Annotated in this window: 46 protein-coding genes and 1 riboswitch (1 of these 47 only partly in view); of the genes, 15 read left to right on the plus strand and 31 right to left on the minus strand. The window is 63.0% G+C overall.

Going from position 1 to position 57,671, the window contains the following annotated elements; all coding sequences use genetic code 11:
- The 3 genes in view from HQ314_RS06340 to HQ314_RS06350 are tightly spaced (each overlapping or abutting the next) and all read right to left on the minus strand, a layout consistent with a single transcriptional unit that may run on beyond the window.
- Positions 1 to 35, minus strand: the 5' portion of a protein-coding gene (locus HQ314_RS06340; RefSeq protein ID WP_222649614.1) for a sugar phosphate isomerase/epimerase. 781 nt of this gene lie to the left of the window's left edge; the window shows 35 of its 816 coding nt (coding positions 1–35); its start codon is at positions 33 to 35; the stop codon falls past the left edge of the window.
- The gene (locus tag HQ314_RS06345) at positions 32 to 1,213 is read right to left on the minus strand and encodes a dihydrodipicolinate synthase family protein (RefSeq protein WP_222649615.1); all 1,182 of its coding nucleotides are present in this window, start codon (positions 1,211 to 1,213) and stop codon (positions 32 to 34) included. The genes HQ314_RS06340 and HQ314_RS06345 overlap by 4 nt, the downstream gene beginning before the upstream one ends.
- Complete coding sequence (locus HQ314_RS06350; protein WP_222649616.1) at positions 1,210 to 2,367, minus strand: Gfo/Idh/MocA family protein; 1,158 nt, start codon at positions 2,365 to 2,367, stop codon at positions 1,210 to 1,212. The genes HQ314_RS06345 and HQ314_RS06350 overlap by 4 nt, the downstream gene beginning before the upstream one ends.
- A gap of 214 nt (positions 2,368 to 2,581) precedes the next feature.
- Between HQ314_RS06350 and HQ314_RS06355 the strand changes: the two genes are divergently transcribed.
- The 4 genes from HQ314_RS06355 (at position 2,582) to HQ314_RS06370 (ending at position 6,483) form a co-directional block, all read left to right on the plus strand.
- Positions 2,582 to 3,613, plus strand: a complete 1,032-nt coding sequence (locus HQ314_RS06355; RefSeq protein ID WP_222649617.1) for a LacI family DNA-binding transcriptional regulator — start codon at positions 2,582 to 2,584, stop codon at positions 3,611 to 3,613.
- A gap of 116 nt (positions 3,614 to 3,729) precedes the next feature.
- Complete coding sequence (locus HQ314_RS06360; protein ID WP_027504835.1) at positions 3,730 to 4,599, plus strand: ABC transporter permease; 870 nt, start codon at positions 3,730 to 3,732, stop codon at positions 4,597 to 4,599.
- A 40-nt stretch (positions 4,600 to 4,639) separates the two neighbouring features.
- Positions 4,640 to 5,665, plus strand: a complete 1,026-nt coding sequence (locus HQ314_RS06365) for an ABC transporter substrate-binding protein (protein WP_027504834.1) — start codon at positions 4,640 to 4,642, stop codon at positions 5,663 to 5,665.
- 8 nt (positions 5,666 to 5,673) lie between these two features.
- Positions 5,674 to 6,483 (plus strand): ABC transporter ATP-binding protein, encoded by an 810-nt coding sequence (locus HQ314_RS06370; protein ID WP_222649618.1) that lies wholly within the window; start codon positions 5,674 to 5,676, stop codon positions 6,481 to 6,483.
- 865 nt (positions 6,484 to 7,348) lie between these two features.
- Here HQ314_RS06370 and HQ314_RS06375 read toward each other — a convergent pair.
- Together HQ314_RS06375 and HQ314_RS06380 are read right to left on the minus strand one after the other, a co-directional pair.
- Positions 7,349 to 8,683 (minus strand): McrC family protein, encoded by a 1,335-nt coding sequence (locus HQ314_RS06375; protein WP_222649619.1) that lies wholly within the window; start codon positions 8,681 to 8,683, stop codon positions 7,349 to 7,351.
- 7 nt (positions 8,684 to 8,690) lie between these two features.
- On the minus strand, positions 8,691 to 10,415 hold the full coding sequence (locus HQ314_RS06380; protein WP_222649620.1) for an McrB family protein: 1,725 nt from the start codon (positions 10,413 to 10,415) through the stop codon (positions 8,691 to 8,693).
- A 136-nt stretch (positions 10,416 to 10,551) separates the two neighbouring features.
- Here HQ314_RS06380 and HQ314_RS06385 point away from each other — a divergent pair, with 136 nt between their 5' ends.
- Positions 10,552 to 11,442 carry an MT-A70 family methyltransferase gene (locus tag HQ314_RS06385; RefSeq protein ID WP_308119279.1) on the plus strand — a complete coding sequence of 297 codons (891 nt, stop codon included), beginning with the start codon at positions 10,552 to 10,554 and terminating at the stop codon, positions 11,440 to 11,442.
- Between the two features lie 948 nt (positions 11,443 to 12,390).
- Here the strand turns inward: HQ314_RS06385 and HQ314_RS06390 are convergent.
- The gene (locus HQ314_RS06390; RefSeq protein ID WP_222649621.1) at positions 12,391 to 13,224 is read right to left on the minus strand and encodes a PASTA domain-containing protein; all 834 of its coding nucleotides are present in this window, start codon (positions 13,222 to 13,224) and stop codon (positions 12,391 to 12,393) included.
- 227 nt (positions 13,225 to 13,451) lie between these two features.
- Here HQ314_RS06390 and HQ314_RS06395 point away from each other — a divergent pair, with 227 nt between their 5' ends.
- From HQ314_RS06395 to HQ314_RS21235, 3 genes are all read left to right on the plus strand, one after another.
- Complete coding sequence (locus HQ314_RS06395; RefSeq protein WP_308119280.1) at positions 13,452 to 14,441, plus strand: hypothetical protein; 990 nt, start codon at positions 13,452 to 13,454, stop codon at positions 14,439 to 14,441.
- Positions 14,434 to 15,894: a hypothetical protein gene (locus HQ314_RS06400; RefSeq protein ID WP_222649623.1), complete on the plus strand. Its 1,461-nt coding sequence runs from the start codon at positions 14,434 to 14,436 to the stop codon at positions 15,892 to 15,894. Before HQ314_RS06395 ends, HQ314_RS06400 begins: the two co-directional genes overlap by 8 nt.
- A gap of 131 nt (positions 15,895 to 16,025) precedes the next feature.
- A complete protein-coding gene (locus HQ314_RS21235; RefSeq protein ID WP_308119281.1) occupies positions 16,026 to 16,979 on the plus strand; it encodes an HNH endonuclease in 954 nt (317 codons plus the stop codon).
- Between the two features lie 256 nt (positions 16,980 to 17,235).
- Here the strand turns inward: HQ314_RS21235 and drmC are convergent, their stop codons facing one another.
- From drmC to HQ314_RS06445, 8 genes are all read right to left on the minus strand, one after another.
- Positions 17,236 to 17,955 (minus strand): DISARM system phospholipase D-like protein DrmC, encoded by a 720-nt coding sequence (gene drmC / locus HQ314_RS06410; protein WP_222649624.1) that lies wholly within the window; start codon positions 17,953 to 17,955, stop codon positions 17,236 to 17,238.
- Entirely contained in the window at positions 17,945 to 20,005 is a 2,061-nt protein-coding gene (gene drmB / locus HQ314_RS06415; RefSeq protein ID WP_222649625.1) for a DUF1998 domain-containing protein, read from the minus strand. Before drmB ends, drmC begins: the two co-directional genes overlap by 11 nt.
- A complete protein-coding gene (gene drmA, locus HQ314_RS06420) occupies positions 20,005 to 23,781 on the minus strand; it encodes a DISARM system helicase DrmA (RefSeq protein WP_308119282.1) in 3,777 nt (1,258 codons plus the stop codon). The genes drmB and drmA overlap by 1 nt, the downstream gene beginning before the upstream one ends.
- Positions 23,771 to 27,787: an Eco57I restriction-modification methylase domain-containing protein gene (locus tag HQ314_RS06425; protein WP_308119283.1), complete on the minus strand. Its 4,017-nt coding sequence runs from the start codon at positions 27,785 to 27,787 to the stop codon at positions 23,771 to 23,773. Before HQ314_RS06425 ends, drmA begins: the two co-directional genes overlap by 11 nt.
- Before the next feature lie 47 nt (positions 27,788 to 27,834).
- Positions 27,835 to 31,026: a DISARM system SNF2-like helicase DrmD gene (gene drmD / locus HQ314_RS06430; protein ID WP_222649626.1), complete on the minus strand. Its 3,192-nt coding sequence runs from the start codon at positions 31,024 to 31,026 to the stop codon at positions 27,835 to 27,837.
- Between the two features lie 244 nt (positions 31,027 to 31,270).
- Complete coding sequence (locus HQ314_RS06435; protein ID WP_222649627.1) at positions 31,271 to 32,119, minus strand: hypothetical protein; 849 nt, start codon at positions 32,117 to 32,119, stop codon at positions 31,271 to 31,273.
- Complete coding sequence (locus HQ314_RS06440; RefSeq protein WP_222649628.1) at positions 32,116 to 33,780, minus strand: DEAD/DEAH box helicase; 1,665 nt, start codon at positions 33,778 to 33,780, stop codon at positions 32,116 to 32,118. Before HQ314_RS06440 ends, HQ314_RS06435 begins: the two co-directional genes overlap by 4 nt.
- A complete protein-coding gene (locus HQ314_RS06445; RefSeq protein ID WP_222649629.1) occupies positions 33,777 to 38,744 on the minus strand; it encodes an AAA domain-containing protein in 4,968 nt (1,655 codons plus the stop codon). The genes HQ314_RS06440 and HQ314_RS06445 overlap by 4 nt, the downstream gene beginning before the upstream one ends.
- A 185-nt stretch (positions 38,745 to 38,929) precedes the next feature.
- Here HQ314_RS06445 and HQ314_RS06450 point away from each other — a divergent pair, with 185 nt between their 5' ends.
- Positions 38,930 to 40,180: a protein NO VEIN domain-containing protein gene (locus HQ314_RS06450; RefSeq protein ID WP_222649630.1), complete on the plus strand. Its 1,251-nt coding sequence runs from the start codon at positions 38,930 to 38,932 to the stop codon at positions 40,178 to 40,180.
- A 103-nt stretch (positions 40,181 to 40,283) separates the two neighbouring features.
- On the opposite strand, the gene HQ314_RS06455 is transcribed toward HQ314_RS06450, so the two are convergent.
- From HQ314_RS06455 to HQ314_RS06465, 3 genes are all read right to left on the minus strand, one after another.
- The gene (locus HQ314_RS06455) at positions 40,284 to 40,661 is read right to left on the minus strand and encodes a PH domain-containing protein (RefSeq protein WP_222649631.1); all 378 of its coding nucleotides are present in this window, start codon (positions 40,659 to 40,661) and stop codon (positions 40,284 to 40,286) included.
- 94 nt (positions 40,662 to 40,755) lie between these two features.
- Positions 40,756 to 41,391: a VWA domain-containing protein gene (locus HQ314_RS06460; protein WP_222649632.1), complete on the minus strand. Its 636-nt coding sequence runs from the start codon at positions 41,389 to 41,391 to the stop codon at positions 40,756 to 40,758.
- A gap of 39 nt (positions 41,392 to 41,430) precedes the next feature.
- A complete protein-coding gene (locus HQ314_RS06465; protein ID WP_222649633.1) occupies positions 41,431 to 42,042 on the minus strand; it encodes a DUF4352 domain-containing protein in 612 nt (203 codons plus the stop codon).
- A 220-nt stretch (positions 42,043 to 42,262) separates the two neighbouring features.
- Here HQ314_RS06465 and HQ314_RS06470 point away from each other — a divergent pair, with 220 nt between their 5' ends.
- The gene (locus HQ314_RS06470; protein WP_308119284.1) at positions 42,263 to 43,414 is read left to right on the plus strand and encodes a histidine kinase; all 1,152 of its coding nucleotides are present in this window, start codon (positions 42,263 to 42,265) and stop codon (positions 43,412 to 43,414) included.
- 4 nt (positions 43,415 to 43,418) lie between these two features.
- Here the strand turns inward: HQ314_RS06470 and HQ314_RS06475 are convergent, their stop codons facing one another.
- On the minus strand, positions 43,419 to 44,183 hold the full coding sequence (locus HQ314_RS06475; RefSeq protein WP_222650041.1) for a 3-oxoacyl-ACP reductase: 765 nt from the start codon (positions 44,181 to 44,183) through the stop codon (positions 43,419 to 43,421).
- Positions 44,183 to 44,277, minus strand: a riboswitch (TPP riboswitch). It overlaps the preceding gene by 1 nt.
- 56 nt (positions 44,278 to 44,333) lie before the next feature.
- Here HQ314_RS06475 and HQ314_RS06480 point away from each other — a divergent pair.
- Together HQ314_RS06480 and HQ314_RS06485 are read left to right on the plus strand one after the other, a co-directional pair.
- On the plus strand, positions 44,334 to 44,981 hold the full coding sequence (locus tag HQ314_RS06480) for a response regulator transcription factor (protein ID WP_222649635.1): 648 nt from the start codon (positions 44,334 to 44,336) through the stop codon (positions 44,979 to 44,981).
- A gap of 168 nt (positions 44,982 to 45,149) precedes the next feature.
- Positions 45,150 to 45,407, plus strand: coding sequence for a helix-turn-helix domain-containing protein (locus HQ314_RS06485; protein ID WP_222649636.1), 258 nt, complete (start codon positions 45,150 to 45,152; stop codon positions 45,405 to 45,407).
- 106 nt (positions 45,408 to 45,513) lie between these two features.
- On the opposite strand, the gene HQ314_RS06490 is transcribed toward HQ314_RS06485, so the two are convergent.
- The 3 genes from HQ314_RS06490 to HQ314_RS06500 are packed head-to-tail and all read right to left on the minus strand — an operon-like array spanning position 45,514 to position 47,593.
- Positions 45,514 to 45,717: a zinc-ribbon domain-containing protein gene (locus HQ314_RS06490; RefSeq protein ID WP_222649637.1), complete on the minus strand. Its 204-nt coding sequence runs from the start codon at positions 45,715 to 45,717 to the stop codon at positions 45,514 to 45,516.
- Positions 45,718 to 45,736: 19 nt separating this feature from the next.
- Positions 45,737 to 46,573: an SDR family oxidoreductase gene (locus HQ314_RS06495; RefSeq protein WP_222649638.1), complete on the minus strand. Its 837-nt coding sequence runs from the start codon at positions 46,571 to 46,573 to the stop codon at positions 45,737 to 45,739.
- A 60-nt stretch (positions 46,574 to 46,633) separates the two neighbouring features.
- Positions 46,634 to 47,593: a YafY family protein gene (locus tag HQ314_RS06500; protein WP_222649639.1), complete on the minus strand. Its 960-nt coding sequence runs from the start codon at positions 47,591 to 47,593 to the stop codon at positions 46,634 to 46,636.
- Between the two features lie 103 nt (positions 47,594 to 47,696).
- Between HQ314_RS06500 and HQ314_RS06505 the strand changes: the two genes are divergently transcribed.
- Entirely contained in the window at positions 47,697 to 48,113 is a 417-nt protein-coding gene (locus HQ314_RS06505; RefSeq protein ID WP_222649640.1) for a VOC family protein, read from the plus strand.
- A gap of 65 nt (positions 48,114 to 48,178) precedes the next feature.
- On the opposite strand, the gene HQ314_RS06510 is transcribed toward HQ314_RS06505, so the two are convergent.
- The 3 genes from HQ314_RS06510 to HQ314_RS06520 are packed head-to-tail and all read right to left on the minus strand — an operon-like array spanning position 48,179 to position 50,978.
- Entirely contained in the window at positions 48,179 to 48,778 is a 600-nt protein-coding gene (locus HQ314_RS06510; RefSeq protein ID WP_222649641.1) for a lactate utilization protein C, read from the minus strand.
- Positions 48,775 to 50,241 (minus strand): LutB/LldF family L-lactate oxidation iron-sulfur protein, encoded by a 1,467-nt coding sequence (locus HQ314_RS06515; RefSeq protein WP_222649642.1) that lies wholly within the window; start codon positions 50,239 to 50,241, stop codon positions 48,775 to 48,777. The genes HQ314_RS06510 and HQ314_RS06515 overlap by 4 nt, the downstream gene beginning before the upstream one ends.
- The gene (locus tag HQ314_RS06520; RefSeq protein ID WP_056073464.1) at positions 50,238 to 50,978 is read right to left on the minus strand and encodes a (Fe-S)-binding protein; all 741 of its coding nucleotides are present in this window, start codon (positions 50,976 to 50,978) and stop codon (positions 50,238 to 50,240) included. Before HQ314_RS06520 ends, HQ314_RS06515 begins: the two co-directional genes overlap by 4 nt.
- A gap of 70 nt (positions 50,979 to 51,048) precedes the next feature.
- Between HQ314_RS06520 and HQ314_RS06525 the strand changes: the two genes are divergently transcribed.
- Entirely contained in the window at positions 51,049 to 51,732 is a 684-nt protein-coding gene (locus HQ314_RS06525; RefSeq protein ID WP_222649643.1) for a FadR/GntR family transcriptional regulator, read from the plus strand.
- An 87-nt stretch (positions 51,733 to 51,819) separates the two neighbouring features.
- Positions 51,820 to 52,737 (plus strand): hypothetical protein, encoded by a 918-nt coding sequence (locus HQ314_RS06530; RefSeq protein ID WP_222649644.1) that lies wholly within the window; start codon positions 51,820 to 51,822, stop codon positions 52,735 to 52,737.
- Between the two features lie 10 nt (positions 52,738 to 52,747).
- Here the strand turns inward: HQ314_RS06530 and HQ314_RS06535 are convergent, their stop codons facing one another.
- The 7 genes from HQ314_RS06535 to HQ314_RS06565 all read right to left on the minus strand — a co-directional run bounded on the left by HQ314_RS06535 (position 52,748) and on the right by HQ314_RS06565 (position 57,563).
- A complete protein-coding gene (locus HQ314_RS06535; RefSeq protein ID WP_374197820.1) occupies positions 52,748 to 53,791 on the minus strand; it encodes a glycerophosphodiester phosphodiesterase family protein in 1,044 nt (347 codons plus the stop codon).
- Between the two features lie 510 nt (positions 53,792 to 54,301).
- Positions 54,302 to 54,808, minus strand: a complete 507-nt coding sequence (locus HQ314_RS21240) for a TfoX/Sxy family protein (RefSeq protein ID WP_308119285.1) — start codon at positions 54,806 to 54,808, stop codon at positions 54,302 to 54,304.
- Positions 54,760 to 55,209, minus strand: coding sequence for a hypothetical protein (locus tag HQ314_RS21675; RefSeq protein WP_222649646.1), 450 nt, complete (start codon positions 55,207 to 55,209; stop codon positions 54,760 to 54,762). Before HQ314_RS21675 ends, HQ314_RS21240 begins: the two co-directional genes overlap by 49 nt.
- A 23-nt stretch (positions 55,210 to 55,232) precedes the next feature.
- Positions 55,233 to 55,658, minus strand: a complete 426-nt coding sequence (locus HQ314_RS06550) for a hypothetical protein (protein WP_222649647.1) — start codon at positions 55,656 to 55,658, stop codon at positions 55,233 to 55,235.
- A 264-nt stretch (positions 55,659 to 55,922) separates the two neighbouring features.
- The gene (locus HQ314_RS06555; RefSeq protein ID WP_222649648.1) at positions 55,923 to 56,348 is read right to left on the minus strand and encodes a hypothetical protein; all 426 of its coding nucleotides are present in this window, start codon (positions 56,346 to 56,348) and stop codon (positions 55,923 to 55,925) included.
- Positions 56,345 to 57,292, minus strand: a complete 948-nt coding sequence (locus HQ314_RS06560) for a WXG100 family type VII secretion target (RefSeq protein ID WP_222649649.1) — start codon at positions 57,290 to 57,292, stop codon at positions 56,345 to 56,347. Before HQ314_RS06560 ends, HQ314_RS06555 begins: the two co-directional genes overlap by 4 nt.
- Entirely contained in the window at positions 57,279 to 57,563 is a 285-nt protein-coding gene (locus HQ314_RS06565; RefSeq protein WP_222649650.1) for a hypothetical protein, read from the minus strand. Before HQ314_RS06565 ends, HQ314_RS06560 begins: the two co-directional genes overlap by 14 nt.
- Positions 57,564 to 57,671 lie beyond the last annotated feature (108 nt).

The raw sequence follows: 57,671 nt of genomic DNA on the forward strand, positions 1-57,671 counted from the left end.
GTCTTGGTGTTGAGAGACAGGCGTTCGAGACTCATGCCGACACCCCGTTCAGCTCCAGGTACACGCTCATCCGATGCACGGCCAAGGCTGGATCTGCCAGCAGCCCAGCACGATCCGCCAGGACGAACAGTTGCGTCAAGTGCTCAACACTGCGACCCGACGCCAACCCGCCGACCATCGAGAAGCCCGGCTGCTTCCCGTTCAACCACGACAGGAACGCGATGCCCGTCTTGTAGTAGTAAGTGGGCGCCGCGAAGATGTGCCGGCCCAGTTCCTGCGTCGAACGCAGAATCTCCCCGGCACGAGCAGTGTTGCCGCGATCGAGCTCCTGCAACGCCGTGGACGCCGCGGGGTAGATGCCGGCGAAGATGCCGAGCAGCGCATCGGAGTGGTGCGCACCGTCGCCCATGATGAGCTCCGGGTAGTTGAAGTCGTCCCCGGTGTACAGACGCACTCCGTCAGGCAGAGCTGCGCGCAGAGCGATCTCGTGCTGAGCGTCCAACAGCGACACCTTCACACCGTCGACCTTGGCGGCGTGCGCCTCGATCAGTCCACGGAACGTCGCGGTCGCCTCGTCCACGGACGCGCTGCCCCAGTAGCCCTCGAGCGCAGGGTCGAACATTGTTCCGAGCCAGTGCAACACGACAGGCTTATCGACCTCGTCGAGCAACGTCGAGTAGACGGACAGGTAGTCGTCGGGTGACGACGCCACCCGCGCCAGCGCACGCGAGGCCATGATGATGACCTTGGCGCCGGACTCCCGCACCACCGCGATCTGCTCACGGTAGGCATCGAGGACACGAGCGAGACCCTCCCGACCCGACGGCAACGTCGTCAAGTCGAGTTGATCAGTTCCGGCTCCACACGCGAGTAGTCCGCCCACCCGTGGAGCCTCGGCACCCGAACGTCGGATCAGCTCTGCGGTCGCGGCCCAGTCGAGGCCCATGCCGCGCTGCGCGGTGTCCATCGCGTCGGCGACACCGAGGCCGTAGGACCACAGCTCGTGCCGGTAGGCGAGGGTGGCGTCCCAGTCGATGTCGGCCGGTGCGCCGGGGGTGTTGTCGCCCGTCGTACGCGGAATGACATGTGCTGCCGCATAGGCGATGCGCGAGGTGATCGGGGAGGTGGGCTTCGTCCACTCTCCAGGCTCCCCCAGCCGATACGAGCCGTGGCCCGGCAGTGCGATGGTCGGGCGCGAGTCGACGGCGGTCACAGCGAGATCTCCGGCACGTCGAGGCGGCGGCCCTCCGCGGAACTGCGCAGGCCGAGCTCTGCCAGCTGAACACCGCGCGCGGCGGACAACAGTCCGTAGCGGTGGGGGCGCTCGGCGATGACGTCGCGCAGGAACTCCTCCCACTGAAGCTTGAAGCCGTTGTCCAGATCGGCGTTGGCCGGAACGTCGAGCCACTGGTCGCGGAAGGGTTCGGTGACGGGCAGGTCGGGATTCCACACCGGCTTGGGGGTGTGCGAGCGGTGTTGGGCGACGCAGTTACGCAGCCCTGCCACCGCGGAGCCATGAGTGCCGTCCACCTGGAACTCGACCAGCTCGTCGCGGAACACACGCACGGCCCACGACGAGTTGATCTGCGCGACAACCCCGTTCTGCATCTCGAAGATGCCGTACGCGGCGTCATCGGCGGTGGCGGCGTACTCGTTGCCCTGCTCGTCCCACCGCGTCGGGATGTGGGTGGTGGCCTTGGCGGTGACGGTCTCAACCTTGCCGAGGATGCCCTCGAGCACGTAGTTCCAGTGGCAGAACATGTCGACGACGATGCCGCCGCCGTCCTCGGCCCGGTAGTTCCAGCTGGGTCGCTGCGCGGGCTGGCCGTCGCCCTCGAAGACCCAGTAGCCGAACTCACCGCGCAGGGAGAGGATGCGTCCGAAGAAGCCCTCGTCGACCAGTCGCTTCAGCTTCACCAGTCCGGGTAGGTAGAGCTTGTCGTGGACGACGCCGGCCGTGACGCCCGCGTTCTGCCCGATGCGCGCCAGTTCGATGGCCTGCGTCAGCGTCTCGGCAGTGGGCTTCTCGGTGAAGATGTGCTTGCCGGCCTTCATGGCCGACGACAGTGCCTCCGCGCGACGCGAGGTCACCTGGGCGTCGAAGTAGATATCGATCGACGCATCGTCGATGACCGACTGAGCGTCGGTGGTGTACTCGGCGATGCCGTGCTGAGCGCAAAGATCCTGCAGCTTGGCCTCGTTGCGACCGACGAGCACCGGCTCGACCTGAACGCGCGAACCGTCCGCGAGCAGCAACCCGCCGGCGTCGCGAATCGGGAGGATGGAACGCAGAAGGTGCTGACGGTAGCCCATGCGACCGGTGACGCCGTTCATGGCGATGCGCAGGGTTCGGGTGGGGTGAGACATGGAGAGGCCTTTCTGACTGCTCGGCAGCCAGGTCTGAAGAGTGCACGACCGAGGGGAACGAGGCGCGCGAGGGCCGCGGGAGACGGTGCGGCGGAAAGTCCTGCACGCGTCGAGGGGCAAGTCAGCTTCGGAATGCGCTTTCCAAGCTATGCTGTCGAGGTCGATCGGTCAATAGGCACCGGCAGACCGCAACGATTTCGTGGGGGTGGCGAGCATGGCGGCAGTGCGATTGCGTGACGTGGCAGCGGCGGCCGGCGTCTCCCAGGCAACGGCGTCACGGGTGCTCAACGGCTCGTCGAGAGTGCCCGGCGAGGGCGTTGCCGACCGAGTACGCGCCGCCGCAGCCGATCTCGGCTACATTGCGAATGCCCAGGCCCAGGCCCTGGCGCGCTCGTCGACGGGGCTGATCGGTCTCGTCGTGCACGACGTCGCCGACCCGTACTTCTCCTCCATCGTCCGCGGCGTGCAGAACGAGGCACGTGACGCCGGCAAGCTCGTATTGCTCGCGAGCACCGAGCGCGACTTCGCCATCGAGCGGCAGTCGGTGAGCACGTTCATCTCCCACCGTGCCGACGCCATCATCCTGGCCGGATCCAGGCAGAGCGGCGACCTCGACCGCGCCCTGGAGCGCGAATTCGAGGCGTATCGGGACAACGGGGGTCGCGTCGTCGTCATCGGCCAGCCCATGCCGTTCGGAGCGGCCGTCGAGCCCGAGAACCATTCGGCATCAGCAGCATTGGCCGAGGCGCTCTACGAGCACGGCCATCGACGGTTCGCCATCATCGGCGGCCCGGGAAACATTCGCACGTCCGCGGACCGTCGCAACGGATTCGTCGAGGCACTGTGCCGCCACGGCATCACCCCGGAGATCGAGGTGGCCGGCGACTTCTCCCGCGACGGCGGCTACAGCGCGGCCCGACGCCTCGCGGCAGCCTTGGAACTCACGCCTGGTCACGGCACTCCTCCGTGCGTCTTCGCCGTCACCGACGTCATGGCCATCGGAGCCATCGCCGCGTGGCGTGAGGTGGGCTTGAGCGTTCCCGACGATGTCTGCGTCGCGGGTTTCGACGACATCCCCACCCTGCGAGACCATGTCCCGAGCTTGTCGACGGTCGCGTTGTCTCTCGTCGACATCGGCGAGCGTGCCGTGCAGCTCGCGTTCGACCCGTCCGATCGCGCCCTCGACGCGCACGAGTACGCGCCGGGAACGGTCGTCTTGCGCGCGAGCAGCGCCCTGAGCAGGTAGTTGTCCGTTTTTCTTGACACTGTGGGCGCGATCACATTAGATTCGGCCGCAGCTTCGGAAAGCGCATTCCAGCGGGAGTAGTCGGACCCGCACCACTACTAGCTTTAGGACTCCTCATGGCGGTAACAACGTCGGTCGAGGCCCCACTCGCTGCACCGTCGGCACCGCATCCCGCGCCGACGCGTCGTCGACGGTTTCCCTCGTTCCGCAACACCTGGTCCGGCTTGTGGCGGCCCCTTGCTCTCGTGGCTGCGCTCGTCGTCGCGTGGTGGGCGGTCACGACCACCGAACTGGTTGCGCCCTACATCCTTCCGTCCCCCGGCGACACTTGGTCGACGATGGTGGACAACGCGTCCTACCTCGCCGGCCACACCTGGGTGACCACCTACGAGACCATCGCGGGCTTCGTCATCGCCGGCCTGGTCGGCATCGCCGTCGCGGTGGTGATGATCTACTCGTCGTCGATCGAGAAGACGATGTACCCGCTGATTCTCTTCGCCCAGGTCATTCCCAAGATCGCCATCGCACCGCTGTTCGTCGTGTGGCTCGGCTTCGGCGCCAGCCCCAAGATCCTGGTCGCCGTCCTCATGGCCTTCTTCCCCATCGTCATCGCCGGGATGGCGGGCCTGCGGTCCGTCGACCCGGAGATCCTCGAACTGACGTCCACGATGGGTGCGAGCAAGTGGAAGACGTTCTGCAAGGTGCGCTTTCCCGCCTCGCTGCCGCAGCTGATGTCCGGCCTCAAGATCGCGGCGACGCTCGCGGTGACCGGTGCGGTGGTCGGTGAGTTCGTCGGAGCCAACGAGGGACTCGGTTACGTGATCCTCCAAGCGAACGGAAACATCGACACCGCAATGTTGTTCGCCGCCCTCATCATCATGTCTCTGCTCGGCATCCTGCTGTTCCTCGTCATCGAGATCGCCGAGAAGTTCCTCATCCCCTGGCACGCATCGCGCCGCTCCACTGCGTCCGTCGGCGCTGTGTGACCCGGCTGCCTCACCCACACCTCCTCGAAAGAAGAATCCCATGAAGCTCAAGACTGCCCTCGTGGCTGCGGTAGCCGCGTCGCTCGCTCTCGCCGGATGTGGCGGCGGCGGTGGCGGTGCGGAGAAGGCGCCCGGCGCCGACGGTGAGACCACCGCGACGTCCCTGATGCTCAACTGGTACCCCTACGGCGAGCACGCACCGTTCTACTACGGCGTGCAGGAGGGGATCTTCGCCAAGCACGGCATCGACCTCACCATCACCGCCGGCCAGGGCTCGACTAAGACCGCGCAGGCGGCCGGCTCGAACCAGACCGACTTCGGCTGGGCCGACTCCGCCGCCGTCATGTCGAACATCGACAAGGGCGTCAAGGTGAAGAGCCTGGGCGTCTTCCTGCAGACGACTCCGTCCGCCGTCCAGGTCTACGCGGACGGTCCCATCCAGACCACCGCGGACCTCGCCGGCAAGACCATCGCGGTCTCCGCCGGTGACGCGCCCACCACGACGTTCCCGATCTTCCTCGACCGCGCCGGCGTCCCCGAGGACCAGGTGCAGCAGCAGAGCCTCGACTCCGCCGGCAAGATCGCCGCGATGCTGTCCGGCCAGGTCGACGGCCTCATCGGCTTCGCGCACGACCAGGGACCGAACATCGCGAACAAGTCGGGCCGCGAGATGCGCTACCTCCGCTACTCCGACGAGGGCCTGAACTTCTTCAGCAACGGCCTCATCGCCAACACCTCCACCATCGAGAGCTCGCCGGAGCTGGTGCAGGCCATGGTCGACGCCACCACCGAATCGTTCGAGGCCGCCATCGCCAACCCGGAAGAGGCCGTGAAGGCCATGGTGGGCAAGGACCCGCAGACCCCGCCTGAGTCGGTGCTGCTGCAGCAGTGGCAGGAGACCATCCCGCTGCTCACCACCGCCAACACCGAGGGCCAGGCACCGGGCGTCAATGCTGAGGAGGACTGGACCAACACCATCTCCATCCTCGGTGACGCCGGACTGACCGAGGTCGGGGCCGAACCCTCGAAGTACTGGGACTCTTCCTTCACCTCCAGCAAGGAATGAGCGACGACATGAGCGCCCTCACCCACGAACGCCCCACCACTGTCACCGACACCGCCGTATCAGTCGAGGGTTTGACTGTTCAGTTTTCCTCCAAGCGCGGCGACGTCACCGCCCTGTCCGACGTCGACCTCAAGGTCGGCAAGGGTGAGTTCGTCTCCATCGCCGGCCCGTCGGGCTGCGGCAAGTCCACACTGCTCAAGGTGGTCGCCGGTCTGACCGGTGCCTCCCGCGGCTCGGTCGAACTGGCCGGCCGCGAGGTGAAGGGACCGCAGCGCAACATCGGCTACGTCTTCCAGCGCGCCGCGCTGCTGGAGTGGCGCACCGTCCGCAAGAACATCCTCCTCCAGGGCGAGATGCGCGGAATGAACAAGAAGGCTGCCGCGGCGAAGGCCGATCAGCTCATCGAGATGACCGGCCTGACGGGCTTCGAGGGAGCACTCCCCCACGAACTCTCCGGCGGCATGCAACAACGCGTCTCCCTCTGCCGCGCTCTACTGCACGAGCCCGAGGTGCTGCTGATGGACGAGCCCTTCGGCGCCCTCGACGCCCTCACCCGCGAGAAGATGAACGTCGAACTGCACCGCATCTGGCGGGAGACCGGCACAACGGTCATGCTGGTCACCCACTCCGTCGCCGAAGCCGTCTACCTAGCCAACCGGGTGGTCGTCATGAGCCCGAGGCCGGGAAGGATCGTGGACGTCCTCGACGTCGACCTCCCGGCGCACCGGGAGTACAGCGCGACGATGGAGAAGCCGGAGTTCATCTCCGTGGCCAACACGGTGAGGGATCTGTTGGGGGCTACGACGGGGGCGGATTGACAAGTGGTGCGATTTGCGCGAGACCGGGGTTAACGGACAATGCACACGTAGTTCCATCCAAACTTCAAGCGGTGGACACAGTCGTATTTGTGCGATAACCGTGCTACTAAAAGTTGTCACTTCGAACCCGCCTCGCAGGTCCGGTTGTCTTAGCACAGGCACTTGTCGATAAGCCCCGCCTTGGCGGTTCCATATTGGACAATTCACCAAATGCTGGATCCAATTGTCTACGAGGTCCGGTGATCCAAAACGACCGTACAACTGCTAGCCATGACCACTGGCAGATTCACGAACCTACATTCATGTTCACGGACCTACATGCATGAAAAACAACGGCAGTAGGAAATTACCCAAAGTGTTCAACACCAACAACGTCAGCTACACGGCCTCCCGGAGTCGGCGACACCCTGAGAATGGAAAGGCGAACCTCGCCACGCCGCACCTCGAAGACACAACGTTCTAGCCAGATCGACCATCGCTCGGCCTCGTTTAATCGCCCTTCTTTGCAATCTTCTGCAACTGTTCCGGTAAATAGGGGAAATACTCGTTAGCGTCCCCATAATTGTCCGATATGTCTTCATCCCCGAACCGCGGGCGCGCCTCTTCGTAGAAGGGAGTTTGAACTCGACGAACGAGGTCTACGAACCCATCAAAGTCTTTAATTCTACAATTTTCGCGTCCCATAATAGGCCCGGAGGACAGTAACCCGAGAAGGTGCGAAAGACCTTCATCTCCGATAAAACTTTTCAAGGGTAAGTTAAATCGATAACCAGTCGCCGGATCACAATCGCCTTTATGAACAATCATCCACCCGAACGGATGTCGACCATCGTCATACTGCGCAACAACGAGCGCAGGATGTGTCCTACAAGCGGTCCAGTGCATCGTAGAGGGCAGCACAATTTCGATCCGCGGTCATACCTACGTCGAAAAACACTAGGTGGCACGTCGGGGCGAATTCGCGAACTCTCAATGGGGCCGGGTAGTCGTCATCCGCTCCGAGCGCTACCGGGTAGAGAAGCACCACCTTGTCAGTTTTCAGTCCAGAGTGCCTCGCATAGGCGACCACCTGATAGATGTCGGCCCGGCGCACCCGGATTCGCTGTCCTTGAGTGGGGGTCACGTCGATGGACTCTTCAGCCTGCGATTGAACAGTCGGCAGAACGCTCTTGTACTTCGCATCGAGGACGAGCAGTGTGCCGTCCGACCTCCGGATGACGTAGTCGGGCTTCACCGGAGTCGAGCCGTTCACTTTCGAGTCGTCGATGTCCGTGACGGTTGCCCGGTAGCTGCCACGGACGCGTGAAGCACCTGGCCAGGCGTCCAGGACGTTGCGAAGCGCCTGCTCGAACAGACTGTTCAGGGACCACATGATCGCGTCTTGCGTGTGGCCCCCGATGTCGGTGCTGACATAGGTGCCGTCCAGCAGTGCCGTCGTGAAGTCCACGATCGGCGCGTAATGCCGTAGCGGACCAGAAAGATTGAGTCGTAGGGCATCCTGAGGTTGAGCAGACACGTCTCCCACGGCGTTGAAGAGGGACAGTGTGCGACGTACCAGCTCGTCCAACGCGACGCGCGCGCTCTCGATCGGGACAGCGCGGGCGAGAACTGCCACCTCCCGAAGTCCCGCCTTCACGTAACGGTTGGCTGCGGTGTCATGGGACGGCTCGGTGAAGCGTGCCGGAATGACATGTGGACGTGCCTGGGCGACGGAGCGGCTCAAGTAGCGTGCGACGTCGATGCGGCCGCGGACACGGCCCACGAGGTCCTCTTCGCGCACCACGTAGCCCCGGCGAAGCCATCGCGTCGCGAACGTGAGCACCTCGGCGACGTACCACCCGAGGAGACACGCAGCCGGCTCCGAGCGCAGCGCCGCCAGATTGGCTCGCGCGTCCTTGAGTTTCTTCCCGACGCTTTGCGTGCCGTAGGCCCAATCGGCCAAGAAGAACAAATCGAGGCCATTGATCTTGGGCGTGACGCGCAGATGGACCGGCTCTCCGGCGACATCGAGACGCGCGATCCCCGTAAAGTCAGCGGAGCGGACCGTCCACTCGCAGTCGCCAGGTGCCTTCTGGAACGAGAGACTGAGTTCTTTCCAGCGCTCCTCGCTGACGGCCGCGACCAACTCGTCCGTCGCACGCGCGGTGGACTGTTCAGCGATCTCAAGAACCGGCGCACCAAGGTCCCAGGTTGCCGTCACGGCAACCTCAGTCATTGTTTGCCGAGTCGTTCTCGGCGGCGAGCTCGGCGAGCTCGGCGAGCAACTCGACCTCGACCGCCTCCTGACCGCCGGAGACGCCATCGATTCCCAGGGTGCTGAGTACCGCCGCCAGCTTTGCGGCGTCGACTAAACCCTCAGCGGCGTACTCACGCATCAACGGGACCACCTCATAGGCGAAACGCCGAGCAAGCAGCCTGAGCGACCCTTGTTCCGTTGTCGCGTTGCCGGACGGCAGAAAGTAGGAGTGCCCGATCGCCAGTGCCGCGTTGTTGTCCTCGACGGTGAAAAGCGTCGCGGTTGCGTCGAACAGGCGGCGCGCAGCGTCGCGGTCGGACGTGCCCACCCATCCGGCTCGGTCGATGACCGTCGCGTCCGGCTCCAGGCTTATGAACGTGAACCGTCGACGCAGTGCGTAGTCGATGAGCGCGATGGATCGATCGGCGGTGTTCATCGTGCCCAGCAGGATGAGGTTCGAAGGAATTGTCATAGAGGCATCCCCTTCTACTGCATAAGGGGTCCGAACTGGAGCATCCCGATACTCCAGCGCGTACAGCAGCTCGCCAAAGACGCGGGCAATGTCAGCCCTGTTGACCTCATCGACAATCAGGATGACGTCGCACGTGCTGCCGAGCTGGGTCAGCTCCGTCGCGACGGCCGAGAGCAGGCTCAGAATGCGGTGCTCGGCGCGGAAGTTCACACCGTTGGCCGAGGGAACAGGTGCGAGCGTGCGCACGAAGTCTTCGTAGCCGTATGACGGGTGGAACTGTGCGATGTCCCAGACAGCCGAGAGGCCTAGCCTTACAACCTCGGCAGCGACGGCGTCTGGCGAGCGCTCGTTCGAGGGTAGCTCAGCGAGAATTTTAGACAGGTTGGAGTTGTCCCGGCGCCCTCCGGTCGCCCAGTCGACGTATTGGAGCGCGACGAAGGTCTTACCTGTGCCGGGAGCGCCCTGTAGAACAACTTGCTTCCGACGCTGGGCCTCCTCGTGCAGCAACCTGAGATGTGCCGGAACCGCAGCGCGGGTGGATGCCGGCACTTCGACACGGGGGCTTGCCGCAGCACGAAACTCTTCCTTGGTTAAGCCGAACCAGCGGTTTGCCTTCCAGAGCAGCGCAAGCTCGGTCGGGTCGCCTCGCTTGGCCACTGCGGGACTGACTTGACCTCGAATACGCTCAAGGAGGAACTCAATGACCGCAGGCACGAATTGCGCAGTCGGAAGAAATTTCGAAGCTCCAACGATCGTGGCCCCGTGCTTCTCCGGCGTGAACAGTGGCACAGATGCCGCTTGATTAAGCAGGGTCGACGCCCCCTTACGGGCGTTCGCGCCCACGTCAAGGGCAACGAACGAATGCTCCACGACGTCGGTTGAGAAACCAGCTGGATCGAAGTGACCGGCTGGATCAACGAGAGTATCTTCCACCACCCGAGCGATTCGCGGCTCAGCCCAGACTCGAGCTGCCCATGCCAGCGCGTTGGCGGTAGCGTCGTCGCCGGCCTTAGCCGCGCGGAGCCAAGCGTCCTCAAGCAGCCGATCGTCGCGGAAGAGGAACAGGCTCCTCACCCAGGAGGCGGCGCTCTCGGCGCTGTTCCGAACCGCGATGTCGGTGACTTGCTGCAAACTCATCCCCGCTGAGACCTGATTAGCCGTCAAAGTGAGACTCGCGAGGGTGGTGTTCCTAGTTAGAGACATGTTATCGAGTCCAACTTCCATGGGGCGATGCTATCGGCGCCACTCAGGGGTTGCTCGGATCTGCTGGATGTGGCGGGTCCGACTTCCGACTGCGCCTGCAGTGGGTCATCAAGATCTGATGTAGGCTCACTCTCAAGATCTAATTGGAGGATACGCAGTGACAACAATTGGTGAACCTGCACGGTCGCGCGCGACGGCCGTGCAGGCGCTTCGCGAGGCGCAGGACGCGCCGCCGCTTCCGACGGTCGAAGGTGGGTTCAAGACCCTATACGCGGATCCGCCGTGGCAGTTTCAAAATCGGACGGGCAAGGTCGCCCCTGAGCATCGGAGACTTGATCGTTACTCGACCATGTCGCTAGACGCAATCAAAACCCTCCCCGTCGCCGATCATGTCGCCAAGGACGCACACCTCTATCTTTGGGTGCCGAATGCATTGCTGCCAGAAGGTCTTGAGGTCATGAAGGCGTGGGGCTTCAGGTACGTCTCGAATATCATTTGGGCCAAACGCCGCAAGGACGGGGGCCCGGATGGCCGTGGCGTCGGCTTCTACTTCCGCAATGTGACGGAGATTCTTCTATTCGGCGTTCGCGGCTCTATGCGCACGCTGCCGCCCGCCAGGTCGCAGGTCAACATGGTGGAGACGCGCAAGCGGGAGCACTCCCGCAAGCCCGACGAGTTCTACCCACTCATTGAGGCGTGCTCACCAGGCCCATACCTTGAGATGTTCGCGCGTCGCGCGGAGCCAGGCTGGCATGCGTTCGGAGACGAAGCGTCGGAGGAAATCGAGCCTCGCGGGCGCGAGCAGCGCGGTTACAAGGGAGGCGAGATTGACCGCACCTGGCAACCTAATGAGGCACCTACCCTTGCTCCGCATCAACGAATTGACGAAGTCCTCACCGACGAGCTGGCCAAGCTCACTCGGGTTCTTTACGAGTCCGGTCAGAGCATACGGGACATCTCCGAGTCGACGTCGTACAGCATTCAACGGGTGCGGACCCTCCTCCAGCACGCAGGCGTCGATCTACGCCCCCGCGGAGGCAGTCACTGACGTTCATGCCTAATTGTTAGGGCTTCTCTCAGAAGTCCACCATTCTGGCACCCGGCGACGACACTGGCGACCTGATTATCGGCTTGACGAAGTGCAAACTTCGAACGCATTAAGACACGCAAGATCCAATTGTATTCCAATTACCGCATTTACAGCCAAATTGCCAGCCAGCCATCTGAGGTTGCATGCCTGATCGCCAGCCCTCCCAAACAGGAGTCGGCCGCAGGTCAACATCGCCACCGCGATGGGTATGTCTGGTTAATACCTCAAGACCCGCCTAGACGTTACATCCTTGACGGCAGATTCGGCCCCTGGAACAGACTTTAGCGCCCGCTATCGCTGTCGACGATCACCGCCAATGAGACAAGCCCCTATTGCTGGCGCGGAGCTCCGGACAGCGGTGGCGTCCGCCCATCCGCACCCGACCCGCACCGTCACGCGAGTGCTCCGCCGCAGTAGGTTGCCGCTATACCTGCAGAAGCAGAACACAAGGACCGGTGCGCACGAGCACTAGTAGAAGGTATGTAATTGCCTGCTGAAGTCGATCGAAACCAGAGCAATTGCTCGCTTTCTAGGCCAAACGCCTAGGCCTGCGGCGCATTTAAGATCGCAGCATATCCGGTGCACGGGAGGGTTATAGTTAGCGTTTCGGGATGCATGACGATAATAGACCCGCTTCGGCCGGTTGCATCGCCCAGCAGCAAGCTGGAATTGTCCAGACAAAACCCCTATTGGCAAACCATACCCTACACATGCCATACCCGCCCAGGCAATTGCCGTGCATAGGTACCGTCACCAATTGCCGGTGGAACAGTGAATACAGACCGTAAAAACGAGAAGGTCCTGAGATGGAGCTCCGCCTTTGAACAAATAGGACAGATATTCCTCTCAAAGTTGGATTAGACAGCGGACTGAATCGGAGGGTCGCGTCAACGCGCTGCTTACCTATTACAGCAGCGGTGGCTCGATCTGAGTGCCGGCGTAAAGCAGTTGCATCTCGAAGTTATACTTGGAGACGGCGGTGGCATAGACATCCGAGAAACGCTGAAAAGATTCTGACGCGGTCGCACCAGTGGCACTGTAGAGAGTCTGAGCGGCCAGGGTGAACGACTCGACAGCACCGCGCAAGCCGTCGACGCGCTCTGTCACAGAATCGGGTGGATCGCGCTGATCCAGGATGCTGGCGTAGGAATCCATGGTGTTACCGAATGACGACACGTACGGGCCGACCGACGCATAAGACTCGCTGCCGGAGCTGAGTGCGTCTCGGAAGCTGCGGAGTTCTATGATCGCAGCTTGGGCCAGTCGTGCTGCTGGGTCGATCTTCTCGGTGTACGACTTTGTTTCACGTGTTTGTTCGATTGCGTCGGCCCGATCCTTAGCTTCTTGCTCTCGCCGGTCGGCCTCGGCCAACGCATCACGTTGCGCATCCGCTTCTCGAATCTCGGCCAACACTGGAGAGTCGGCCGGCAGCATCTCTCTAATGCCTTCGTCTTCCGGCTTCGCGATCCGGAGTGTGACGACGTCCTCTGGGTCGAATTGTTCGCCGGCCGAGGGCGTCTGCTGCACCACCGCCCAGTTGCTATCCATCAGGGGTTCACGATCATTGAGTGCGTCGACGTCCTCGACGTTCTCGAAACCGCCGTCACGCAGTGCGTTGTGCGCGTCGTCCAAGCGAAGCCCGGCAACGCGGGGTACTTCGACGGGATCACTACCGCACGCCGCCAACAGCAGAGAAAGCGAGATAGCCGCAGCAGTGATGACCTTGGCTTTTGGGTGCACCAGTCCCCCTTGTAGAGTTCAACTACCAACCGTCCGAATCGTCAGGAGTACATCACAGGCGTCGCCCGGTGGTGCGCCGATTCAGCTCAGCAAGCTGGCCGCTGCACAAAGGGCTCATCAGAGCGTCGACTGCTCCTGGGACCTCTGTCGGTGGTAACCACTACTCTCCTATCGCTAGAACACACCTCACACGGAGCTCGGAGATCTCGATGGTTGAACCAGTCAGGGTGTACAAGGTCAACCTGAAGCGGGTGGACAAGGTCAACCTGAAGCGGGTCGGCGATTTCACAAAGTTCGCGAGGGACAGCTCCAAGCAGGTGGGTGAGCAGACCAGCGAGTTGATGGATTCCGCGTCGGACACGTTCGAGAAGCTGACTGCGAAGAAGCCTGACCCGTACCAGGAAGCGGTCGCTGAGTACAACGCCGCGTTCACGTCGATGAACGACAAGGGCGTGTCTCTGCTCCTCTTACGTGAACGGTCGACAGATCTGATCGACCTCGTCGAACATCTGGTGAACAGCATCGTCAACACTCCGAAGTCGTTCGAGACCGACATCGCCACGATCGACATCCAGAAGGCACAGTTTCTAGGCGCGGAGGAGTTCGCACGGAAGGACCTCGAAGCCGCACGACAGTCCGCAGCAGGTGCCACCGCCGGATTCTCCGCAGGCGCCGCCGTCGCGAGCATGGCCCCGACTGCGGCGCTGTGGGTGGCGACCACTTTCGGTACTGCATCGACTGGTACCGCGATCTCTGCACTCTCCGGCGCTGCTGCCAGTAACGCCGCACTCGCATGGCTCGGAGGAGGGGCGGTTGCAGCCGGGGGCGGAGGCACTGCAGCCGGCGGTGCGTTGCTCGCCCTCGCCGGCCCCATCGGTTGGACGGTCGCCGGCGCCACGTTGCTCGCGTCGATAGCCGTGTTCACCAAAAGCAAGTTCGACAACCGCGATGCGAAACAGGCAGCGGTGATGTCGGTGAAGAAGAACATCGCGCACATCGAACGTATGGACGCGCAAATCAACGATCTGCTCGAACGTTCTGCTGCTCTACGCGACAAGCTGCTACAGAGCTACAAGGAGGCACTCCCGTGCTACGCCGCTGATTTTCTCTCGATGTCGGTGCCTCAACAGCTTCAACTGGTGGCGCTGGTGAACAACACGAAAGCGTGTGCAGCCTTGCTGACACAGCGCGTCAAGCAGAGCAACGACGATGAGTGAGCCAGTCGAGTTAGGAAAGCGAAACCAGGAACAGGCTGTCGCCGCCTGGGTGAATTACCTCAACCAGCTCCGGCTGGACAACCTGCTGAGCGACCTCGGACGGCAGGACAAGAACCTCGCAGATGCACTCGCCAGCGTCACCGCGGCGATCGGAAAGATCGACCTCGAGGTGGTTACCACCAATCGCGGCGGTGTGAAAGGCATGCACGGCTTTATCGCTGAGGTCGCCGAGGTGGGCGTCGGCAACGCTCGACGCCAGATCCACGGTCAGAATCCGCTCTACCAGTGGGTGAACGACAACGGCCCGGTTGACCTGATGCGCGGTGGCGTGGAAATCCAGCAGAAGTTCGTCGCTGCTGGGGGCCGTTTCGGTCTTGGGGCGATCGCAGACCATCTTGAGCGATATCCAAGTTTCGTCGAAAGCGGCGGGAAGTATCAAATTCCCCGCGACCACTTCGAGGTCATTCAGAAGCTGCAAGCCATGCCACGAGAGGAAGCGAACAAGCTCCTGACGATCGGCGGTGACGGCCCGTCCTTGAAGGATTGGACCCGGGTCCAATCCTTTTTCGAGGACGGATCTGTCGGCATCGAGTCACTCGAGCCGTCGCATCTGCAGTACTCCGAGGTCCAAAGGGGCGCCTATGGCGCGACTTTGGAGTCAGAAGCGGATTCCCTCCGCGCCACCGACCGGTCTCTGCGGGACAACGCGTACCAGGAAAGCAAGACGACCCTGCGGGAAGGCGCCAATGCTGCACTCGTGGCCGCCGCCATCGAAGGCGGGACCGCCGTTGTGCTGGCCGTCGTCGAGAAACGTCGCGCAGGTAAGCAGCTCAGAGAATTCACGCGTGAGGACTGGACCGATATCGCGAGTGAAGGCGGGTTCGGAGCCGTTGAAGGAGGTGTTCGGGGACTCAGCATCTACGGGCTCACGAACTTCACCGCCACCCCCGCCGCCGTCGCCAGCTCCATCGTCACCGCCGCTTTCGGCGTCGCAGAGCAGGCGAACAAACTCCGTCGCGGCGAAATCGGTGAGTTGGAGTTCATCGAGAACTCGGAGCTCGTCTGCCTGGAGACCGCCGTCAGCGCACTGTCTTCCTTCGTCGGTCAGGCCATCATCCCGGTACCGATCCTCGGCGCCGTCATCGGCAATACCGTCGGTGTTGTCATGCATAAAGCTGTGTCGTCCTCACTTTCGCAGCGAGAGGCCTTGCTGATCGAGCGCTACCTGGGTGCGCAGCGGGAACTCGGCGATCAACTCGCCGCCGAACACCTTGAACTTATCGAGGAGCTCAACGCGAGCATGTCCGAATACCTCGGAGTACTGGAAAGGGCTTTCTCTCCTGATGTGGAGGTCGCTTTCCTCGGATCCGTCGAGCTTGCGCTCGAACTCGGGGTGGCCGCTGACGAGGTCTTGGATACTGACCGCAAAGTCCTGGCATACTTTCTCGACTAGAGATCACGGTCTCCACCAAACTCGGGATAGCTCAATGATGCCTTCGAAGGTGTTGCATCAACGCAAGCGGACCGGCTAGACAGAGGCATGCAAACGGTCAGACACCCCGCCGGGGTTCGATAGTGGACTACGTGTGGCCCTCGACGGGCTCGATTTCTCGGGCGTGGTTGGTCCTGTCCAAGGACGACCAGCTCGGCGGTCGCGGCGGGCATGCCTATGACGACGATCCGTCATCTCGCTATGTCAGCGACAGTCAGGTACCGAACAGCCGGAACATCGCGGCTGGGGATGCCCTGGTGGTGTGGGACCAGAAGCGATTGCTCGGTGCTTCCGTGGTCGAGAAAGTCGACAGCGAACCAGGAACCAAGGAGCAGAAGAAGTGCCCATACTGCGGTCCTGGTCGCTCGCTCGATGAACGTCTCACGCTCACCCCTCGCTATAAATGCGGTCGATGCAAGAACCAGTTCGACGTCCCGCTGACCGACAATATCGACGTGACCGTGTACCGGACCCATCATGGTGAAGCGTGGATCGACCTGGCAGGGGAGCTCACTGCGGAGCAACTCCGCTCAGTATGCAAGAGCCCGAAGTCGCAACTGAGTATTCGCGAGCTGGATTGGTCAGCATTCACGGCAAGTCTCTCGACGGATCTCAGCCACCGCGGACTGAATCTCATGAACTCGGTGTCGGTGCAATTGGGCGGAGGATTCACAGATCGAATCACTCGGGTGCGTCTGGGGCAACCGGCCTTTCGCGCACAACTGATGCAGAAGTACGCGTCGAACTGCGCGTTCTCAGGCGCCATGCCACACGAAGTACTCGAAGCAGCGCATCTCTACAGCTACGCGCAGGTCGGAGAACACCACGACGAAGGTGGGCTATTGCTGCGACGCGATCTACACCGACTTTTCGATTTCGGAAAGATCGCCGTCCGGAACGACGCCACGATCGCCGTACACAAATCCTTGGAACCGTTCGAGCTGTACGGCAAGCTCCATGGACGCAGCCTCACGATCGAACCGACTCAGCGGCAACAACAATGGTTCGCTGCCCACCGCACTATGTGGCGAGTGAATGCTGCGTGAGGTATGGACCGCGCGGGCAGCCCGCGGCCACGATGGCGATGCGGGCAGCCGCGGTGAGGACGCGCCCCCACGGGAGTCCACCCTTCTTACTGATGTAGCTCTGAACGTACTCGACTGCCCTGCCGATCTTCGAGCCGGTCGAGCGAAGGAAACCCAATTCGACAGCTATGTCGGAGAGCGCGTCTTTCGGAGCACGATCGACCGAAATCGCGTTAGGCTCGGAAGTCGCGCCCTTCATTTAGCTCAATGAAGTGCATCAAATCCCCTGACCTAAAACCAACTCGTAAAGGCTTCCGTGCTTGCTCTTCATGGTTTCCTCAATGGACTCGGCAAGCGCCGTGTCACGAATCAGGACACCCAATTCGATATTAAGGTTCTCGGCGCTGAAGGAGAAATTAGCGCTGGTGAGTAGCATGAGCTCGTGGTCGATCACTACAAATTTCGCGTGACTGACAACACGCTTTCCGAACGGCATATCTGCGGATCGATAAATCGTGGCTCGCGGGAGTTGCGCTTTCACCTTGTTAGCGTCAGCCTTGCCGCCGTCAACGTAGACTGTTACAACCACTCCGGGCCGTTCAGATGCTTGTTCGAGGACAGTCCACATCTTCGAGGTAATCTCGAAGTTGTAGGTGGCGCAGGTGACTGAGATCCGTGCAGCTTGGACGAGTCTGTGAAACTCACCTGTGAGGCGCCCAAGCTTGGCCTCGTTTCCAGGCATCGTCCACACCGGCGTCATGTCGCGGTGAACAGACTTCGCTCCAGCAATCCCGAGTAACACTTCCGTCGCCCGTGCATTGTCGGCGTGTCCGAGTCCCGCCGCCGCCAATAGCTGTTTTACATCTGCGCGGCGCCCGGGGTTGATAGTACCCAATGCTTTAATGGAGTGTTGTCCATTGTCGAACTGGGCGGCGAGGGCCTCGGCTTCGCTAGCGGTGAGGTACTGGCCCAGTGCGACAAAGGGATCAGAGGGCATCGACGGTCCCGAAGAATCCGGGCACGGTCTCGCCGGTGGCCGTCGGGAGGTTGAGTAGGAATCGTCGGTCGAGGAAGCGGTTGGCTTTTTCACATGAGGTCTCGGACGCGAACGAGCAACAATGACATGCGGCCCCGTGCAGGAAATCCTCCGGGTCGCTCGGCGTCCGCATCGCACACACAGGGTCCGATGAGCATCTCGACGCGCGTCGCAGGGCGGAGACCACGAGTCCCTGAAGCCGGGCCGGCTCAGAGAGAGCGACAAGGCCACCGAGCGTACCGTCACTGTCCGATGCCGTGGTGCAGATCAGCAGTCCTGCCGCTGCTTCTCGCTGGGGCGAGGCAGGCCAGCCATAGATGCGCTCAGTGAGACTCGCAGCTCCGTATCCGCTGGACATAGCCATCTGACGAATAAGCGCATGCGAAAGCGAGTGCAGCAGCCAGTATCGTGGCGCCGGCAGACGGGTATCCGGATCCACCAATTTCGCGGTCTCGGAAAATCGGCGGGAGAAGTTGCGCCGGTGCGCCTCTCGATGGGCTTCCCAGAGAGATGTTCCGAGAATGTCTTGCTCCCACCGGTCGACCGAGGCGCTGTCGAGCTGAAGAAAAATACCCTCGCCCCGGTCTTCGGTAGCCGGTACCCACTTCGGCTTGCCAGAACGGGTCAGCTTGACGAGGCGGCTGACAAGGTCGTTCACGCGGTCCATCTCGTCGAGTCGGGTGAACCCGAGGACTGCGTTGATCTTCTTCATCTTGTTGACCGCGACGACGCGACCTATCCGGTTGTGCAGCTCGGGTCCGCGCTGCATCTCGGTGACCATCAGCCCGCTGGAGTTCTGTTGCTGCGGGAACAGCGTAGGCTTCTGGAGATAGCGCCACTCCGGCACGAGAAGGTCGACGGGATCCCAGGCGGCCAGTTTCTCTTGGCGTTCGGCTTCGGAGTCTGCGGGGGTGAGTACATCGGCCACAGCCGCGACAATGTCCCCATCGGTAACGCCGGCCATGTCGATGTGCTTTGCCAACGCCAATGCGCGGATGACGTCGACCTTGGCGCCGAACTGCTGGACCTGCTCGACGCCGAGTTCGACTCGGAGGCGGTCGGCGAGTGCTTCTTGCTCCTCAGCGTCAGTGCGAGGCATGACGATGATCGATTGAGTGGACGCGAACCACAGGTTCGATGCACCCATCATGATGAGCGCTGGGCGGGCATCGCATTCGGTATCGAACGCGTTGAGATGCGGGTGACGGCCCCGGCACGTCTGCGGCAGTTTGTCGCGACCAACACGACCCTGGGCTTCGGCCATCCCCCGTCTCGCACCGCACGACGCGCACGAGATCGTAGAGCCAACCGACTTGCTGACGTTCGCGTCACGCATCTTGAGGTCTGGCAGCTCGGCCTTCGGACACTTGTTTCCACGGTGTACCCATAGTGCGTAAGGGAACTCGTCGAGGTGTCCGTTGGCGCACGTCAGCAGGTGCTGTGCAGGGACCGCGGGGCTCTCGCGCTTGCTACTCGTGGAACCCACTCGCTTTCCTCCTCGCCCAGGGCAACTTTTATGCGTGAACTGCGCGAGATCAGGCCGGAAGGGGTGGGTATTTGTGTAACTGAACCTTGGAAGTGGGCCCAGGAAATCGCAGCCGGTGCACCGGAACAACTGAGGAAACACCCGTGATGGGATGCCGAGGTCGTCACCTTCCTTCGACATGGCGCCTTTTTTGGGTTGCCAAGGAAAGGGCCGCAGTCCATCTACCTGGGGCCCCAGGTGAAGGCGTACGACGTTAAGCAGTCGGGGCTCGATGATGCTAGGGATGAATGGCCGGCGCTTCCAGATCGGCTCCCAGTCGTCGAGTCCGGCCGGCATCACCGAAAACCCAGGCAGATCCATGATTGCGCCGGGACCATAGGTGTAAAGCAGCGACGACGGACGGGCGGATCCGACCTTGGCCCGGTTCTTGACCATCCCGTCTTCGGCGTCGGCCAGGGGGTCAAGTGCCTCGTTGTAGTCGTGAAGCATCTCCTCGGACCCTGATTCTGGCAGTGGATCCGTCATCAGTCCTCCTCCCCAATGGGCAGTATCCAGGCGGGGGCGCCTTCTGGAGTGCGCGCGAATAGACGCTCGGACACCGGGCTGACAAGCAAGTTAATCTCCGGCTGTACCTCGCGCATCGAGTTGGCAATGATGAACGGAGCCTCCATGGACCCGCCCACTGATGCCTGTGCATTCTCAGGACTGATAATTAATGGCAGATACTTGTCGCCTTCACCGGTGCGTTCGTAGACGAGCGTCTTGCTCATTTCCGCAGCACGCTTTGCACGCTCAGTCCACCTATCAATGCGATTCACCAACAAGTCGTTGGCGCGCTTTGTGGCATCCTCGCTCTGCGCGGCACCGGCAATTCGCTTCTTGAGCCGCTCGGCGATCGACTCCACGATCGAGCGATGATCCTTGATGCGCCAGGCATCCCGCTCGGGCGACAGTCCATCCGCAGTTGCAGAGTCAATCACGCGGGCAACACTCACGAGCAAGCCATCGATGCCGCGGGCCAGCGAGGTCGGCGAAAATGGTGTCACCGACAGCGACTCGACCTGGGCGTAGAACGTCTCGTGGTAGTGCCGGAATTGCTCGAAATGGGCAAGGTCGCGAGGACGTGCCCAGTTCCCGAGCGCAACGACCAGCCCCGGACGGTCGGATGCGTCCCGGCCGACCCGCGAGGAGGCCTGGATGTATTCGGCTGTGTTCTTCGGCTGACCCACCACCAGCATCAAACCGAGGCGCTGGACGTCGACACCCACCTGAAGCATCGAGGTGGCGAGCACGACGTCGAAGGGTGAGTCGGTGCGGTTTTTGATATTTTTTTCCGCTTTCCGCGCAGTGATCCGAGCTTGGAAAGCCTCGGTCGAGTCGAAGGCCGGATCGAACTCCAGGCCTAGGCGGTCCAAGGTGCGTCCGATCTCGGCGGAAGCGATTCGTGAGGTCAGCTCCGCAGTGTGTAGGTTGCCGAAAGCGGCGCCGTAGCGGCGAGGGAACCCCGAGTCCTTGGACGGATTGCCCACTCGGTTCGCGACATCGTCGGCCATGTAGCGCGCCATACCCGCCAGCTCGCGGGTGGCGTTGAAATAGCCGACAAGCGTCATGTACGGATCAGCAGCAGCACCCGCGCGGTCGAACAGCAGCTGTCCTGCGGACAGCAACACCTCCGATACGCGAATCTCTGCGCTGGAGAGCCGGACACCCTGGGCACTGACTCCGATATAGCGTCGCCCAGGATGCCGGCGGTCGATCGGGACCTCGTGAGAGAAAAACGTGTCAGCGACGTCCAGCACCTGCGGAGGAAAAATTTCCACTTGGCGTCCGAAGAGGCTTCGTACCTGGTCTTGCGCGTTCCGAACGGTTGCCGTAGACGCGACAATCAGTGGCTTCACCGGTTTCCCATCAGGGGTGTCCCATGAAGAGAGAGTCTCGACCGCTACTTCGAACAGTCCGACGGCCGTGCCGAGCGCACCCGTGATCAGGTGTAGCTCGTCCTGGATGATCAGATCCGGTGGCCGCAAGCGACCAACCGGGCGCACTGTTGCCGCCGGTTGACCACCGTTCGCAGGGTGAGACCCAACCTGGCATGGCGTGTAGTCAGCGTGGACGTACCCGTGGCGCCCGCATCGCTTGCTCACGTAGCCGAACAGTGCGGCGGCCTCGCCCTCGCGAGCGAGGCGTGCGAACTTATCGACGGTGGCGATAACGAACGCAGGAGTGAGGCGGTAGATCTCCTCGTCGACAGTGAGCACCGGAAGACCCTCGGGGACTACACCACCCTTCGAGAAGGGGCAGCGGGCCAGCTCGTCGCCACAATGGACGAACACCCGACGCAACGTCGCATCCGCCTTGACCTGTGCGGCGGTGATCAGGGTGCCGCACCACGGGCAGCGCTGGATCTGGAGCACGGTCAGCCGGTGTGAGCCGTATTCGTTGGCCTTCTTGAGTTGCTCGTCGGCTTCCTCGAAACGCTTGGGGCTTACGTCGGTGCCGACCCAGAGACCAATCCGAAACGGCTCTGTCCCCCAGGTCGCTTCGTCCTCTCGACGAGCAAGCTCCGCAGCGCACATTAATGTCGTGGCTCGCTGGAACTGCTGGGCGGTCAGCAGCCGCAGGGTATACCGCATTAACACCGCAACGCCGTCACCTCCGTCGAGGGGACCCTCGGCCGACTGCACGACACCTTGACGGCGCCTCATCGCAAATGTGTAGGCCGCGAGACCCAAGTAAGCTTCGGTCTTGCCACCACCAGTGGGAAAGAACAGCAACTCGACACGCGACTGATGATCGGCGCTCCGCAGCGGCGCGGTCGGATGGGTCAACGCTCCGAGCTGCATGAGGATGAATGCCAGCTGGAACGGACGCCACGAGGCCGCCTTCGGGCCGCGCGCAGCAACCTTAGCCTGCGCCTGGTCGAGCGTTACGGATGCATCGGATGCGCGCTCCGCAGCGACTTGAGATGCGATGCGCTGATCGCGCATCGCGCGGTTCATGAACTGAAAGCAAAGCAGCGCTTCGGTTTCGGTTAACACGTGTTCAAGACCAGAGACGAGCCGCGTGTGTGCCTGCCGGGCCTCCCACAGCACCAGCTCACACGTCTCCTGCCAATGGGGAGGCAGCATCGCCGCCTCGGCCTGCCTCTCTTCGAGCCAGGCACCGTAGCCTTCGACGAGCGGCTCAAGCCCCGCACGAAGCTCGCCGGGGGTGACTTCCGAAAGTTCGTCCATCGACAGCAACGCGTCCTCCACAGGCCGAGCGCTCGTCTGCGGCGTCTCACCATGAGGGAGCCACGTCGTCTCCACCGATGTAGCGCGACGCGAGCCCAGTTTGACCGTCCAATCGACCGAGCACGTGCGGCCGATAGCGAACTCGAGGCGATTGCGGTATTGCAGGTTGAGGCGCTTGACCTCTTCGTCGTGCTCGGGCCAGTCCTGCTCCAACACGTCCCGCACAGGAAGAAACACCTCGGCGCCGCCGGCGTCGATCAGCAGCTTTGTCTGAAACATCCACATACTTAACGGGATTGGCATCGGCGTCTCGCGGTCGTTGCACAGCACGATTTCGACAAGCACCCGCCCAAACTGAGGGTCGTCGTATCGGTCGACCCGCACGCACGCATCGCCACGAAGTGAGATCGACACGGTCTTGCCATGCACGAGTTGGGCCAAGTAGACCGTGCGACGCTCCTCGACGGGAACGCGCTGGTAGTAACGTACTGGCCTACCGGCCTTCGACACCTCCCCCGTCTCGACGGACTCATAAATGCCCCATGAGGCAGTCACGTCGAACGACTCCTGATCGGCCGACACTTGGAAACGCAATCCCATCGACGCAGGGATCATTAAGCCCTGCTTCGGCGCCCGATCCTCGGCGTCGTCATCCTCGGAATCTGCCTCGGTCTCATCGGCCGCGTATGCCGGGACCCCCCGCCCCTTCGAGAGAGCGTCTCCATCCGTCCGGACCTCGGTGAGATCCTGCGCCGTGTCATCCTCACTGAGCGATGACGCTGACGTCGGACGCAGCAACTTCACAGGCGCGATGTGTCCAACGAGGTACTGCGAACGCGGGCTGAATTGCAACAGCTCATGAGGCCCGTAAATCGGGCCGAGCAATTCACGCTCCAGGATGTCGGCGAGGTTTTCGCGCACCGCGAAAGACGACCCGTCGAGGTCGACGTTCAACCTGTATGGCTCCTGCGATGCTGCGAACTCATCGGTTGCGTCCGTTACGGCACCAGCGTGAAGCGAAGATCCCATAAAATTCGCCGCATCCATGCGCCGGCTGCTAGGTGTCACCGAAAAGACTCCTCTGGTTGTCGTCCGTGGGTGTGTAGTTCCGCCCGCCCTGCGCACCAGTGGCATCGCGGTCAGCCGCTGACCGCCTGTGGTTCTCCTCCAACAGACGTGCCAGAATCTCAGTTCGCGCAGCTGCGCTTACAGTCCAACGCTCCAGCTGGCGGTACGTGTAGAAGCCGTGCTCAAGCGGCACATCAGACCAGCCGTATGCATCCATGACAGCCGAATCGAGGTCGGCGTGGATCTGACGTAGGCGCGCTACGTCCGAGTCGGAGTTGTCGGAGAGGGACGGGTCGTTCACGAGGTTGTAAATCTTCGTCAAGCCGAGGTTGCGGGCAACCATCATTTGCTGTCGTTCACGATCCAGGACCGCCCCGAACCCTGCAACAGCGGACGAATCTGGTGGAAATGGAAAAGTCTCAAGAACGTCCGATAGGGTGTAGCGAACGCGAGTCTCTAGAGTCGATCCGTAAGTGATTGCCCACAATTGATGTAGTGACGAGCTTAAAAGGCCAAAGAATGCGTCGTCCTCTCTAGCGAATACCTCTAAAAGATTACTGCACACCGGCCCGACCGGAACTCTTGCTGGTAGCACTGGCTTGCTGACAATAGTTAAAACAATCATATTCTCGTTCTTGCTAACAGCGTTACGCCACCCCGGACCCCATTGCGCGAAACGCCACCATGTTTCTCGTCGCTCAGCTGACTTCTCATTGGCCCTTGCTGCTTTTGAATGTAATGCGGCATGCGCGAAGGGTTCACGGTAGGACTCGGCCTGAGCACGATCCATCATTCCGAAGTCAATTACCCAGCGAGAAGGTGATACGTCTGGTCGGCTGTTTACATCGTTTCCACCGAGGTAAGGGCGCAGGACCAGTGCGTTCTTGGGATCGGCCGCTATCCAAGATTCAGCGAGTCCCGGTGCTACCAGCAGGCCATCTCCTAGCGGAATCGACCCTTGAAAGCCCAGACCCAAATTGGACGCGAGTCGGCGTGGCGCCCCCTCTACACGCCCAACCGGTTCGAGCATAGGGCTGATTCGGATACAACCTACCCCGTCGGCAACCGGGCGAGCTCCCCCCGACCCATAGGCATCCCCAAGATGCACAATCGCTACTTCCAGGCTGGCAAACGACGACGGCCAGGGCGTGCTCTTCACGGACCGATGAATTTCCATCCCTTGGCTGGCTAGTTGCTCCAGCGAGGATTCGCGAGTATCGCCCTCGGAAATTGTGTTGGTAGTGATCAAACCTACCGTGCCGCCTTGCGCCCTCAACTGCCACGCTCGAAGTACGAAATACGCAGCCAAGTCCGATTTAGCTGGGGACCGAGCAGCGAGTGTTGTCACAATTAAGTCACGAACCCCCTTGCCGACCGATGGCGTAATCTTCTTAAACCCCAGAAAGGGCGGGTTTCCAATGATGGCATCGAAGCCACCATGCTCGATGAGAACTTCGGGCGCTTCAATTACCCAATGCAGTGGTCTCCATAGGTCATAGTCTGTAGGGACGGTTGGGGTAAGCCCATTCTCGATAATCTTTTCAAGAAATTGAGGCTTTCCTTGGTCGGCATGCTTAACCGCCAGCCTTAAGTTTTCGTAGGCCTCATCCAGACCGCGACCGGACTTCCCTCCGAGCGGAATTGCAGCCGCAACTACGCCGTCCGCCAGTCGCCGCAAAACAGCCGTCACCTGAACCAGTTCAGACATCTGACGATGCTTGGTAGCTGCAGAGCGAGCGGGATCATCGTCATCGATCGGTAACGCCAACACGCGCCGAAGATCTACGGCTTTTCTTACGATGCCGCGAACATCGACGTCAAACTCCTCGGAGAAGATGAATCTGGGCTTCCGCATTTCGTCAATATGTAGGTTAAGGAGTTGCTTTAAGTTCGTCACTCCGAGCAGCGAGTTGCCGACAAATACCTTGTCATCCACGAACGAGAATGGCAGGTCGCGGTCAAGCGAAACAAGCCAAAGGGAGAGCTTGCACATCTCAACAGCCATGTCGTTAATGTCGGCGCCGTAAAGACAGTTTGCGACAACCTGGCGGATGGCTCGCATGTGGAGTCCATCGCGGGCTGCGTACGCCGGATGCTCGGCGATCCACGCCTCAAGCACCCGGTCGGCGAGATACCTCGCTGCCGCGACCAAGAAAGCTCCAGAGCCGCAGGCGATGTCGGCGACCTTCAGGTTTAGCAAGTCGTCAGACGACTTAAGCTTCCAACTGGCTTCGTCCGCGGTCTGACGCGGTCCAGGCGAGTAGCAGAGGGGCTGGAGCGCGTGTAGCACCACTTCTTCCGCCAACGACTTTGGCGTGTAGTGCGCGCCGGCGTTTTTGCGCGACGGCGTCTCCCTGACCATCATCCCGCCGGGCAGTACGACAAATGGACGCTTTCGTAAGTCAAGCCGAATTAGACCGAGCCACGGACGGACACGATTGCTCATGTGCGATTCGCCGCCAACCGCCTGAGTGAGGGCGCTGACGACGCTGGGTTCAACGTCGGTGGTGAGCGATTTCGTGAGAGCCTTAGCGGACCCTGCCTTGGCTGATGGCTGGTCCTGTTCTACCCACGTACGGATCGCGGCGGCAAGCCTACTGGGGTCCGATTCGGATTCGGCGAATTGCTCAAGCGTCGCGAGTGGTATCTCGGGCTCAGCGCCTCGGGCGCCTTTCAGCCCGACGTACGCCTCGTTGACCTCGATCGCGGTATAGCCGAGCAGACCTTCATAGATGTAGCCGATCTGCTCGACGTCGATGTCACGAAAGGAGATGCGCCGGGCTTCGCCCCTTATATCGGCGACTTGTACTGACCTCAGTACGTGCAACATTACTCGGTCGGGGACAGTGACCTTTAGCGTTCCCTGCTCGTTCACGGCGATGAGGAATTGGAACCGGCCCGGATTGAATAGGGAACCTCCGTAGGCTGGCATACGAAGGCCCTCAAGCGACGCGCCGCTGAACAACGCCTGGCTGGTGGCAAGCAATCGATGCCAAGTTAGAGACGTAGAGTCGAGAGCCTCCTCTCCCTCTTGAGTTTCGCGCGCGATCAAGCGGTCGAGCTCCCGCGCGATTCCGTAACCTTGATCGAATAGCTCGCCGGAGGGAAGGAGTCCGCGTTCCTCAGCGAACAGGAGAAAAACAACGCGCATCATTACCGTGACTGCGGCTTCGTAGGTGTCATGCTTGCGCACTGGAAGTGGGTCTGCCAGGCCACGTCGATTCGCGTCGGCGGCGGACTCAGAAAACGACTGAATGAGTAGCTCCACTGCGCTGCGGACCTGCGCCCCGAGCGCTTCCGTGATTTCTTCAGCTGCGGCGATAGATTCTTGGAAGAGGACGGGGAGCCGCTCTGCCGGGTCGCCGCCGATAATATGCTGACGGCCGATCAAGGCGAGGTAGGCGTCGCGTGTTCGAGGCTCCTCCGTCCAGCTAAAACAATCTACGATGCCCGATGCCGCCATCGCGCCCTCCCGGACGCAGACCAGCCCCCACCAGCGGCCGTCGGTGACGATGCCGAGCTCAACACTGTTCTCGCGCAGGAGCGCCTCCGTGCGGTCGACGGGCGTTGCTGCCCACAGGTCGTTCGGAGTCTTGCGCAGTGAATCGGTTGGATCGACAACATGCACTAGCGCACCGATTCCGTCGACACCGTTCAGGGCCGCCTGGGCGGTGACAGTGACATTGCGGTTGGGCGACTGGGCTTGGACGCCGGGCGCTTCCCCCCATGACAATGAGTCGGCCCATCCGGCAACATCGCGCAGGAAGGTCTCGACCCACTTGTCGCGGGCGACTCGGTAGAACTCAAGCGCGGCGTCGTCGTCTGGGGTGCGGTCAAACCTCTCCCAGGCGGCCTCGAAGTCCTTGCGGGCATCCGCGAGTGCGGCCTTGCGGTCGTCACCGAGGGCGGGCATACCTTGCGGCCAGACCCGCTTCAGTGGCGGGATCGCCAGGAATGGGCCTTCGGTGTCGACAAGTTCAAGCCAGGCCCGGTGCAATTCGGTCACGCTGGGAGTGCTGAGTCCGACCCGCCCGCGAGAGTTTGCGCGGCCCATCACTCGACCCACCCTTTGGCGTCGTTCCGTGTGAGCGCGAAAACGACCGCTGCTGCAGTGGTGTGTGGTTTGACGTCGGCGTAGCGGTCGGCGATGGCGGCGATCTCACGTGATTCCTCGTCATCGAGCTCGTCGAGACGGCGGGTCATCGCCTCGACGTCGCGCCTCCACTGGCGCTGCTGGTCAGGGTCATGGAACAGCTGACCCTGGGCTTCGTCGTTGGCGGCTTTAAGCGCCGCAAGGGAGTCCCGTAGGTTGGTTCGAAAGGCTGCGAAGATCTCATGAGCACGCTGCATGTCGGCCTCTTGTCGCTTAGTGAGCTGCTCCAGAACGAGATAGTGGCGGCGATCAGCACGGGCACGCATGGATTCTTCCAGGCGCAGACGAAGCGGCGCGTTGGGGATGTTCCACAGGTCGCACAACTGGTCGCGGACCTGATGCTGGGCGAGCGCCAGTTCCTCCCGGTCGAGGGCCCTGTCGAGGGCTGCCTCGGCCTTCTCCTCAGCCATGGCGCGGCGGCCTCTAATACGAACACCGGCGAGGAACACTTCCTCGTGAAGTCGGATGCCTCCTCGGCCAACGAGGACCATGCGGGTGACGGCGGCGACGAATGACTCCTCCAAGTTGTCAACGACAACTGCGGTCACGCGGTTCAGCGGCGAGTCAACGCTCCACAGGGAGCGGCGCAAAAGCCGTTGTGCCTTCTGCACGATCGGGTGGCCAAGGTGAACGTAGACCAAGTCGTCCCGACCCTCGGCCGCGTTGGCGTCGAACGTAATCGGTCGCTGGACACCAGGGGTGAGACGGGTGTCTAGTCCTCGCACAGCGTCGTGCCAACCCGAGGTCATGGTCGGCAGATTAAACACCTCGGCGTCCGTGTCCTGGGCGAACTCGTGGTTCAGCACGAGCGGCGCCTGATGGTTCATTCGCAGAGCGGTCTCGACCACGCGGCGCAAATTAGCTGGATCGAGGTGCATCGCCGTGCGTGACGCGTCGTACCCCTGCTCGAGCTGGGTCAGCCTACTGTTAAGTTCCATTCCGCCGGCCAAGGCGGCGTTTATGATCTCATTGGTGTCAACGCCGTTCGTCTTCGCTTTCGTGTGGGTGCGCTTGGCGAAGTGCGTCTGGATCTCCTGGCCGACAACTTGGTTGGCGGAGCCGAGGTCGTATTGGACCTGGGCGATCTTCCGCGCGATCCGCGCCATAAAGTCCGCGTCAGCGCCGTAGGTAGAAGTGCCAGCTACCGGGACGAAGTGGAACACCTGGGGCTCCTGGGTCTGACCGTAGCGGTCGATGCGACCGATGCGCTGCTCCAACCGGGACGGGTTGAACGGGATGTCGAAGTTCACCAGCCGGTGGCAGTGGGTCTGGAGGTCGATGCCCTCGCCGGCGGCGTCGGTGGCGAGCAGGACGCGAACCGGCTCCCTAGCGGGGTCGGCAGTGAACTGTGAGCGGATGTATTCGCGGTCCTCGGGTTTAGTCGAGCCCTGGATTACTGCCAGGCGCTCCTCGACATACCCGCGTTGGCGCAGGACTCTGGTCAGCCAGTCGACGGTGTGGGCGTACTCCGTGAAGATCACGACGCGCTCGTTAGACCATATGGCGCCGGGGCGACACACGGCGTCGAGAAGGCCGATTAAGCGGTCGAGCCGGGAGTCGGGACGACTTTCGTAGCTCAACCCCCACTCCATCAGTGACTCAAGCTGGCCGGGATTGGCGGCGACCAACGGATCGGAGCCCTTGGACTCGCGCAGTCGCTCCGCCTCGTCCTGCTCCCACAGACCCTCTTCCTCGTCGGCATGGCCTTCGCCGAATACGTCGTCGTAGTCGTCCTCCGACAAGCCTCGCCCAGCTTTCGAGGAGAGGTAGCGGCTCAGGGTCATACCGAACGCGAACGGGCTGGACAGGAACCGCTTCTTCAACAGCATCGTCACGATGTCGCCAGTCGGCTTGGTGCCGTTCTGCTTCGCACTCTTGGTGACGATGTCATCCAGCAGCGCGAACGACCCCTGCTCCTGTTTTGACGGGGTGAAGTCAAGCGCGCTGACGGTGCGTTTCTTGAAGCCTTTGCCTGGTAGGTCGGTCTTCAGGCGGCGGACGGTCACGTCCTTCAGCGCCTTGGAATCCAGCAGCGCTCCACGTGAGAACCTACGAGGATCAATCATTTCCATCAGCGCGGTGAACGACTCGGGGTGCCCGTTGTGCGGGGTAGCACTCAGGAACAAGCGATGCTCACACTTGTCGGCCAGCTGCCGCGCGGCGACGGTCCGCTGAGTGTCGATGGCGTAACCCCGACCGCCGGCGGCTGAAGGGCTGGACGGAGCAACATGGTGCGCCTCATCGACCACGAGGATGTCGAAGGCGAACCGCCCGCCCGTCTTGGGGTTGGTGGCCTGCGCGTAGACGTCGCGCAGGAGTCGCTGAGCGCGCACCTGCGGCAACCAGGCCATGCTTACTATCACCCTCGGGAACAGCTGAAAGGGGTTGGCGTGCAGACCGTGAGTACGGCGCACCTGAGCCATCAGCTCGCTGTTGACAATCGTGAAGTCCAAACCGAACTTCTCGCGCATCTCGTCCTGCCACTTCAGGGCCAAGCTCGGAGGGCAGACGATCACGGCGGTGCGCGCCCGATGCCTCAGGAACAGCTCCTGGATTACCAGTCCAGCCTCGATGGTTTTACCGAGGCCCACATCGTCGGCTAGCAGGAGGTTGGTGCGCGGGGCACCTAGGGCGCGACGAAGGGGCTCGAGCTGGTACGCCTCGACATTCACCCCTGACCAGAACGGGGCCTGATACCGGTTCGGGTCGGCGGAAGTGACAGCGCCCCAACGCATAGCGTCCACGAACCCGGCAAGGGTTTCTGGGTCATCGAAGGCCTCGGCGTAGATGACATCCGGGAGTCCCTGTGGCGGCGAGACGGTATGCCCGACCTCAAGTTCCCAAACCACAGAGAGCTGTTCGCCCAGTCGGTCCTCGTCGAGCGACTGGAGGTCGACTACGTGCGAGAGCTGCGCAAAGGACTCGTCGGCTGGACTGCGCGGTAGCCCCTGAGCCTGCACATTCGCAACGGCCCAGGTCGATCCGCGAACCTCTACAACCTGGCCGGGCTCTGGGAGCTCGGGCTTCGCTGAACCAGTCGGCCTCTCACCTGCTTGTTCTTGAGGCGCGGCTGCGAACTTGGTATCAGTCACGTGGCCAACCCTATCTGGAGTGTGGAGCTAGGTGGTCTGTTCGCGATCTACGCCATTGTGCGTCCAGACCGAGGGCGGGAACGATCGACTGCGTTGTTGACATTGGTTGTCCAAAGCGAAGGTCGGCAGACGCATAAGGACATCGCCGGTGCCCACCCCCAGGATGACCACGAACCGGCAACCGACCTCAATGGGTGAGCTTTGATTCGCTAAAGACTGGGCGCGATGGAACGAACCTTGGCCATTACGATGCGACGACGTCGGCTGCGGGTGTCAGCGGAACTCCCCGGCGCAATTTCTTGACTGCGTCCGAGACGCGGTCTTGGCCCTCTAAGGAGAGATTCCTGCGAACGAATGCATCGACCTGTTCCGGCGGTGAGCTTACGCGAACTGCGTCGAGTAGCACTTCCCACGTCTCGTAGTCCGACGGCTCGGCGAAACTGATGACACCGATTCCATGCTCTGCGGCCGTTGCGACCACCTGCTGCACGCCCTTCTTCAAAGAATCCGACAGAACCGCCGGGATGTGGAGGGCGACGAACGCGTGAGTTGCAGAGCGCCGGTGGGCCAGAGCCTCGTATACCGCCAGCACATTGACCTGATCAGCAGGCTTGACCTCGAAAGTGATGACGTCGAACAGGAGATCCGGAACGAAGTCGAACGTGGTGACACCGACGGCCACAAGATCGGGGCGCGTCCACTTCCCACCGGTCTTCCTGCTGCCGAGGTTGGCCACGTCCTCAACTGCGATCGGCTCGAATCCGCGGTCGACTGCCCACGCGCCTCGCATTGTCTCCAAAATTGGCCTGTACAGATTCGATTCGGCCACCGGCGGCGTGACAATCGCGATCCCTCGGTTCGAATCCATCTCGATGTCGGACTCGTCCGCTGCGGGGGCCCGCTTGATTGCGCCGCCGCCGCCTGGAGCTCGCAGGATCAAGTGCTTGGCCAGCAAGCCATCTTTGGCTCTCCCGTATCGGTTCTTGGGAAAGCCCAGACGTGCTCGGGCAGAGACGTTCCCGATGGCCGAACCATCGTCGGGAGTAATCGTGAACAGTCGATACTCGTCGTGGGTGAGTTGAAGTTGCGTCATGCGCCCTGCTTTCGTGTGATGTCCTGCTGTCCTGTGGTCACGAGGGCCCGAACACGCTCGATTGCTGCTTGCCGCATCGTGATGATTTCCTCGAAGGCGACGCCCTCCATCCGAGCGACCTCGGTTATCGAGCGAGGGGGTCTGCCTCCCAGTCCGAGTACGTCGATCACGACCCGCGCGTGCTTCGCGGGCAACGTCGCTGCGTATCGCAACATCATGTCGTATCCACCCGGAATCTCGCCGACGGTCTGCGTCGTCGCGTCCGTGCCGTGTCTCGATTCGGCAGGTACGGTGACTGTCGGCGTAGGTTCGATGAACGAAGGCAAGCCGACTGGTCGTCGGGCAGGCTGAGCCGGCTTCTCGATCGGCCGCGTCAGCCACTCGGTCAGCCTCCCAGGAGCGTGCCCGAGCGGGATGTCGACCTGCTCCTCGGCGATGTCGAGCAGCTGCTCGAGAAATGCCTCGTGGGCACCCAAGGCAGGATCTTCCGCAGTTCCCGGCACATACAGGATGACGAACGCCGCTGCCCGGTCGCCCGGCTTCGGCCTCAGAACCCGCCCCATGCGCTGAATCATCTGACGACGAGAACTACTGCTCGCGATGATGACTCCGACATCGACGGCCGGTACATCGATTCCCTCGTCGAGAACCCGCGGGGCGACCAGGTTTGTCAGCGCACCTGTGCGGAATTGCTGCAACACGCGAGTTCGCGCAAGGCGGTCCAGTCCGCTTGAGTACGCACTCGACTTCACCCCGTGGTCACGGAGCACCGCAGAACCCGTCTCCGCGGACTGCTTCGTTTCCGAGAACACGATGGACCTGTCCGATGACGCCAACGCCGGGGCCAACGTCCCCAGCGCGGCGATCTTGCCCGAGCAGTCCGCCAGCAGTGCGCGGCGTTTGCTGAATGCCGACAGATACCTGCTCGCGAGTCGGCCCTCGGGGAGGTCCCGTTGGTCGGCCAACGCAGTGACGTCCTTCATAAATTCACCGAACGGGGCAGCCACGCAACCGAACTTACTGATGAGATTCTTTCGGGCATCCCGCGCGACAGCATCGTGCTCGTCGAACTTCTTCCGTTCGTCGGGCGTGAAGTCGATGGCCACAGTCATCACACGAACGGGAGCAAGCACGTTGTCGCGCCGACCGCGGGTGAAGTCGCAGCCGGGGACAACTGTCTCGAAGTACGGCCGGATGTAGGTGTCGACACCCTCGTCCTGCCGCTCCAGGGTTGCCGTCAGACCGAGTCGGTGGTCGAACCTGTCGCTGAAGACTCGCGCGAATCCGTCTGTGCCGTAACGGTGGACCTCATCGGCAATGAGCAGCGCGCCGTGTCGTGGCTGCGGAGCGCCCGCCATGATCGCCGACTGGACGGTGGTGATCAAGACGCTGCTGTGCCGAAAGTCGTCTCGATGTCCGTTGCCTCGACGGCCCACGGACACTGAAGGAAGCAACAACTTGACCTCGGTGTACCACTGTTCGAGGAGGTCGATCGTCGGGACCACCACCAGGACCTGCTGGTTCATACTTCTCGCCGCCACAATCGCGGCGATACCGACGCGTGTCTTGCCCGTCCCGGTCACGGCCTCGACGATGGCGCGGTGACCGACGGCCCGCCAGGCGTCGAACGCTTCCTTCTGCCATGCCCGCAATTCGGTCATGAGGCTGCATCCTCTGGTCGTACCCATTCCGCGACACCGTCCGGCCGTTGCCGACGAACCAGCTTCTTGGTCAGCTCCAGGTCGGCCAACAGCTGCCCGGCGACGATCGGTGTCATACCGGTGACCAGAGCACATCGCCGCACTGTCAGTGGTGCGTCGGGGCGCGCCGCAGCGAGGGCGATCACACGACCGGTCGACAGCCCCGCGGCTGGGAGGGATGCAAGTGCTGCTTGGACTGCAGCGGGCAGCACCTCGATCCCTACGCCCGATCTCAGCAGTGCGGGTGCAGCCGGCGGGGCGACTATCTCGTTTGCAACGGCACGTTCCGGCATGCTGGCGGGCGAGGCAGGGGTGCGCCGGGTCGGAACGGGGCTGCGGGACACCGGGGTCCGCTTGACCGGAGCTCGTCTGACCGGCGTTCGTTCGACCGCGTCCGGTACGACCGGCGCTGATCGCTGACGCGGTGCGTAACGAGAATCGACACGGATTTCGCTCGAACCGTCGAATCGCGGTGGGCGGGTCTCCCCCGGTTCGAGCTCTGTTTGCGCCGCGGGACTACGCGCCACCCGGTTGCGATCCTCGACCACAACGGGCAGAGGAGCGATGGGGGCTTCGATTGTCGGCGCGGGAACAATCGAGAAGTCGTCCGGATCTGCCTCGTCATTCGGGTCGACGGACAGGACGACCGGGTTCCAGCGCAAGTCGTGGCCATCGGCGAGGATGTCCACTTCGCCGGGCAAAATACCGAGTGCGTCCAGCGTCTCGACCACGGGCTTCAGCGCGGCGTCGATATCGACGACGACATCGGACGCGCGGAGTCGGGCGATTGCCCACCCGGCCCGCCGCAAGTCCATCTCGCGGCGTAGTCGGGCCAGGATGTGCTCGGGAGACGACTCCCGATCGTCGTCGCATTCGATAGCGAGTTTGGTCGCCGCACCGGTCACGACGAGGTCGAGCACCACCTCGTTGATCGTGATCGACGAGTTGACGTGGTAGCCGCGATCGCGCAGCGCGATGAGCACTCGTTGCGCTGTCATCGACGCCAGGTCGGGGTGCAGTGTCGAGGTATCGACCACGCGTGGCATCGCCGGCACCGGAACCGTGGGCGCGGCGCGGACGTAGGACAGCAGTGACGCGCGTAAATCGACGGTCGATAGTTGTTCGACGGTCACGGAGTGGAACAGCCAGAGCTGATTCTTCGATCGGGTTGCCGCAACATTGAAGCGGCGCTGCCACAATTCGCTGGTCAGCGCCACGGTGGAGGACTCGGAACCGACGACCATCGACACGAACATGACGTCTCGCTCGTCACCTTGGAATTCCGGCGCGGTGCCGACCCGAAGACGAAGTTGGTCACGCTGTTCGGCCGGAATGCGCTCAGCGATCAATGCCCGAATCAGCTCCGTGTGCGCACGGCTCTGCAGAACTACGACCCCGAAATCCATGCCGTCGTAAACAGGGTCCGCGATGCAATCGCACAGCTGGTCGACCAACCGTCGAGCTTCGGCCTGATTGACCAGTGTGGCGCTGGATCCTGATGTCACACCGTCGGCGACATAGGTCGACCGCAATGGAGGTAGTCGATCCGCGCCGAACTGTCGCACGGGTACCAGCGGGGAATCCTGGTAGAACTGCTTCGACGACCATTCGATGATTTCCGGCATCGACCGGAAATGCTCTCGGAGTCGCACGCGCTGGTCGTACCTACTGCGCAACAACGAGAACAGACTCGACCGCGGCGTGAAGTTGTTGCGGACGTGCATAGGCAGATCCCCGAGGAACGTGTCCACTCGCTCGTACAGAACGTCGTCCGAGATCTTCTGCACTCGATCCGGTGCACACTGCTTGTCGTCACCGACCACGATGACTCGTGGAGCGAGCCACATCAGAAACAGGCTGCTGATGTTCGCTTGACTTGCTTCGTCGACGATCACTACGTCGAAGACGTTCTGCCCCGGCGGTATGGACGACAACACCTGACCGATCGGCATGATCCATGCCGGTACCGCACTCTGAGCCTCCTGCATGGCCGTGCGTGCGGCGGCTCGGTACCGCTGCGCCGCGCGGGTGCGGCCGGCACCCACATTGCGCACACTGTCCTGGTAGGTGCGCAGCGCCTGCATCTCCCGTGACGTCATGCGATCGAGGCATGCCCGCCACGCTGATTCCGCGGCCAATGATGCTGTCAAGCGGAGGATCTCGTCGTCGACTGCATCGTACTCTTCATCGAGATCGGGATCGGTGGGACGAGTGAGATGCTGTTCGAGTTGCTGACGCGCCCACCTCCATTCCCATGCAGTAGCGAAGTCGCCGGAGACAGCGACCCAGTCAGTTTCCCGCTCCTCGACCATCAGCTGCGCCAAGCTGGGCGCGGCCGCATCGAGATCTCGAAGTATGCGATCCATCGACACTTGCTCATTGTGTTCAGCGGACGCACCCAGGTAGGCACGGACGGCGGATTCGAAGGACACTATGTCCGCCGTGCGAAGGGCATCGGACAACGCCAGCGATTCCGGGCTGTCAGAGCTGCCAGTCGCCGAGTCCAGGCCGTCCGCCGCATTGCCGAGTTGATCCATCGACACCCGTGAGTCGGATCCCGCCAATGTGGTGTCGATCTCCCGAGCGAGGGACGCGACGTCGACGAGGTCTCGCACAGCGACTCGCCCGCCCAGTTCGTCAGCAAGCCCTTCGATCCGCTCCGCCAGGTCGCCCACCACTGTCACCGTCCGCAGCGCTGTCGCGAGCGAGTTGATTCGTGACGCGCGGGTGCCTCGGACTACGACATCGATACCGATATCGGCCAGCATCGCAGCGGCCTGGTCCACGATACGGATCACGCGAATATGTTCCGCAACAACCCGATAGGCGTCTCCTCCGCGGGCGGGGACGCCGTCGACAGTGGCGTTGGCACCGAGGGCATCGACGGCTGATTGCTCCTTCGGAGTTCTCAGCCACCTGAGGGTGTCGAACCGCCCTTCGCTGTATAAGCGCGCAGCAGCGTCGAACACCGACAGCGCCTCCGCGTCGGTTCGGTCCACATCGACGTCAGCCGTCCCCACGACCGCGTCCGCCGCCGTCGCCGTATCGAGAAGTGCAGGGACTGTCCGTGCACGCGTCCACAGATAGCCCAAGGAACCGGACACGACGTCATCGAGGACCGCACGTGTCACGTCGTCGAGTTGTTCTGCACGCGTGAGTATCTGCCGAGTCAGCGCGGCGTATCTGCGCAGATCCGATATGGAGACGTCGACCAGTGCAGTCTGGACGGTGCGCGCATTCGCGCTTTCGCACAGCCGTGCGATCACTGCCTTCGACGGCAGGATCGTCGAAAGATCGGCAAATGTCTGCTGACGACGATCAGCCTGGTGCACTTCACTGGCCACGAGCAAGCGCGCCAACTCGCCGAAGCGGGCTGACGACAGCGGCGGCTGCTCCGAATAGACCGGACCAGGAAGCCACGACAGGGAATCGGCCGTTGTCTCGAGCTTCGACGCGATGGCGGACAACGTTCCCGTGTAATGATCACCGAAGGTGTGGATGACGGACTCGGCTGCTCTGGACGAGATCAACTCGCCTTCGAGCGTGTACTTCTTGTTGATCGCGCCGTATCTCGCCGCCGCGGTTCGCGCGATCGTCCTGTCTGCGGTCGGGAGATCGAACTCGGCACGCCGCCGAGCTATGACCGAGATACTGTGGTCGAGTTCCTCCGACCCGCCTTTGGCCAGATCGGTGATCGAGACACATAAGTCCTGCAGCTCGACGGGTAGCTTGTCTCGCAACACCCGTAACGCCTGCGACTTCTCGCTGGTGACGAGGACACGTTGACCGCGGGCAAGCAGAGCAGACATCAAGTTTGCGATCGTGTGCGTCTTTCCCGTACCGGGCGGCCCTTCCACCACCACGCCGGTATCGAGCGAAAGCTTCTCCATGATGCTGGTCTGCGCACGATTTGCTGGGAGCGGGAACAATGCCTCAGTGGTCGGTTCATCAGACGGTGTACCCAGCCATTCGAGCCTGGCCGTCGAATCGATGCTCTCGACGAGCTGTTGCAGTCCCAGTGGTACCGCTGCGCCGGACTCCAAAGCCGCGATCATGGCGTCGTAGTAGGACACGAGCGCATAGCCGGTACGTCGGCGGAGCACCAGCGCCGGTGACTCGCGCAGCGTTCCGCGACGCGCCGCGGGAGGGACGTTGTGGTCAGCGATGTATCGCACTCCGCGGAACGCAGATTTCGACCAGTCGGCGAGGATCGCCGACACCGCATCGTGCAACGGCGAGGCAGCCGAATCGGCCAGCTTCTTCCCGAGCGCAGCCGAGGACGCCGAAACGAACCCCTCGAGCCCGAGAAGAAGTTGCCGATCCTCGAGCCGTGGGCTGCTGCCCACCGTTTCTCTGACCAGAAGGTCGCCGGTGTCGTCGTCGCGGACGATCTCCACCGGCTGGGTGATCAGGTGGCAGTCGACGGGTGTTCCCGCCACCACCGCTGACAGCAGCCCGGCCGCTAGGACAACTTCGACCGTCTCCGGCTCCGCATGCGATGCCTCACGCATGCGATCAACGGAGAGGAACAACTCGGCGAAGGGACGACGCTGGAGGTCCTCTCGCGCCCACTCATGCCAGGTCTGCAGCCATGCGTCGAACACTCGGCGTGCAGCTGCCGAGGCACCGAACGAAAGCGTCGGTGCCTCGGTAGCGACGTTGATGGCACCGGACACGTGACCTTCGAGTTCTGCAGAAAGGACCGGTGGCGGCTCGACGCTGACTCGCTTGACACGCACCACTACGTCGCCTGATGCAGCGGTCGCGTCGATATCGAGGGGTCGGTCCTTCCGGTACAACCACTCGAGCCTGGTCTTGCGCCCGTACTCCCGGTCAGGTTTGGACTGCGACGACACAGACTCTCGCAAGAATTCGAGTAGACGAAGTACACGCCCTCGAACCTCGGCGTCGTCCTGATCAGCCACTGCGCTCCTCTACCCATGTTGTCCACACAATCTAGCGGGCGATCCCGACAAACGTGATGGGTGGTTGGGTTCACGATCCAGTCTTCGGAAGCGGAACGAGCCATGCGGCTCGGGGTGTTGAAGCACCTGAAGCGATTCCTACGATCACGCCACATCGTCGGCGCCCGTCCGTGCACAATCGGACCATGGTCGTCAACATCAGGCTCAGTGATCGGCGGGAACTGACTGCCCTGGAAACCGAGCAGGATTCACTCAACAGACTGTGGGTCGGGTACGACCCGACTGCGACGTCTCAGGAAAATTGGGACAACAACCGCGGCCGTTACGTGGTCAGCGAGAAGCGACTCCATGACCAGCACTACGTCACCTTCTCTCGACGCGGCGCAGTCGTAGCGGTAGCCGAGCGGCACAACCACGAACGCGTATCGGACCCGGGACCGCGATCCGAGAAGATCGCCTTCATCGGGCGGCCCTTGGCACCGGGCGACACAGCATACGACCACTTGATCGGAATGTCGGTTCCCAGCGCAGGTCAGAATCCCGTGCAGTACATCGCTATCGAGCCTCCGAACGGTACGGGTGGTGCACCGGTGCTAGCGGAGGGCAATACGGTGCTTCTCACCTGGAATCCGGCGCACTCCGACTTCTACGCAGACGGAACAGAACCCGGTCCGGAAAATTGGTCTACGGGCGGTCGCCGATCTGGCATCTCCCCCGGTGACCGCGTTTTCATGCTTCGACAAGGCGTGGGCGCGCGCGGGTTGGTAGCGAGTGGGTACGCCACCAGCGAGATCTACTCCGGTGCCCACTGGGAAACGCGTTCCAAGACAGCGAACTACGTCAAGGTTCAGTGGGACACGATCCTCGATGAACCAGAGGTCCTCGCCATCGAGACGCTGTCAGCGGCGATTCCCGGTCAGCATTGGACTCCACAATCCAGCGGAACGTTCATCAAACCCGAGTTGGTCGGCCACCTGGAGGATTTGTGGAGAGACTTCTCAACCAGTGGCGTCGGCGAGCCACCGCCGCGCGGTGGCGCCGGTCGACAAAACGACCCCGTACGGCGAAAGAAAGTCGAAGACGCCGCGCAACAACGTTTGATGACGTACTACTACGATCGAAAATGGGACGTAGTAGATACTCATCTCAATAGCCCGTACGACGCTGTAGCGACGAAGGGGCGCAAGGTGCTGTATCTCGAGGCGAAGGGCACAGAGGGCTCAGGCGCAGTCGTCCGTGTTACACGTAACGAGGTCGACCATGCTCGAGAAAATCCGACCACGACCTTCATCGGCATCTGGTCCGATATCTGTTTCGGCGACGACGACGAAGTCGATCAGCAGTCCGGTACGTTCACTGTCCAGCCGTTCGCACCGAAGAAATCCGAGCTCAAGGTTGTCGATTACGAGTGGAGGCCGAGCAAACCGCAGAAGTAATCGACGTCTGTAAACAGGGTACGTGGACACCACTCATAGCGTGCAGCTCGTTTGCCTGCCCGTGGTTCGCCCAAACTCCGTCGGATAACGCCTCGATTGTCGATCACACTGCGACGAAGTGCGACAAGATCCCCTGCACCTCGTAGATGTCGACCGACTTGTTGAACTGCTTCTCGATGGGTGCAGGATTACCGGAGATCCAGATTTTGAGCTCGGCATCCAGGTCGAACGTTCCCGCTGTCTCCACGGAGAAGTGGGTGATCGCGCGGTAGAGAACGCTGTGGTATTCCACCTTCCGGCCGGTGATCCCCTGCTTGTCCACCATGACGAGACGACGGTTGGTGAACAGGAACGCATCGCGGATCAACAGGTAGGCAGCGTGGATCTGTTCTCCGTTGCCGAGGAGCCGGCCGTACTCGGCGTGAGCCGCCTGCGGATCTATACGGCCCGCATTACCCATCATGCCGTCGAACAGTCCCATAATTCACTCCATCGATCTCGCCGGTATCGGATGCTCGGACGGTACCGGATATCGCTCGCGTCGAACGGTATTCGGCGCACAAGCGGTTGAACACCTACCGCCCCGCTCGCCGACGATCCCCCTCCGAGAACCCGTCCACCTGCCGCATCTCGCACAAGCGCTTCCGATCCTGGTAGTCGACGACCGCCGAGAACGCCGCGCTCACACCCACCGACGAGGCGTCGTAGGTCAGCGACTTGTCGGCCTTGAAGCCCATCTGCGATCCGGTGTCCACCGCATCCATGTTTGCTCCGAGGAACACGAAGTCCCACCCGTACTGCGATTCCTGCTGCTCGATCAACTCGCGAACCGCCTGATTCGACCACTCCCGGCTCGAATTCTCCTGTCCGTCGGTCATCACCAGCACGGTGACCGATCCGGGCCTTTCTTCCTCGGGTAGGGCCGCAAGCGACGAGCCGATCTCGGTGACGAACTTCCCCACCGCGTCGTACAACGCCGTCATCCCTCGGGGTACCAAGTACAGCGGAGGTACCTGGTCGATCGGTATCGACTCGTAGACCATCGCGTACTGATCATCGAACTGCGCCAGCGTCACGACGGTTGTGCCGTCGTGACCACGCTCGGCGTCGATGAAGGTGTCGAATCCTCCGCGGGTGTCGCCGGAGATGGACGACATCGAACCGGAACGGTCGAGTAGAGCGGCAACGAGGGACAAAGAGGGATCTGGCATGGAAACTCCTGACGTGGGGACGGATAGGTGAACTGAAGATCAGGCGACGGTGACGGTGACGCCGCCGGAGAACAAGGAGTCGTGTAGCTCGATCTCCGACGGTGCGGTGCCCGCCGGCACGTCGTAGACGAGTGTCGCCACGAGCGAGTTGCCCGGATTGATTTGCGAGAAGCCCAGATTCGGGTCATTGGTCACCGTCGCGAGCGTGTCGGTCGAGTACTCGCGCCCCTGCCCGTCGAGCAATTTCTGCGACGACGTGTCGAACAGCTGCTGCTCGTTTCCGATGTTGGCGACATTCAGGGTGACCAGCACGTACTCGCCCTGCGGCGTCTGCGACGTGTACTGATCCCCCACACTGGCGACGCCACGCTCGACGTTCTGCACGGTGAACTCGAACTTGCCGTCCCTCACCGCAGCACCGATTCCCGGTGCCGACTCTTCGGCCGGCGCACTGCTGCCCTCCGATGCGGCCTGCGACGAGGACGGGGTGCCACTGGTGGACGAGTCCTGTCCCCCGCTCGCCAGATTGACGCCGACCGCAATGACGACGACCGCACCGATCGCCGTGAGGATCTTGTGTCGCAGAAACCAGTTCTTCTTGGTCGGCGGCTGCTGTGGCTGCGCGTACGGGTTCTGGGGAGGCTGAGTCATGGCGAGTCCTTTCGGTGGTGCCGGCACCGGTCGGTGCGTCCCACCAAGAACACCGCAGTGACCCCGTCGGGCACCTCGTCGATTCGGCCGGTCTCACTCCTCCTTTCGGTCGGCATTAGCGACCGAAGAACGGAGGCTCATGTCGGACCATGGCCGTACCGTCTTCTCTGTGACCACTACTGCAGCTACGGTTCGGCGTCGCGCCTGGACCGTCGGCGCAGTGACGCTCAGCGTGTTCTGCACCTTCATGGCTGCCGGTCTCGCGGGCACATCGGGAACACCGGTGTGGAACGTGGCGCTGGGCGTCGTCCTCAACATGGCCGCCGCGATTGCGTTGATCTGGCGACACGACAAACCGTGGATCGTCCTCGCCATGGCTATCGTCGGTCCACTCTTCTTCGCTACCGACGCAACGGCCGCGCTGATAGCCCTCTATGCGGTGGGCGTCTTCGCTCGAGGTCGCACTCTCGCCGGTGCTGCCGTCGCGGTCTACCTGGCCTGCGCGATATCCCTCGTGTACGACGCAGGGCGCCGCCGCGACTATTCGGTCCTGACAATCGGAGTCAAGCACGTCGAGGGCACTCCCCCGCCGATGTGGTCGCTTCCCTGGTGGCTTCCCTGGCTCGTCGCGGCCGTTCTCGTCGCCGTCGTTCTGGGGCTTTCTCAGCTTCGCCGTACGAAGTCCGATCTCGTGGTGGCCGTGCAGTCCCGCGATCAGGCGACCGCGCAATCGCAGCGCATGCACGAGGACATGCTGATACAGCAGGAACGCTCCCGCATCGCGCGCGACATGCACGACACCCTGGCCGCAGGACTCAGTCGAATATCGTTGCTGGCAGGCGGTTTACAGGTCGGGAGCAATGACGGGCCGGAGAAGATCTCCAACACGTCGGCACTGATTCGGTCCACGGCCCACGAGTCCCTGGACGAGCTCAAACGAATCATCGGAGTTCTCCGCGGGTCCGACACCGGCGGCGAGGATGCTGGTCGGCGAAGCATTGCGGGAATCGGGGACCTCGTCGACGCAGCGCGTTCTGCCGGGTGTCGGGTGACGCTGGTTCAGGACATTCACCCCGGTGTCGTCGGCGATCTGACCAGTCATACCGCGTACCGCATCGTGCAGGAAGCTCTGACCAACAGTCAGAAGCATGCCCCAAGGTCCCCCCTTCACATCACGGTGAGTGGGGCGGACACGGACGGCATCAGTCTGACCGTGCGCAACCACGTGTCGACGACAGCGCAACCTGGCCCTGGTTCGCGAACCGGACTGGCTGGCCTCGCCGAGCAAGCTCACAACGCCGGCGGGTGGGTGCGGTGGACAGCCATGGGTGGCGAATTCATCGTGACGGCCTGGCTCCCCTGGTACTCCTGACGCGTCAGTCCTTCACCAATCCGCCGTCGACGACCAGGTTCTGCCCCGTCACCGCTCTCGACCACGGCGACGCGAAGAACAGCACGGCATCCGCGAACTCGGCCGGCGTCGTCACCCGGCGCAGCGGGGTGCTCTCGGCGATCATGTCGAACACCGCGGGCGGGGTCGCGGAGCTGGCATCCGTGGTCCGCAGCAGACCACCGGACACCATGTTGACGGTGATGCTGTCAGGCCCGAGATCTGCCGAGAAGGTCCTCGTGAGCGCCAACAGAGCAGCCTTCGCGGCCGTGTAGTCGTGGTACGGAACGACGGGGTTCTGCACGAGGTTGGTGCCGATCGTGATGATCCGCCCGAATCCCGCCGCACGCATACCCGGCACAGCTGCCTGCGTGGTGTGCAGAGCGCCGGCAACGCTGCCGCGGAACTGCGAGTCGAACGCCGACCACTCGATCTCGTCGGCCTTGGCACGGTCGTCACCGTTAAAGCAGAAGTCGATCAAAGCATTGTTGACGACGGTGGTGACGCTCGACCCGAAATGCTCACGTGCCCTGTCGAACAGCGCGTCGACCTGGTGCCGGTCCGTGACATCGGCCTGCACCGCGACAACGCGGTCAGGACCGAACTCGGATGCCAGAGCATCGGCTGCGGCTGCACTGCGGTGGTAGTTGATCACGACGCGGGAACCTCGATGCAGGAACGCTCGCGTGATCGCAACACCCAGTCCGCGAGCACCGCCCGTCACGAGCACGATCTGTTCGGCCAGCGGCACTGTGCGCATCTCGACATCCCTTCGCCAGCATGACCTGGTCAGGTTCGACGGGTGTGTTCTCAGCCGGTTCGGTTCGGCACCCCGTGTCCGACTCCATAGAACACCTATCCGCTGTGGCGTGTCGGCGCGACCCGATACGGTCGACCCATCATGGACTCCGATGCGGTCATCACCGTTCTCGTCGTGGACGACGATGCGTTCGTTCGTCGCGGCGTGGCGGACATCTTCGCCGCCACCACGGATATCGTGGTGGTCGGATCGGTCTCGGACGGTGACGAGGTACCCGCCGCAGTCGCCACTCATCGACCCGACGTCGTCCTGATGGATCTGAAGATGCGCCGAGTGGACGGACTCGACGCCACGCGGGCACTGATGGCATCGGCACACCCACCGAAGGTCGTCGCGATGACGGCGATGGACGTGGACGACCTGGTGGTCCAGGCCATCGAGGCCGGCGCCCACAGCTTTCTCAGCAAGTCGGAGGCGCCCGAGACGTTCCACCAGTCGATCCGCGCCGTCGCTGCCGGCAACACTCTGTTCTCCGAAGAGTCACTCCGAAAGATCGTGGCCACTACCCGACCACCACGGCCGACGGTGACGCTGGAAGCGCTGACCGACAAGGAACGAACAGTGTTGTCGGTCATGGCATCCGGGGCAACGAACGCCGACATCGCTCGGCAGCTCTACATGGCGGAAACGACGGTCAAGTCGCATCTGACTGCGGTCAATCACAAGCTACAGGTCACCAACAGGGTCGAGGCTGCGCTGATGGCGTTCCGTGCGGGACTGGTTGTCTGAGGACCTCGGGCCAGACTACGCCTGCTGACGCATGCTTTAGCCGGATTCGTACTGGCCTCTTACGCGCATCGATCCTTAAGCTTGCTGCAAACGACATAACGCTGTTCAATCGTCGCCATCGGCGGTAACGTAGCCTTAAGTTGTCTCTGGCAAGCATTGGAAACCCGCATGGCACCTCCTCGAAAGTCGCGTCGTACCGACGTCAGCAATCTCGCCAGGTCTTTCACAGCACGCCGTCACGAATTGGGTCTGACGCAAGCTGAGCTCGCCCTGCTGGCCGGAGTCGGCCGTTCGACTGTTCAAGCTATCGAGGGCGGCAAGGACGCGCCTCAACTCGACGGGGTCAACGCCGTCGCTGACGCGTTGGGTTGCGACCTGACGCTTGTGACCCGCGCCGGAGCCATCGTCGAACCAGGGGAACGATGACCACCGGAGCCGACTTGCGCGACATCGATCGAGCAGACGTCTACAAGGGCAACGTTCGCGCAGGGTCACTGACGAGGTCCGGCAACAACGTCAGTGTGGCAACAGATCACGCGTACACAGCCGCCCCGCAGATTCCACACTCCTCGAACTCGGTGCGGTTCCAGCGCGCGAGCGGGATGAAGAAGACGCTGAACTGCTTGTACTGCTGCATACGAGCCCACTGAGTGGTGTTGTGGCAGCGCTGGCAGGTGCGGGTGTGGCCCGCGCCGAGGGATCTGCGTTTCAGGCCGAAGCCGAAGAGGAGGAACACCTCTCCCAGGATAGGTGGTCTAGCCGTTCTGAAGAACCTCTCGCAGCGTCATCGCACGCCGACCCGTCACCCGCTCGACGTCGTCGGTCACGGCGCTGAGTTCGCCGGAGGCGATTGCGGTGTACGTCGACACCCAGGCATCGTTCTGCCAGTCCGGCGCGTTCCATACCGCGCGTGACTCGTACGCCTCGTCCAACGTCTCGTCGTGGAACGACACCGCACGACCTCGAACGTCGGCAATCGTCGCGGCCACCTCGGACATCGACAGCGCCTCCGGCCCGGTCAGGTCGTAGGTTCTGTTCACGTGTTGCTGGGGGTCGGTCAGAACGCGTGCCGCGACTCGCGCAACGTCTGCGCGCGCCACCAAGGACACCCGTCCATCCCCCGCCGGGCCGCGGATGACACCGTCCTCGCCGGCGAACAGTTCCATGACGTCGCTGTAAAAGTTGTCGCGCAGGAACGTGTATGCCAGCCCGGAACTACGGATGTGCTGCTCGGTGAAGTAGTGATCGCGCGCGAGAGTGAACGTCGCGTCCGGCGCCGCCCTGAAGAACGACGTGTAGACGATGTGCCGAACTCCGGCCTGCGCCGCAGCATCGACGAAGGTGCGGTGATCCGCCAGCCGTGTCGCATTCTCGGCGCCGGACACCATGAACAGCACGTCGATTCCTGCCAAGGCTTGCGTGGCAGCGTCCGCGTCACCGTAGGAACTAGCGCCCACGGTGGCACCGGGCAACTTCGGCGCTCTGGAGGGATCGCGCACCAATAGGTGTTGTGGCGTGCCGGCCCTCGAGAGGTGCGCTGCAACAGCGCCTCCCACCGAGCCGGTCGAACCTGTGACAGCAATAGTCGGCATGACCGTCCCTCGCAGCAGTGTCGAACGGCTGACCGTTCGCGTTCGGGTCGAGTATGCCCGTCACCCACTCGCCACCGCCCGCCGCAAGCGCTCGCTGACCCTCACCACCGCGTCGGCAAGCTCCGGGGGACGTAGGTCCTCCAACTCGGCGTCGAACCTAGCCAACGATGCGGCGATACCCGTCCACGACCACGCGCCGATGCGGACGCGACACCGACCGTCGCCAAGATCTTCGACCGTTCCGTCGGCGAGGAAGGGAGCGGCCTCCGCCGCAGGAAGGTGCACCGTCGCCTCCCCTTCACACGCCCAATCACCCGAGACCGTGCCGCGAAAGCGTCGACGGAGCAGCTCGGCCGACGAACCGCCGGGGATCGGACGCGGAGTGAATCGCACGCCCGTTCGCATCTTCGGTGTCATGCGGTCGACTCGAAACACACGCCAGTCGTCGCGGTCCAAATCCCACCCGACGACGTACCACCGACCTCCGGCTCCGACTACTCCGTGCGGCTCGACGCGTCGCGGAGGTACCACTGAATGATGTTCCGCCGATACGTAATCGAAGCGAATCAGCTCGTGATTGCGCGCCGCCTCTCCGACCGTGCGCAGCACAGCGGGATCGATCGGGTCGCCGGTCGCAGGGAGCGCAGTGAGCGCCAGCGCGTCGACCCGGTTGCGGACGCGAGTAGGCATGACAGTCCGAAGGGTCGCCAAAGCTCGCTCGGCGGCATCGGCAATGTCTATGCCCATTGCCGGCACGACTTGCAAGGCGAGTGTCAGTGCGACCACCTGGTCGTCGTCGAGAAGTAGGGGCGGCACCTCCTCGCCCCCGTCCAGCCGGTAGCCACCGTCCGACCCGCGCAGCGCAGCGACGTTGTAGCCGAGAACGCGCAATCGGTCGACGTCGCGGCGGATGGTCCTCGGGCTCACACCGAGCCGCCCGGCCAGTTCGGTACCCGGCCACTCGCGGCGGACCTGCAGCAACGACAACAGGGTCAACATGCGTGAGGACGGTTCCGACATCACCCGAGTATGCGCGACCAAGCGGTCAGGATCTGACCTATTGGCCTGCGATCGTCGTTCTTATCGGCACAGCCTGCCGGACCGATCTACTCAAGGAGTCTCGATGACCGTCATCACCGCCTTGCACGTCAACCTCCGCGGCAACGCACGTGAAGCGTTGGAGTTCTACCAGTCCGTCTTCGGCGGCGAACTGGTCGCATTCCCCTACGGCGACACCGAGTCGGGCCAGGGACCGACACAGTCCGAGCAGATCGCCTGGGGTGAGGTCAGCACACCCGGAGGGTTCCGCGTCATGGCGTACGACATCCAGGACTCGCTTCCCTACAACGCGGGTGAGAACGCCTTCTACAGCGCGCTTCGAAGCCACGATGCCGACGAGATCACCGCCGCGTTCGAGGGCTTGTCCGCTGGGGCAACAGTGTTGGTGCCGCTCGGGCCGGTCGGGTTCTCACCGCTGTACGGCAAGCTTGTCGACAAGTTCGGTGTCGTGTGGATCCTCGACGTCATCCCTCAGTGGTGAGGTAACTCCAGCTGGTTGTGGACTCCCGCCACCGCTGAGCGGGGGTGGAAGTCCACGACCGCAAGTCAACCGACGATCAGCACATCCAACCGCCGCGGCCCATGGACCCCTTCCACCCTGTTCAGTTCGATGTCACTGGTCGCACTCGGCCCGCTGATGAAGGTCAGCGGCCGAGTGGCGTCCAGCACCGCGAAGGCCTGCGGCACCGTGTCCACCACCTGGTCGGCGCGGACGATGCAGATGTGATGGTCCGGTACCAGAGTCAGAGCCCGACGACCCTGCGCGACAGAGGCATCGAGCACGATCGTGCCGGTGGCAGCGATCCCCACCGCGCAGCCGGTGATCACCGCGTCGAGGGCATCGAGTTGGTCGATCGACAGGCCCTCGTCCGGAACCACCGCGACTCCGTCAACCCAGGCAGAAGGCAAGTCGACGGGGACGACCGCTCGACCATCACCGAGCAACGAAGACACCGTGCCGGCGATCTCCGCCTCGGAGATTCGGTAGACCTGAGCCCGATAGTCGTCGACCGTTTCGGCGAAGCGGTCGACGTTCCCCCGGCCGACCAACGCAGCGCGGTCGTAATCGCGCGGCACATCAACGCCGGCAACACCACCCCCAGTCGCTGATCGGATGCGCTCAATGATTTCCGACTTAGCGTTCATGATTCGTCCTCGTGCGTTCGTGCCCACCACTGGCGGAACGTTTCCTTCGGAGGGGCCGGAATGTCACGGCTGGTGGTCCACAACGATCCGGGGAATGGAAGCGACTCGATGTGCCCCTTCTTCCCTGCCAGCAGGCGACCGACACCCGCAGCTTTCTCGGCCATCCCGAATCGCTTCGGCGAGTTCATCGCCCACCCTGCCGCCCGCATGGCAATCTCCTGCGCACCGGGGATGCCGCCGCGTTCGGAGTCGACCTGCTCCGCCCGAAGGTGCACCAGAATCTCCGGAATATTGATACGCACCGGACACGCATCGAAACACGCCCCGCACAGCGACGACGCATACGGCAGGGAAGCATTGGGATCGTCGTGACCGGTAGTACCAGTGAGCTGCGGCGACAGAATCGCGCCGATCGGACCCGGATACACAGACCCGTACGCGTGCCCACCGGTCCGCTCGTAGACCGGGCACACGTTCAAGCACGCGCTGCACCGGATGCAGTTGAGGGCGGCGCGGCCCACCTCGTCGGCAAGCACGTTGGTTCTGCCGTTGTCGATGAGCACCAGGTGGAAGTTCTGGGGACCGTCGCCCTCGTGCACTCCGGTCCACATCGACGTGTACGGGTTCATCCGCTCGGCCGTGGACGAGCGGGGAAGCAGCTGCATGAACACTTCGAGGTCCGCGAACGTGGGGACCAGCTTCTCGATGCCCATCAGCGTGATGAGGGTGTCGGGCAGCGTCAGACACATCCGCCCGTTGCCTTCGGACTCGACGACGGCGAGCGTCCCCGTCTCGGCGACACCGAAGTTTGCGCCGCTGATGGCCACCTTTGCCGACAGGAACTTCCGTCGCAGATGCTCCCGTGCGGCCATGGCCAGTTCGCGCGGCTCATCGGTGATGGCAGCGTCGACACCGGGCATGCGACGCAGGAAGATTTCGCGAATCTCCGCGCGGTTGCGGTGAATTGCGGGAACCAGGATGTGACTGGGCTTGTCGTCACCCAGCTGGACGATGAGCTCGGCCAGGTCGGTCTCGATCGCGGCGATGCCCTCGGCTTCGAGGTACTCGTTCAGGCCGGTCTCCTGGGTGGCCATGGATTTCACCTTGACCACCTCGTCACTGCCCGTGGCCTTGACCAAGTCCGTGATGATGCGGTTGGCCTCGTCGGCGTCGCGTGCCCAGTGCACCACTCCCCCGCGGGCGGTGACGTTGGCTTCGAGCTGTTCGAGGAGCTCGGGCAGCCTCGACATCACGTCGGTCTTGAGGGCACTACCGGCGAGGCGCAGTTCCTCCCAGTCATCGCACTCCGCAACAGCTCCCAGCCGCTTCTCACGAATGGTCTTGGTCGCGGCCCCGACGTTGCGCCGCATCTGCGTGTCCTGCAGCGCCCGCTTCGCGGCCTTCGGGAAGCTCTCCTCCCCGCGAATGTTGCCGATGCCGGGCGAACCCAAGAAGGTGGTCATGCTGCCTCCGTCGATGCCAGGATCTCGGCCAGGTGAACAGTTTTGACGCCGGTGCGCAGGCGGGACAGTCCGCCGCCGATGTGCATGAGGCACGACGAATCCCCGGCGCTGCACACCTCGGCACCGGTGGAGAGGACGTTGGCCATCTTGTCCGACAACATCGCCGTCGAGGTCTCCGAGTTCTTCAACGCGAACGTTCCGCCGAAGCCGCAGCACGACTCGGCCTGGGGCAATTCGACCAAGGTCATGCCGCGCACGTTGCGCAACAGTTCGAGGGGCTTGTCGCCGACGCGCAGCATTCTCAGCGAATGGCACGTGGGGTGGTAGGTGACGCGGTGCGGGTAGTAGGCGCCGACGTCGGTGACGCCGAGGACGTCGACGAGGAGTTCGGACAGCTCGTAGGTGCGTCCGGCGATGTCCTCGGCGCGTGTGGCCAGGTCCTCGTCGCCGGCGCGGCGCGCGACCATCGCGTGCTGGTGGCGCACCGATCCGACGCAGGAACCGGACGGCGCGACGGCGACGTCCCACGACGACTTCTCGAAGACCTCGACGTGGTGGCGCACCAGCGGTGCGGCTTCTTTGAGGTAGCCGGTGTTGACGTGCATCTGGCCGCAGCACGTCTGATCCGATGGGAAGACGACGGTGTGGCCGAGCCGTTCGAGCAGTGAGACAGTCGCTTTCGCTGACTCGGGGAAGAGTGCGTCCGCCAGACAGGTGGCGAACAGGGCGATCCGCATGGAGCCTCCAGAGCGTGTGGTCTGACCACAGTACCCCCTGTGGTCGGACCACACCAGCTATTCTCCGATGATGCGCGCACACGAGGTGGTTCTCCACCGCATCGAACAGGACCTGGCGGCGGCCCGACTCCGTGTCGGCGACCGGTTGCCGGCCGAGCGCGCACTCGCGGAGGATCTCGGCGTCGGTCGGAGCTCGGTTCGTGAGGCCATTCGGGTGCTGGAGGCGATGGGTGTCGTGAAGACGTCGGTCGGGTCCGGCCCCGATTCGGGTGCGATCGTCGTGGCCGATCCCGCCACATCCATCGGCTCGGCACTGCGGCTGCACATGGCCACGCAGTTCCTGCCGATCGCGGACGTGGTGCAGACGCGCGTGCTGCTCGAGTCGTGGGCGCTACGCGAAGCCGCGGCGCGCACGCCCGACCTCAAAGCCATCGACGAGCTACTCGACCGAATGGACGACCAGAGCCTGGAACCCGACCAGTTCCACCGCCTCGATGCCGAACTGCACGTGCGGTTCGCCGGGCTGGCGGGCAACGTGCTGATCGAGGCGATGATGACCTCGCTCCGCGACTCCATCCACGGCTACGTCATGGACGCGGTGCCGATGCTCGACGACTGGTCGGCCGTCGCCGTGAACCTCCGGTGCGAGCATCGCGGCATCGTCGATGCTTTGCGCCGAGGCCACGGCGCCAAGGCCGCCAACCTGGCGCGCGAGCACATCGAGGGGTTCTACGGGTTGATGCGGCTCGACTGAGTCGGAGCCCGCCGAATTGTGTCGGACCCCCGTGCCAGCATCCCTCCACACACAACGAGGGCCGCGGGCCCGGGCAAGGGGTTCACCATGGCAGTGCACATCGTCGACGACCGTGTCGAGGTCCGATGCCCCGAGGTCCATCCCGACGCCCGGATGTCGTTCTCGTTCCAGCGGACTCTCCGCGTTCCCGACGACGGAACCACGTACGACCTCCCTCCGGGCCTCGGCAGACTGCAGGTGACGGAGTCCGGCCAGGACGACGACGGGGTGACGCGCTTCGCCATGCCGATGTGGCAGTCCGAGGCGTGCTGGATCAACTTCGACGCCGGCTATCCGTTCCTCGTGACGATGAGCAGCGGAACCATCAACGTCTTGACGGGTGAACCATGGTCGCCCGTTCCCGACTTCGAGGTCGAGGACTACCTCGAAGTTCCGGACCAGCCGTGGCTCGATGGGTTCACTGCCGAGAAGGGGACGGTGCGCCAGTTCGTCGCTGCCCCGCTGGGCGCCGACTACACGGTGGAGGAGCAACTGTCCTCGGAGCCGGCGCGCGGTGGGATCCAGGTGGCCGTCTACCCGATGCTGGCGAGCAAGTACTCGGAGCTGGACCACCTGCCGACCATCATCTGCTTCTCCTTGCCCCCGAACGACGCGATGGGCCTCGGTGCCGGTGGATCCATCAGACAGGCAGTGGCGACGCCAGTGGTCCCGCACGAATCGTGGGACCTCGAGCACGGCCGACGATTCACCATTGACATCGTCAACAGTGCTGTGTGGCAGCAGCTCACAGGATCGGAACCCGCCTCGGTTCCTCTGAGCGCCGCGGATTACACGCGGTTCGGGATGCCGTGGTTCGCCTGGTACGACGAGCTGGTGGTGGCTCGCGAGGGAGCAGCGTCGCTGCGCGGCGTGCGGACAGTCGCTGACGTCGATGCCGGCGCGGACGAGCCGATCCTGCCGGAGAACGAGAGCTTCGAGAAGCCGGTACCGGTGTACGTCAGCTGACAGGCGCGCGTCAGCGCACCGTGGCCGACTCCGGTAGCGCCATCCCCCGCTCCCCCATCGCCTCGCGCAGGCGGTCGGGGTAGTCGGTGATGATGCCGTCGACACCCATGTCCATCAGTACCGCCATCGTCGCGGGGTCGTCCACCGTCCACGGCACGACACGGATCCCAGCGGCATGCGCTGACGCCACCAACTCGGGTGTCACGTAGAGCTCGAAGTCCGCATCCCCTACGGCTCCCTTCTGCGGGTTGCCCTGCACGGGCGAGAGGGCGTGGGCGCCGAACGACTGCACCGCCGCCACCGGGTCGCCGTCGAACTCGTCGATGTCGAGACCGCCCAACCACGGAGACGCTCCCGATTCTCCGACCTCGAGGAAATCGTGTTCTGTGAGCGCGACCAGCCTCACCGACGGGTCGACCTTCTGCACCGCGAGGAGAGCGCCCCAGTCGAAACTCTGGATGGTCGTGCGATCGAGCAGTCCCGCCGCCCCGACCGAGGCGAGCACCACGTCGGCGAACTGCTCACGGGACGCCGTTTCGGTGGGCGCCGCCGCCTCCACCTTGGTCTCGATGTTCAGCTGCACCGTGGAGTCGTACGAGTTCACCAGCGCGAGCACCTCGTCGAGAGTCGGGATGCCGGCATCGGTCGCCACTCGCTGTTCCGGGTAGCCGTCGAGTTGCGTGACACCACAATTCAGGGTTCGCACCTGCGCCAGCGTCAGGGTGTTGACGTACTTCCCGACGTAGGGGAACACAGGATCGTTGTCGGTAATTGGCCGGGTGTCGCGGCACTTCGCATCCGACACCTTCCGGTCGTGCGTCACGACGGCGATGCCGTCCTCGGTGATCTGCGTGTCCATCTCGAGGGTGGTGACGCCGAGCTCGAGGGCATTGGTGAACGAGGCGAGCGTGCTCTCGGTGACCAGTCCGAGGCCACCGCGGTGCGCCTGCAGGTCGAAGCCGTCGAGCGGCTTCGCGGTCTCGGCATCTTGTGCGGAGCAGGCCGCCAGCGCCACGCACATCGAGACGGTCAGCAGCACTCGTCGCATCGCCATGACGCCCATGCTAAGCCGGGAAGGTGAACGCCCGATGGATCAGCGCGCGCGCCACGACGGGTCGGTCGAGCCCCGCACCACCAACGACGCGGTCGAAGGTGAGCTGCCGGAACTCTTAGTCACCGGAGGCCGACACCTGCTCCAACAGCAGTTCGGCTGCAGCCCGGCCCAATTCGGCACGCGGCTGCGCGATGGACGTCAGCGGGACGGCAGCCGGCCGCGTAATCGATGCCAACGCACCACTAGTTTGCCGATGACGTCGGTGCCGCTCGGGGGTTTCGCACTGCCAACGTTCAGGCTCGGGCCGCCGGGCGGTGACCGGCGGGCTCGCGGACCTGCGGCGGGTGGTGCGGAACTCGTTCGAGTTGGTGGAGTACCTGCCGACGCGGTGATCGTGTGCAGTGATCCGCGCTGTCCGCTGATTACTACACTGGATCCGTAGTGCGGCTCGCCCTGGGTGGTGCGGGAGTTGATCCAGTACGTGCCGCGGTAGAACGTCGGTTCCCCTGGTTAGGGAGTATCGGCTGAGGTTGCGGCGTCGATCCAGACCTGCAGGTCGTCGTCGGACTCCAGAACTGACGCGTTCACCGAGATCCACCCCTGTCCCATCGACCTGCCCGCGCCCATCTGCGCACGACGAGCTCCCGGGCGTCCGACATAGTCGTCGTCGCGATCGCGAGGTACCCGCACCAGCAATGCTCCGCCACCGTTGCCGACGGACACGACCATCTTCCCGTCGACCATGAACGCAAGACCGCCGAACATCGCCTTCTCGGACACGGTGGACCTGGCGGACAGCGCAGCGCGAACCCGGTCCTCAAGGTCGGCACCACGAGCAATGAAGGAACTTCGCGTCGCCTTCCGACGCGTCGGATGGTGCGCGGAGCCGCGGAATGCGCGGGTGAGCGCACCGTCGCGACCGATGCGGTGCAGAACTGTTCGCTCAGCGACTACTTCTGCACCGGATCTCACAGCATGCCGCTTCGAGTCTCGAACGTGCCGATCGTGTTGTCCCACGTCATGCCCTGCGCCTCGAGCTCTCTGAGCCGACGCTCGCCCCTTGTCGTGATGTTTGCTCGGAAGACCTCGCACCCCATCAAGTCGAGGTCTTGCGCGGCGGCCAGGTAACCGTTGCTCGCGCCAAAGCCCCCGGCGATCCGCCTCATGGACTCGTCGGTGTCGACCTTCCACTCCTCCCAACCAATCTCGTTGTCTGCGAGTGCACCGAACGTCATGAGCCCTGAGTCGGCGAACCACCGGATGACATCGGCTATCTCGTCGAGCGGGGTATCCCAGCCACGGAACGCGCGCACCTTGGCGACGAAACTCCAGAGGGACGTCCAGTCGTCGTCCAGGTCGCACAGCAGCCTGAACTCCAGAGCGACGTCAACACTCCCGGCAGATGCACCTCGGAACACGTTGCGGTCTCCCCCGCTCCCGATCATCGAGCTCGCGGGCTTTCGTAGCGGCACTGAGCGGTCCAGTACGTCATTCCTCCGGCCTCCAACTCAGCGAGCCGACGCTCGCCGAGTTTAGTGACGTTCGCTCGAACCACCTCGGTGTCCATCAACACTCCAACGTCGGGTGCATGCAGGTAACCGACACCATGGCCGTAACCCTCAGCGATGCGTCGCATGGATTCGTCGATGTCGACATCCCAAGCCGCCCAACCAACCTCGTTGTCGGCCAGCGCTCCCAGCGTGACGAGTCCCGATTCGGCGAACCAGCGAATGACGTCAGCAACCTTCTCCGGTGGAGTGTCCGTCCCCCAGAAGCCGGTCACCAGTGCCATGAAGCCCCAGAAAGGCATCCAATCGTCGTCGAGGTCATACAGGATCCTGAATTCGAGTTCGTTCTCGATCTTCACCGCACATGCACCATGATCACTTGAATACCTCCAGGCTTCTTGATATCGACTACTGACCCACCAAAGTTGCTGTGTGGCGGGCGGTGCGGCGCGATCCCCGGTCCCCCAGGTCGGCAGAACAAGCCGTAGGGGAACGTGACGTCACCTGCCGACGCGCCGGAAGGTGCGCGGAGCCGCGGAATGCGCGGGTGAGCGCACCGTCGCGACGACGATTCTGAAATGAGGTGCAGAAACGCTCGCCTATCGACGATTTCTGCACCGGATTTACAGGGGGCCGGTGCGGGTCTCGAACGGACCGATCGTGTTGTGATACGTCATTCCGCGTGCTTCGAGCGCAGTGAGACGCTCCGCCCCTTTCGCGGTGAGGTTGGCCCGGAATACTTCCGTATCGATCAGCGCGTAGTGGTCGTCCACGCTTCGGTATCCGATCTCGCCGTCGTAGCCGTCCGCGATGCGTCTCATGCTCTCGTCGATGGAGACGTTCCACTCGTCGAAGCCGGAACCGTGTGACCGGAGCGCCCCGAGAGTGACAAGGCCCGACTCTGCAAGGTGTCGGATCACGCCGGCGATCTGTGCAGGTGACGTGCCGTGGCCCCAGAACCAGAACACGATCACGGAGAAACCCCAGAACGGCATCCAATCGTCGTCGAGCTCGTAGAGCAGACGGAACTCGAGATCTTCGTCAATCATCGAACGTGGACCTTCCTCGTCGTGTTGTCGCTGTTGATATCGATTGTCAGTCCACCCGAACGACTATCAGTGCGAAGCTGAATCCTCGTCCCGTCCGGAAGCACGTACTTCTCCAGGATTTTCCCGTTCGTACCCGGATCGACAGTGCGCGCGTTCTCTGTAAGGCGGTCCAGCACCCGTCGCACCTCCTCGTCCGAGCCGACCTGTCGGTGGGGATATGTCCGCCCCGGCTCCGTCAGATCGTTCAACACGTCGTCGACACCCGCGGCATCGACCGGCCCCGCATCATGGAAGAAGCTGGTCGGCAGCGCGTCGTGGATCGCATCCCACGCATCCATGCCGAACCGGTCGACCAGTGCGAAGGCCATCGCGCCGACGGACAGCACGCCGGCCGCGATCATCGCGTGCACGGCCGCCTCCACCGCCCAGGCCAGGCCGATCGCGAGGGGAACGAAGCGCCGTGGTTCGCCGTCGAGGAGTGCAGCGGACGCGTGGTCGATGGACCGGGCGGCGGACTTGTCCGCGTCGATCAGCGCCTGCACATGCGCCGCGATGACCGCCGCATGGGAGCCACCGTTGTTGACCACCGACCAGTCCGGTGCGACGAGGCAACCGTCCGCCTCGGCCACGACGACAGCGTCGAGGAGCGCCTCGCGAGCGACGGCGATGGCAGAAGCACCGTCGCGAACTGCGTGCTCTAGCACCCGAAGCTGAGTCGTCCGACGTTGCGCTGCAGCAAGATCCTGTCCGAGGCGATCTACCGCAGCATCGCCGGCTGCACCCTGCCACGCTTCCCGCAGATCGACGCGTCTCCTGTCGATTGCCGCCGCCCGAGAGTCGAGAACTGAGGCGCCGTCACCGATCCACGTCGCGTCGATCCGGACGGCGTCGGGATCCCACGACGCCACCACTTCACGACGCGGCGCGAGCTCAGCGACCTCCACGCCCGACCCCCTCGAGCCGAGCGGCGTTCGCCGAGTCCGCGTCGGCGTACCCGACGGCAGCGACATCCAGCGATCGCGCTGTCGCAGAGAAGCCCGCGACGAGATCGTTGAGTGCCGAGACGGCTCGCTCTTCCGCTCGAGCAAGTGCGGCCGCGGTCGACGCTCCGGGGAGCGCGACCACACCTCGCGGTGCCACACCGATCTGCTCCACCTCACCGAGCACAGCTCGGCTCGCGGCCCGCACGGCCCCCACATCAGCGACGACGAACATCGTTCCCACCCCCTCGCGGGGTAGGACGCGTCAGTCGCGCAGCCCGTTCCACTGTCAGCGTTTGCGCTGTTCACGCTGCATCAGGCGTAGTGTTCGCCGTATCGGAGC

The organism is Rhodococcus sp. BP-332 (assembly GCF_019836065.1).
GTDB lineage: Bacteria > Actinomycetota > Actinomycetes > Mycobacteriales > Mycobacteriaceae > Rhodococcoides.

What these genes read in the sequence shown, in the direction of transcription:
- HQ314_RS06350 (WP_222649616.1), bottom strand. Translation starts at nt 2,367, where the DNA reads ATGTCTCACCCCACCCGAACCCTGCGCATCGCCATGAACGGCGTCACC.
- HQ314_RS06355 (WP_222649617.1), top strand. Translation starts at nt 2,582, where the DNA reads ATGGCGGCAGTGCGATTGCGTGACGTGGCAGCGGCGGCCGGCGTCTCC.
- HQ314_RS06360 (WP_027504835.1), top strand. Translation starts at nt 3,730, where the DNA reads ATGGCGGTAACAACGTCGGTCGAGGCCCCACTCGCTGCACCGTCGGCA.
- HQ314_RS06365 (WP_027504834.1), top strand. Translation starts at nt 4,640, where the DNA reads ATGAAGCTCAAGACTGCCCTCGTGGCTGCGGTAGCCGCGTCGCTCGCT.
- HQ314_RS06370 (WP_222649618.1), top strand. Translation starts at nt 5,674, where the DNA reads ATGAGCGCCCTCACCCACGAACGCCCCACCACTGTCACCGACACCGCC.
- HQ314_RS06380 (WP_222649620.1), bottom strand. Translation starts at nt 10,415, where the DNA reads ATGGAAGTTGGACTCGATAACATGTCTCTAACTAGGAACACCACCCTC.
- HQ314_RS06400 (WP_222649623.1), top strand. Translation starts at nt 14,434, where the DNA reads ATGAGTGAGCCAGTCGAGTTAGGAAAGCGAAACCAGGAACAGGCTGTC.
- drmC (WP_222649624.1), bottom strand. Translation starts at nt 17,955, where the DNA reads ATGCCCTCTGATCCCTTTGTCGCACTGGGCCAGTACCTCACCGCTAGC.
- drmB (WP_222649625.1), bottom strand. Translation starts at nt 20,005, where the DNA reads ATGACGGATCCACTGCCAGAATCAGGGTCCGAGGAGATGCTTCACGAC.
- HQ314_RS06435 (WP_222649627.1), bottom strand. Translation starts at nt 32,119, where the DNA reads ATGACGCAACTTCAACTCACCCACGACGAGTATCGACTGTTCACGATT.
- HQ314_RS06440 (WP_222649628.1), bottom strand. Translation starts at nt 33,780, where the DNA reads ATGACCGAATTGCGGGCATGGCAGAAGGAAGCGTTCGACGCCTGGCGG.
- HQ314_RS06450 (WP_222649630.1), top strand. Translation starts at nt 38,930, where the DNA reads ATGGTCGTCAACATCAGGCTCAGTGATCGGCGGGAACTGACTGCCCTG.
- HQ314_RS06455 (WP_222649631.1), bottom strand. Translation starts at nt 40,661, where the DNA reads ATGGGACTGTTCGACGGCATGATGGGTAATGCGGGCCGTATAGATCCG.
- HQ314_RS06460 (WP_222649632.1), bottom strand. Translation starts at nt 41,391, where the DNA reads ATGCCAGATCCCTCTTTGTCCCTCGTTGCCGCTCTACTCGACCGTTCC.
- HQ314_RS06465 (WP_222649633.1), bottom strand. Translation starts at nt 42,042, where the DNA reads ATGACTCAGCCTCCCCAGAACCCGTACGCGCAGCCACAGCAGCCGCCG.
- HQ314_RS06480 (WP_222649635.1), top strand. Translation starts at nt 44,334, where the DNA reads ATGGACTCCGATGCGGTCATCACCGTTCTCGTCGTGGACGACGATGCG.
- HQ314_RS06485 (WP_222649636.1), top strand. Translation starts at nt 45,150, where the DNA reads ATGGCACCTCCTCGAAAGTCGCGTCGTACCGACGTCAGCAATCTCGCC.
- HQ314_RS06495 (WP_222649638.1), bottom strand. Translation starts at nt 46,573, where the DNA reads ATGCCGACTATTGCTGTCACAGGTTCGACCGGCTCGGTGGGAGGCGCT.
- HQ314_RS06500 (WP_222649639.1), bottom strand. Translation starts at nt 47,593, where the DNA reads ATGTCGGAACCGTCCTCACGCATGTTGACCCTGTTGTCGTTGCTGCAG.
- HQ314_RS06505 (WP_222649640.1), top strand. Translation starts at nt 47,697, where the DNA reads ATGACCGTCATCACCGCCTTGCACGTCAACCTCCGCGGCAACGCACGT.
- HQ314_RS06510 (WP_222649641.1), bottom strand. Translation starts at nt 48,778, where the DNA reads ATGAACGCTAAGTCGGAAATCATTGAGCGCATCCGATCAGCGACTGGG.
- HQ314_RS06515 (WP_222649642.1), bottom strand. Translation starts at nt 50,241, where the DNA reads ATGACCACCTTCTTGGGTTCGCCCGGCATCGGCAACATTCGCGGGGAG.
- HQ314_RS06520 (WP_056073464.1), bottom strand. Translation starts at nt 50,978, where the DNA reads ATGCGGATCGCCCTGTTCGCCACCTGTCTGGCGGACGCACTCTTCCCC.
- HQ314_RS06525 (WP_222649643.1), top strand. Translation starts at nt 51,049, where the DNA reads ATGCGCGCACACGAGGTGGTTCTCCACCGCATCGAACAGGACCTGGCG.
- HQ314_RS06530 (WP_222649644.1), top strand. Translation starts at nt 51,820, where the DNA reads ATGGCAGTGCACATCGTCGACGACCGTGTCGAGGTCCGATGCCCCGAG.
- HQ314_RS06535 (WP_374197820.1), bottom strand. Translation starts at nt 53,791, where the DNA reads ATGGCGATGCGACGAGTGCTGCTGACCGTCTCGATGTGCGTGGCGCTG.
- HQ314_RS06555 (WP_222649648.1), bottom strand. Translation starts at nt 56,348, where the DNA reads ATGATTGACGAAGATCTCGAGTTCCGTCTGCTCTACGAGCTCGACGAC.
- HQ314_RS06565 (WP_222649650.1), bottom strand. Translation starts at nt 57,563, where the DNA reads ATGTTCGTCGTCGCTGATGTGGGGGCCGTGCGGGCCGCGAGCCGAGCT.